The organism is Anaerotignum lactatifermentans DSM 14214, from assembly GCF_900142265.1.
In the GTDB taxonomy this organism is placed as follows: Bacteria; Bacillota; Clostridia; order Lachnospirales; family Anaerotignaceae; genus Anaerotignum; species Anaerotignum lactatifermentans.
In genome coordinates this window covers 1-53320 of record NZ_FRAH01000016.1, presented here as the reverse complement: position 1 = coordinate 53320, position 53320 = coordinate 1, and the positions used below count along the sequence as shown (strand labels likewise).

At 45.5% G+C, this 53320-nt stretch carries 48 protein-coding genes, 3 tRNA genes, 1 pseudogene and 2 other annotated features; of the genes and pseudogenes, 46 read left to right on the top strand and 6 right to left on the bottom strand.

Annotated elements, in window-relative coordinates; all coding sequences use genetic code 11:
* Nucleotides 1-392 precede the first annotated feature (392 nt).
* The 23 genes from BUB35_RS06170 to BUB35_RS06055 all read left to right on the top strand — a co-directional run bounded on the left by BUB35_RS06170 (nt 393) and on the right by BUB35_RS06055 (nt 30213).
* Nucleotides 393-1307, top strand: coding sequence for a hypothetical protein (locus BUB35_RS06170; RefSeq protein WP_072850123.1), 915 nt, complete (start codon nt 393-395; stop codon nt 1305-1307).
* Nucleotides 1308-1636: 329 nt separating this feature from the next.
* Nucleotides 1637-3472 carry an NAD(P)-binding protein gene (locus tag BUB35_RS06165; protein WP_072850121.1) on the top strand — a complete coding sequence of 612 codons (1836 nt, stop codon included), beginning with the start codon at nt 1637-1639 and terminating at the stop codon, nt 3470-3472.
* Nucleotides 3466-5199 carry an NADH-dependent [FeFe] hydrogenase, group A6 gene (locus BUB35_RS06160; protein WP_072850119.1) on the top strand — a complete coding sequence of 578 codons (1734 nt, stop codon included), beginning with the start codon at nt 3466-3468 and terminating at the stop codon, nt 5197-5199. The genes BUB35_RS06165 and BUB35_RS06160 overlap by 7 nt, the downstream gene beginning before the upstream one ends.
* Nucleotides 5200-5968: 769 nt before the next feature.
* The gene (gene aroF, locus BUB35_RS06150) at nt 5969-6985 is read left to right on the top strand and encodes a 3-deoxy-7-phosphoheptulonate synthase (protein ID WP_072850115.1); all 1017 of its coding nucleotides are present in this window, start codon (nt 5969-5971) and stop codon (nt 6983-6985) included.
* A 30-nt stretch (nt 6986-7015) separates the two neighbouring features.
* On the top strand, nt 7016-7864 hold the full coding sequence (locus BUB35_RS06145) for a prephenate dehydrogenase (protein WP_072850113.1): 849 nt from the start codon (nt 7016-7018) through the stop codon (nt 7862-7864).
* 12 nt (nt 7865-7876) lie between these two features.
* The gene (gene aroB, locus BUB35_RS06140) at nt 7877-8935 is read left to right on the top strand and encodes a 3-dehydroquinate synthase (protein WP_072850111.1); all 1059 of its coding nucleotides are present in this window, start codon (nt 7877-7879) and stop codon (nt 8933-8935) included.
* 12 nt (nt 8936-8947) lie between these two features.
* Nucleotides 8948-10213, top strand: a complete 1266-nt coding sequence (gene aroA / locus BUB35_RS06135; protein WP_072850109.1) for a 3-phosphoshikimate 1-carboxyvinyltransferase — start codon at nt 8948-8950, stop codon at nt 10211-10213.
* On the top strand, nt 10203-11294 hold the full coding sequence (gene aroC / locus BUB35_RS06130; RefSeq protein WP_072850107.1) for a chorismate synthase: 1092 nt from the start codon (nt 10203-10205) through the stop codon (nt 11292-11294). Before aroA ends, aroC begins: the two co-directional genes overlap by 11 nt.
* A 16-nt stretch (nt 11295-11310) precedes the next feature.
* Nucleotides 11311-12453: a bifunctional chorismate mutase/prephenate dehydratase gene (locus BUB35_RS06125; protein WP_072850105.1), complete on the top strand. Its 1143-nt coding sequence runs from the start codon at nt 11311-11313 to the stop codon at nt 12451-12453.
* 12 nt (nt 12454-12465) lie between these two features.
* Nucleotides 12466-12903 carry a type II 3-dehydroquinate dehydratase gene (gene aroQ / locus BUB35_RS06120; RefSeq protein WP_072850103.1) on the top strand — a complete coding sequence of 146 codons (438 nt, stop codon included), beginning with the start codon at nt 12466-12468 and terminating at the stop codon, nt 12901-12903.
* A 62-nt stretch (nt 12904-12965) separates the two neighbouring features.
* Nucleotides 12966-14153, top strand: coding sequence for a pyridoxal phosphate-dependent aminotransferase (locus tag BUB35_RS06115; RefSeq protein WP_072850101.1), 1188 nt, complete (start codon nt 12966-12968; stop codon nt 14151-14153).
* 121 nt (nt 14154-14274) lie between these two features.
* Nucleotides 14275-14469: a hypothetical protein gene (locus tag BUB35_RS06110; protein ID WP_072850099.1), complete on the top strand. Its 195-nt coding sequence runs from the start codon at nt 14275-14277 to the stop codon at nt 14467-14469.
* Nucleotides 14470-14514: 45 nt separating this feature from the next.
* Nucleotides 14515-14946 carry a division/cell wall cluster transcriptional repressor MraZ gene (gene mraZ / locus BUB35_RS06105; protein ID WP_022254008.1) on the top strand — a complete coding sequence of 144 codons (432 nt, stop codon included), beginning with the start codon at nt 14515-14517 and terminating at the stop codon, nt 14944-14946.
* A 27-nt stretch (nt 14947-14973) separates the two neighbouring features.
* Nucleotides 14974-15912, top strand: a complete 939-nt coding sequence (rsmH, locus tag BUB35_RS06100) for a 16S rRNA (cytosine(1402)-N(4))-methyltransferase RsmH (protein ID WP_072850097.1) — start codon at nt 14974-14976, stop codon at nt 15910-15912.
* Between the two features lie 18 nt (nt 15913-15930).
* Nucleotides 15931-16470, top strand: a complete 540-nt coding sequence (locus BUB35_RS06095) for an FtsB family cell division protein (protein ID WP_072850095.1) — start codon at nt 15931-15933, stop codon at nt 16468-16470.
* Between the two features lie 5 nt (nt 16471-16475).
* A complete protein-coding gene (locus BUB35_RS06090; protein ID WP_072850093.1) occupies nt 16476-18734 on the top strand; it encodes a penicillin-binding transpeptidase domain-containing protein in 2259 nt (752 codons plus the stop codon).
* Nucleotides 18735-18817: 83 nt separating this feature from the next.
* Nucleotides 18818-20743: a penicillin-binding transpeptidase domain-containing protein gene (locus tag BUB35_RS06085; protein ID WP_072850091.1), complete on the top strand. Its 1926-nt coding sequence runs from the start codon at nt 18818-18820 to the stop codon at nt 20741-20743.
* Between the two features lie 123 nt (nt 20744-20866).
* Nucleotides 20867-22321, top strand: coding sequence for a UDP-N-acetylmuramoyl-L-alanyl-D-glutamate--2,6-diaminopimelate ligase (locus BUB35_RS06080; protein WP_072850089.1), 1455 nt, complete (start codon nt 20867-20869; stop codon nt 22319-22321).
* Nucleotides 22318-23700: a UDP-N-acetylmuramoyl-tripeptide--D-alanyl-D-alanine ligase gene (locus tag BUB35_RS06075; RefSeq protein WP_072850087.1), complete on the top strand. Its 1383-nt coding sequence runs from the start codon at nt 22318-22320 to the stop codon at nt 23698-23700. The genes BUB35_RS06080 and BUB35_RS06075 overlap by 4 nt, the downstream gene beginning before the upstream one ends.
* 1 nt (nt 23701) lies before the next feature.
* Nucleotides 23702-24691, top strand: a complete 990-nt coding sequence (gene mraY / locus BUB35_RS06070; protein ID WP_022364133.1) for a phospho-N-acetylmuramoyl-pentapeptide-transferase — start codon at nt 23702-23704, stop codon at nt 24689-24691.
* Between the two features lie 20 nt (nt 24692-24711).
* A complete protein-coding gene (murD, locus tag BUB35_RS06065) occupies nt 24712-26073 on the top strand; it encodes a UDP-N-acetylmuramoyl-L-alanine--D-glutamate ligase (RefSeq protein WP_072850085.1) in 1362 nt (453 codons plus the stop codon).
* An 18-nt stretch (nt 26074-26091) separates the two neighbouring features.
* Nucleotides 26092-27252 carry a putative lipid II flippase FtsW gene (ftsW, locus tag BUB35_RS06060; protein ID WP_084730594.1) on the top strand — a complete coding sequence of 387 codons (1161 nt, stop codon included), beginning with the start codon at nt 26092-26094 and terminating at the stop codon, nt 27250-27252.
* A 66-nt stretch (nt 27253-27318) separates the two neighbouring features.
* Nucleotides 27319-27539 (top strand) — a binding site (T-box leader).
* A gap of 40 nt (nt 27540-27579) precedes the next feature.
* A complete protein-coding gene (locus BUB35_RS06055; protein WP_072850083.1) occupies nt 27580-30213 on the top strand; it encodes a valine--tRNA ligase in 2634 nt (877 codons plus the stop codon).
* Between the two features lie 225 nt (nt 30214-30438).
* Here BUB35_RS06055 and BUB35_RS06050 read toward each other — a convergent pair whose 3' ends face one another.
* Nucleotides 30439-31008: a hypothetical protein gene (locus tag BUB35_RS06050; RefSeq protein WP_072850081.1), complete on the bottom strand. Its 570-nt coding sequence runs from the start codon at nt 31006-31008 to the stop codon at nt 30439-30441.
* A 56-nt stretch (nt 31009-31064) separates the two neighbouring features.
* Nucleotides 31065-31664 carry a cytidylate kinase-like family protein gene (locus tag BUB35_RS06045; protein ID WP_072850079.1) on the bottom strand — a complete coding sequence of 200 codons (600 nt, stop codon included), beginning with the start codon at nt 31662-31664 and terminating at the stop codon, nt 31065-31067.
* Nucleotides 31665-31848: 184 nt separating this feature from the next.
* Here BUB35_RS06045 and BUB35_RS06040 point away from each other — a divergent pair, with 184 nt between their 5' ends.
* The 3 genes from BUB35_RS06040 (at nt 31849) to aspS (ending at nt 35497) form a co-directional block, all read left to right on the top strand.
* Complete coding sequence (locus BUB35_RS06040; protein ID WP_072850077.1) at nt 31849-32280, top strand: MarR family winged helix-turn-helix transcriptional regulator; 432 nt, start codon at nt 31849-31851, stop codon at nt 32278-32280.
* Nucleotides 32280-33566 carry a cytidylate kinase family protein gene (locus tag BUB35_RS06035; RefSeq protein WP_072850075.1) on the top strand — a complete coding sequence of 429 codons (1287 nt, stop codon included), beginning with the start codon at nt 32280-32282 and terminating at the stop codon, nt 33564-33566. Before BUB35_RS06040 ends, BUB35_RS06035 begins: the two co-directional genes overlap by 1 nt.
* Before the next feature lie 107 nt (nt 33567-33673).
* On the top strand, nt 33674-35497 hold the full coding sequence (gene aspS, locus BUB35_RS06030) for an aspartate--tRNA ligase (RefSeq protein ID WP_072850073.1): 1824 nt from the start codon (nt 33674-33676) through the stop codon (nt 35495-35497).
* Between the two features lie 118 nt (nt 35498-35615).
* Here the strand turns inward: aspS and BUB35_RS06025 are convergent, their stop codons facing one another.
* Complete coding sequence (locus BUB35_RS06025; protein WP_072850071.1) at nt 35616-36230, bottom strand: alpha/beta hydrolase; 615 nt, start codon at nt 36228-36230, stop codon at nt 35616-35618.
* Nucleotides 36231-36386: 156 nt separating this feature from the next.
* Between BUB35_RS06025 and BUB35_RS06020 the strand changes: the two genes are divergently transcribed.
* The 6 genes from BUB35_RS06020 to xerD all read left to right on the top strand — a co-directional run bounded on the left by BUB35_RS06020 (nt 36387) and on the right by xerD (nt 41290).
* Entirely contained in the window at nt 36387-37322 is a 936-nt protein-coding gene (locus BUB35_RS06020) for a dipeptidase (RefSeq protein ID WP_072850069.1), read from the top strand.
* Nucleotides 37323-37331: 9 nt separating this feature from the next.
* Complete coding sequence (locus BUB35_RS06015) at nt 37332-37844, top strand: hypothetical protein (RefSeq protein WP_072850067.1); 513 nt, start codon at nt 37332-37334, stop codon at nt 37842-37844.
* A gap of 23 nt (nt 37845-37867) precedes the next feature.
* Nucleotides 37868-39064, top strand: a complete 1197-nt coding sequence (locus BUB35_RS06010; RefSeq protein WP_072850065.1) for a pyridoxal phosphate-dependent aminotransferase — start codon at nt 37868-37870, stop codon at nt 39062-39064.
* Nucleotides 39065-39084: 20 nt separating this feature from the next.
* The gene (locus BUB35_RS06005) at nt 39085-39615 is read left to right on the top strand and encodes an NUDIX hydrolase (protein WP_072850063.1); all 531 of its coding nucleotides are present in this window, start codon (nt 39085-39087) and stop codon (nt 39613-39615) included.
* 53 nt (nt 39616-39668) lie between these two features.
* Nucleotides 39669-40265 (top strand): stage II sporulation protein M, encoded by a 597-nt coding sequence (locus BUB35_RS06000; protein WP_072850061.1) that lies wholly within the window; start codon nt 39669-39671, stop codon nt 40263-40265.
* 140 nt (nt 40266-40405) lie between these two features.
* A complete protein-coding gene (xerD, locus tag BUB35_RS05995; protein ID WP_072850059.1) occupies nt 40406-41290 on the top strand; it encodes a site-specific tyrosine recombinase XerD in 885 nt (294 codons plus the stop codon).
* Nucleotides 41291-41427: 137 nt separating this feature from the next.
* Here the strand turns inward: xerD and BUB35_RS05990 are convergent, their stop codons facing one another.
* Nucleotides 41428-42006 (bottom strand): DJ-1/PfpI family protein, encoded by a 579-nt coding sequence (locus tag BUB35_RS05990; RefSeq protein WP_022254032.1) that lies wholly within the window; start codon nt 42004-42006, stop codon nt 41428-41430.
* Nucleotides 42007-42334: 328 nt separating this feature from the next.
* Between BUB35_RS05990 and BUB35_RS05985 the strand changes: the two genes are divergently transcribed.
* From BUB35_RS05985 to BUB35_RS20080, 11 genes and pseudogenes are all read left to right on the top strand, one after another.
* Complete coding sequence (locus tag BUB35_RS05985) at nt 42335-42757, top strand: YjdF family protein (RefSeq protein ID WP_072850057.1); 423 nt, start codon at nt 42335-42337, stop codon at nt 42755-42757.
* Between the two features lie 15 nt (nt 42758-42772).
* Nucleotides 42773-43249, top strand: a complete 477-nt coding sequence (ispF, locus tag BUB35_RS05980; RefSeq protein ID WP_022364148.1) for a 2-C-methyl-D-erythritol 2,4-cyclodiphosphate synthase — start codon at nt 42773-42775, stop codon at nt 43247-43249.
* A 443-nt stretch (nt 43250-43692) separates the two neighbouring features.
* A complete protein-coding gene (gene epsC, locus BUB35_RS05975) occupies nt 43693-44280 on the top strand; it encodes a serine O-acetyltransferase EpsC (RefSeq protein WP_072850055.1) in 588 nt (195 codons plus the stop codon).
* Between the two features lie 109 nt (nt 44281-44389).
* On the top strand, nt 44390-45802 hold the full coding sequence (gene cysS / locus BUB35_RS05970; protein WP_072850053.1) for a cysteine--tRNA ligase: 1413 nt from the start codon (nt 44390-44392) through the stop codon (nt 45800-45802).
* Between the two features lie 2 nt (nt 45803-45804).
* Complete coding sequence (locus BUB35_RS05965) at nt 45805-46230, top strand: Mini-ribonuclease 3 (RefSeq protein ID WP_072850051.1); 426 nt, start codon at nt 45805-45807, stop codon at nt 46228-46230.
* A 189-nt stretch (nt 46231-46419) separates the two neighbouring features.
* Entirely contained in the window at nt 46420-47166 is a 747-nt protein-coding gene (gene rlmB / locus BUB35_RS05960) for a 23S rRNA (guanosine(2251)-2'-O)-methyltransferase RlmB (RefSeq protein WP_082381241.1), read from the top strand.
* A gap of 90 nt (nt 47167-47256) precedes the next feature.
* The gene (locus tag BUB35_RS05955) at nt 47257-47775 is read left to right on the top strand and encodes an NYN domain-containing protein (protein WP_072850047.1); all 519 of its coding nucleotides are present in this window, start codon (nt 47257-47259) and stop codon (nt 47773-47775) included.
* An 18-nt stretch (nt 47776-47793) separates the two neighbouring features.
* Nucleotides 47794-48447 carry an RNA polymerase sporulation sigma factor SigH gene (gene sigH / locus BUB35_RS05950; protein ID WP_022254040.1) on the top strand — a complete coding sequence of 218 codons (654 nt, stop codon included), beginning with the start codon at nt 47794-47796 and terminating at the stop codon, nt 48445-48447.
* A 40-nt stretch (nt 48448-48487) separates the two neighbouring features.
* A tRNA-Thr gene (locus tag BUB35_RS05945) sits at nt 48488-48560 on the top strand.
* A gap of 62 nt (nt 48561-48622) precedes the next feature.
* Nucleotides 48623-49240, top strand: a pseudogene (locus BUB35_RS20085) (HAD family hydrolase); the annotation flags it as partial.
* Nucleotides 49241-49288: 48 nt separating this feature from the next.
* Nucleotides 49289-49648: an ACT domain-containing protein gene (locus BUB35_RS20080; RefSeq protein ID WP_334292963.1), complete on the top strand. Its 360-nt coding sequence runs from the start codon at nt 49289-49291 to the stop codon at nt 49646-49648.
* Between the two features lie 79 nt (nt 49649-49727).
* Here BUB35_RS20080 and tyrS read toward each other — a convergent pair whose 3' ends face one another.
* Both tyrS and pepT read right to left on the bottom strand, forming a co-directional pair.
* Nucleotides 49728-50963 (bottom strand): tyrosine--tRNA ligase, encoded by a 1236-nt coding sequence (tyrS, locus tag BUB35_RS05935; protein WP_072850042.1) that lies wholly within the window; start codon nt 50961-50963, stop codon nt 49728-49730.
* A 72-nt stretch (nt 50964-51035) separates the two neighbouring features.
* Nucleotides 51036-51257 (bottom strand) — a binding site (T-box leader).
* A gap of 22 nt (nt 51258-51279) precedes the next feature.
* Nucleotides 51280-52509, bottom strand: coding sequence for a peptidase T (gene pepT, locus BUB35_RS05930; protein ID WP_072850040.1), 1230 nt, complete (start codon nt 52507-52509; stop codon nt 51280-51282).
* Between the two features lie 168 nt (nt 52510-52677).
* On the opposite strand from pepT, the gene BUB35_RS05925 reads away from it, so the two are divergent.
* From BUB35_RS05925 to BUB35_RS05915, 3 genes are all read left to right on the top strand, one after another.
* On the top strand, nt 52678-52896 hold the full coding sequence (locus BUB35_RS05925; RefSeq protein WP_072850038.1) for a hypothetical protein: 219 nt from the start codon (nt 52678-52680) through the stop codon (nt 52894-52896).
* Nucleotides 52874-52962: transfer RNA gene (locus tag BUB35_RS05920), tRNA-Ser, on the top strand. The genes BUB35_RS05925 and BUB35_RS05920 overlap by 23 nt, the downstream gene beginning before the upstream one ends.
* Nucleotides 52963-52992: 30 nt before the next feature.
* Nucleotides 52993-53084: transfer RNA gene (locus BUB35_RS05915), tRNA-Ser, on the top strand.
* The last annotated feature ends 236 nt before the right edge of the window (nt 53085-53320 follow it).

The following is a 53320-nucleotide window of genomic DNA, read 5'->3' as shown; positions in this document are numbered from 1 at the left end:
AGATTTCAACACAAACGTGCCCTCGCATTAACTGCTCGTAAATTTGTGCGGTTAGTCTTTGCACTGCTCAAAGACAATCGTTTATATCGTCCGGCAGAATAGATTTTTCTATCTGTCGATACACGAACCCTGCTCATTTTTCAAAAATACGATTTGCAGGGCTTAGGTGGGTGTTTTTGTCTTTTTGAAACATAGCTGAAAGTATATCTTTCAATATTGTTTTTATCTTGACATATCACCGCTGGACTTTTTTATAAAATCGGGTTTTTCGCAGAAATCATAGCACAATCGGAAAACCCTGTCAAATATGCCGACTTGACAGAGGGCAAAAGTGGGCATATAGTGAAAGCAGACAACGTGTTGGGGGCATTGTTATATTTTAGGAGGAAGAAATGAAAAGCTGGGGAAAACATTTCTATTTTCTATTGGCTGTTCTGTGCGCTTTGGGGTTGAGCGGCTGCGATCATTCAATCACCATCACCATTGATGGTGCAGAGATAGCCACAACGGAACTAGAAGAAAAACATTGGATCTCTGTGGAAGAATTGCAGGATTATGGTTTTGCACTGCAAAAAGGAGATAAAATGACTGGCAGTCTGGAAACAAATTGGGTGTTGTATCCATTATCACCAGGAATGAAAACGGTGGAGAAAGAGGAAATCGTGGTGCACGATGAAGCAGAAAAGCATCATGTATATTGTAATGGGCTGTTGGTTCCTACAAAAGTCATCAATGGGGAATTGATGGTGGCTGTGGAAAGTCTGACTGGAGAAAATTTGGACCAGTCCTACATGACTTATAGCGGCATATGGGAGAATATGGAACAATTACAGCAAACGAGATTTAGTGTTTATCTGGTTGAAAAGAAGGAAGAAGCGGAAGACAATTGGGATTTGTATCTTTTGCGTCCCACCATGCCGCTGCGGACGCCTTGGGGCTGCATCCTTTTTGAGAAGGTCTTGACGGATGATATTCCTTTTACAAAAGAATCTTTCGCAGAGGAGTATGTGAGTCTGCCGGAGCTGGCGGAAAACATGGATTTGTCTTTTGCGCTTCATAAAGGCATCCTGCATATGCATCAAGATGGTGCGGTAGAAAATTACCAGGTTCCCTTAGAAACAGTTTCTCAGGATTTTATGGAACAGCGACTGATTTCTGGATATGCACTGACAGGAGAAGGCATTCGTATTGCCTGCGTTTATGATGGTAAGAAACTGTATGCAAATCTGGAAGATATGAAAGAGGTAGTTGCCGCAGAGGGATATGCCTATGACGAGGAAACAAGAACGTTTACACAGAAAAACTGAATATTTTTGGTAGAACATACAGGGAATCCTTATCAAAGGATTCCTTTTTTCTATTAGAACAAATAAAAAGGTTATGGTATAATAAAAAGAACAAACGGGGAATAAAGTAATATTTTTTCTTATGGTTTGAGGGAACTGTGCAATCCTTTGTTTGTTTGTCGACAATTTTCCAGAGTATTTTTTCTGTGAAAATTCTGGCAAAAAAAGATTGTTGTAAATAGAAGCCTGTGAAGGAAAAGTGCTGGAGCCCAAAAGTGGAAAACTGGAATTTCTTCTAGGGTTGGGCACACTTTTTTTTATCAGGCGGATACCTAGTAAGGAGGTGCGATATGAGCAGATTGAGTATTATCACACCCAATAAGGCGCAGACCGTTGTGGAAGGGCTTTATCGGGATGTAGAACGTAGGATCATTGCCAGTCCTCCCGGGCTTTGTCCTGTGGATATGGCTGCGGCTTTTCTGAAGCTGTGTCATGCCCAGACTTGCGGGAAATGTGTTCCCTGCCGTGTTGGTCTGGGACAGTTACAGGTGTTGCTGGAACGGGTTTTGGACGGCAAAGGCAGTGAGGAGGATCTGCAGCTGATCGAAAAAACCGCTCGTGTCATCAAGAATTCCGCTGATTGTGCCATTGGGACAGAAGCGGCAGAAATGGTATTGCGTGGGGTATTAGGGTTCCGGGATGATTATCTGGAACATATTCATAACAAACGCTGTCTGTTCAATATTTACCAGCCGGTGCCCTGTGTGGCTCTCTGTCCGGCAAATGTGGATATTCCCGGATATATTGCCTTGATTTCCCATGAACGTTATGCGGATGCGGTACGGCTCATTCGAAAAGACAATCCCTTTGTAACGTCCTGTGCTATGGTTTGTGAACATCCCTGTGAAGCACGGTGCCGCAGAAATATGGTGGATGATGCCATCAATATTCGTGCGTTGAAACGGTATGCTGTGGATCATGCAGGCGTTGTGCCTGTACCGCCTTGTGCAGAACCAACAGGAAAGAAAGTTGCCATTCTGGGCGGCGGTCCCGGCGGTTTGAGCGCGGCTTATTATTTGGCATTGATGGGACATCATGTAGAAGTATTTGAAAAAAATAAAAAACTGGGTGGTATGCTCCGTTATGGCATTCCAAGCTATCGTTTGCCAAGAGAAAGACTGGATGAGGATTTGGAAGCAATTCTTTCCACAGGTATTACCGTACATACAGGTGTGGAAGTGGGCAAAGATGTGACCCTGCCGCAGATCAAAGATGCTTTTGACTGTATTTATATTTCCATTGGTGCCCAGAGTGATAAAAAGATTGGCATCGAAGGGGAAGACAAACGTGGCGTTATGTCTGCGGTACAGATGCTGCGCAGCATTGGTGACGGTGCTCTGCCAGACTTTCGAAAAAAACGTGTGGTTGTCGTTGGCGGCGGCAATGTAGCCATGGACTGTACCAGAAGTGCGAAACGTCTGGGGGCGGAAAGCGTTACCTGCGTTTACCGCAGAAGAAAAGTGGATATGACAGCACTGCCTGATGAAATCGAAGGCGCATTGGGTGAAGGCTGTGAAATCATGTGTATGCATGCGCCTCTGCGGATTTCCGGCGATGAGGACGATAATGTAACAGCTCTGTGGGCACAGCCCCAGATTGTAGGTCCTATGGACAGCGGCGGCAGACCTCGTCCCATGCCTGCTGACGCGCCTCCTGTACGGATTCCTTGTGACATTATCATTGTTGCCATTGGACAGGGCATCGAAACACAGCCCTTTGAAGAATACGGTGTGCCCATCAAACGCGGCGTTATTGATGCCATGGCAAGCAGTGACTTTGAAAACATTGATGGTGTATTTGCTGGCGGTGACTGCGTAACAGGTCCTGCTACAGTCATTCGTGCCATCGCAGCTGGTAAGGTTGCAGCTGCTAATATTGATGAATACTTAGGTTTCAATCACCAGATTACAGTGGATGTGGAAATCCCTCCTGTACGGCTGAATGTAATGCCTGCCGGCGGCAGAGTTAACACCACAGAACGCAGTGCCGGTGAAAGAAACCATGACTTTAATTTGATTGAATGCGGCTTGACCCACGAAGAAGCCATGCAGGAAAGCTGCCGCTGTCTGCGGTGTGACCATTACGGCTATGGCAACTTCAAAGGAGGGAGGGTGGAAAAATGGTAAATCTGACTATAGATGGAAAACAAGTACAGACAAAAGAAAATACCACCATTCTGGAAGCGGCAAGAGCTGCTGGCATTTATGTGCCCAGCCTGTGTTATTTGAAAGATATCAATGAAATTGGCGCTTGCCGTGTTTGTGTGGTGGAAGTGGAAGGCGTTGATAAACTCATTTCCTCCTGCAATAATGTTGTCAGCGAAGGTATGGTGGTCTATACCAACAGCCCAAGAGTTAGAGAAGTCAGAAAGACCAATGTGGAACTGATCCTTTCTCAGCATGACAGCAAATGTACCATGTGTGTGCGCAGTGGCAACTGTACATTGCAGACCATTGCCAACGATTTGGATATTCGTCGTCAGCCTTATGAAATGCAGGTGCCTCCTTATCAGTGGAGCCCTCGTTCCCCTTTGATTCGAGATGCTTCTAAATGTATTAAGTGTATGCGCTGTATTCAGATTTGTGATAAGGTGCAGGATCTGCATATTTGGGACGTAGAAGGTACTGGTGCCAGAACCACTGTCGACGTCGCTTATAACAATCGTATTATGGATTCCGACTGTTCTTTCTGCGGGCAGTGCGTGACCCACTGTCCTGTGGGAGCATTGAGTGAACGAGATGACACAGAACAGTTCTTTGCTGCATTGGCAAATCCCAAGAAAAAAGTCATTGTACAGATTGCACCTGCAGTACGGGCTTCCTGGGGGGAAGAAATGGGTCTTTCTCATGAAGAAGCTGAGGTTGGAAAGATTGTTACAGCTTTGAAAATGATGGGCGTAGACTATGTCTTTGATACAGACTTTGCGGCAGACCTGACCATTATGGAAGAGGGCAGTGAACTGCTGCGCCGTTTGAGTGAGGGAGAACATCAGTATCCCATGTTCACATCTTGCTGTCCTGCGTGGGTACGGTTTATGAAGAGCCAGTATCCCGACATGACGGAATGCCTTTCCACAGCAAAATCTCCCCAGCAGATGTTTGGGGCAGTTGTAAAGGCTTATTACGCAGGAAAACTGGGCATTGCAAAAGAAGATGTATTCAGCGTGTCCATCATGCCTTGCATTGCCAAAAAGAGTGAAAATATCCTGCCTACCATGAACGATGCAGGAACGGGAAGAGATGTGGATCTGGTACTGACTACCAGAGAATTTGTGCGCATGCTCCGTGCGGAACATATCCGTCCTGATCTGCTGGAAAGCACACCTTTTGATGATCCTATTGGAGAAGCGACGGGTGCTGGCGTTATTTTCGGTGTGACCGGCGGTGTTATGGAGGCGGCTCTGCGCAGCGCTTATTATTTGGTAAACGGCGAAAATGCGGCTCCTGATGCTTTCCAGAATGTCCGTGGACAGGAAGGTTGGAGAGAAGCGGAATTTGAATTGGCAGGCAAAACCCTGCGGGTGGCTGTTGCCAGTGGTTTGGGTAATGCTAGAAAACTGGTGAAAGCTCTGCGGAAAGGCAAAGCCCATTATGACTTTGTGGAAATCATGGCTTGTCCAGGCGGTTGTGCCGGCGGCGGCGGTCAGCCCATCAAAGATGGACTGGAACAGGCAGAATGCCGCGGAAATCACCTGTATTTCCTGGATGATATCGCAAACCTGCGTTTCAGCCATGAAAATCCGGCAATCCAGGCATTGTATAAAGATTTCCTGGGTGAACCTTTGGGAGAAAAAGCCCATCACTTGCTCCATACAGACCATACAGCATGGAAAATGCCAAGAGAATCAGAATAAGATAAAAACGATGGGATACATAGAGCAATTTCCCTTAAATAAACATTTTCCATTTTTGTTGATTTCTTAAGGGGAGTTGTGACAACTGTTTTCAGAAGAAAACATATTTGATCAAATCCTATAAAAACAAGAAAGCTGAGATCCTTTGTACTAGAAAGATTTCAGCTTTCTTTATTTTTTTGGAAGATGTCTCTAATGGTATTCCGTTTGCTGTTTTTAGGAAAAGTGCAAATAAAAGGGGGCGTTTGTCAGAGAAGGACAAAACCGAGATGTTCACTGCAAAACACTTAAAAATGACCAATGGGAGAAGAGGAGTCCAAGATACATCTTCCATAAAACATGCACAAAAAAGAACATATTCCTTTGTATAAAAAGATAGTTGTTTTTCTGAGACGTGCAAAGTGACGGTATTTTTGCAGAGGATTTTTGATTTTTCAACAGGTTTCATAGAAACGCAGCTTTTTCCATATTGGGGGTTTACATCGGCAATCCTTTGTGATAGTATGAGAAAAAATAACCAGACGAAAGGGTTGCATATTTATGATTCAAAATAATTTTGCTGCAACTGCATACTTTTATTTTTACCGTGTTTTCAGAGATTCAAAGTGAATTTTGCTGTTAGGAAAAGACGGTTCGTTTTGTTGTTTTTTTCTTTGGAAGGACATATAGGACTTCGCAGTGAAATTCGCTGCGGAGTCTTTCTTTTTTGTAGGAAAGAAGGGTAGGCAGCGATGAAAGGAAGCGTTTTATCATGAAGGAGGTAAGTGGAATGATTATTGTACTGAAACAGAATACAAAACCGGAACAACTGGAAAACTTGGAAGCGTGGATTCACAGCATGGGGATTGAAACCCATGTTTCCATTGGAAAAACCCATACCATCATCGGTCTGGTGGGGGATACCTCTCAGGTGGATATGGATTTGGTAAGAGCATTGGACATTGTAGAAAACGTAAAACGGATACAAGAGCCATTTAAAAATGCAAACAGAAAATTCCACAATGAAGACTTGGTGGTGGACATCGGCGGCGTGAAGATTGGCGGCGGCAATTTCCAAATCATTGCTGGTCCTTGCTCCGTAGAGTCCAGAGAGCAGGTGTGCTACATTGCGGAATGTGTGAAAAAATCCGGCGCAGGCTTGCTCCGCGGCGGTGCATTTAAGCCCAGAACTTCCCCTTACGCTTTCCAAGGTCTGAAAGGCGAAGGCATTGAACTGCTGGAAGAAGCAAAGGCAAAAACAGGATTGCCTATCGTATCCGAAATCATGAATATCAGCCATCTGCCTATGTTTGAATCCGTTGATGTGATTCAGGTAGGGGCAAGAAACATGCAGAACTTTGATCTGCTGCGGGAACTGGGTACCATCGACAAACCCATTCTGCTGAAACGTGGGCTGGCAAATACCATTGAAGAATGGCTTATGAGTGCGGAATACATCATGGCTGGTGGCAACGAAAACGTCATCCTCTGCGAAAGAGGTATCCGCACATTTGAAACCAAAACAAGAAATACACTGGATTTGTCTGCGATTCCTGTTTTGAAAAAACTGACACATTTGCCTGTTATCGTAGACCCTAGCCATGCATTAGGACACTCCAACATGGTAAAACCCATGGCAATGGCAGCAACAGCAGCTGGGGCAGACGGGCTCATGATTGAAGTGCATAATGACCCGGCAAGAGCACTGTGTGACGGCGCACAGTCCCTGACACCGGAAGCATTTGACGATGTAGCAAAGGCTGTATTCCAAATCAGACCTTTTGCCTGCAAATACAATGAAGATTAAGAGAAGACGATAGAAAAAGAGGTGACACATATGAAAGTCGGCGTTGTAGGAATGGGGCTTATTGGCGGCTCCATGGCGAAAGCCATTCACAAAAAAACAGAACATACAGTGATCGGCTGGGACGCATCAGAAACAGTACGGCTCAGCGCAAAGCTGCTGGAAGCGGCAGATGAATTCATGGTTGACGGCAATCCCAAAGATTGCGATCTGGTGCTTATTGCCCTTTATCCACAGGCGACCGTAGATTATGTGCGCCAACATGCAAAGGATTTCAAAAAAGGCGCCATGGTTGTGGACTGCGCAGGGGTGAAACGACTGGTTTGCCAGAATGTGCAGGACATCGCCGCAGAAAATGGTTTCATTTTCATTGGTGCTCATCCTATGGCAGGCATCGAGCGTTCCGGCTTTAACTTTTCCAGTGAGAAGATTTTCGAAGGAGCGACCATGATTCTGACACCTTTTCGGGGAACAGATATTGCCGATGTGGACCGACTGAGCCAGTTTTTCAAAAGCATCGGCTTTGCACGGATGCAGGTGGCAACAGACGCGGAACATGACCAGATGATTGCTTACACATCCCAGCTAGCACATGTGGTTTCCAGCGCATATATCAAAAGCGAATTATCTCCCAATTTCAAGGGATTTTCCGCAGGCAGTTTCCACGATATGACTCGTGTGGCAAAACTGAACGAAACCATGTGGACAGAACTGTTTTTGGTGAACAAAGATTATCTGGCAGACGAAATCGATGGTCTGGTGGAACGGCTGCAGGCTTACAGCAAGGTCATCCGCAATGGTGATGGAGATACCTTGAAAGCCATGCTGAAAGACGGGAAAGAAAAACGCCTTGCCGTTGACGTTGTAAAAGAATTTGATTAAGAAGGTGTGTGTATGAGAAGTGTAACAGTGAAAACTTCCGCAACGTATGAGGTGCTCATTGGCAGCGGACTCCTTCAGAAAGCGGGAGAAGCAGTGAAAAAAGTCATTTCTCCCTGTAAAGCTGCCATTGTGACAGACAGTACCGTGGTACATTTATATGAAGAAACGGTCCGCAAGTCTTTGACAGAAGCTGGATTTTCTGTTTGTACTTTTGTATTTCCCGCAGGAGAAGCATCCAAGAACATTCATACCCTGAGCCATTTGCTGGAATTTCTGGCAAAAGAGGAAATGACCAGAACAGATATGATTGTGGCTCTGGGCGGCGGTGTGACAGGAGATTTGGCAGGCTTTGGTGCGGCAGTATATCTGCGGGGCATCCCTTTTGTACAGATTCCCACCACATTTCTGGCAGCCATCGATTCTTCCGTAGGCGGAAAAGCGGCAGTGGATTTGGAAGCAGGAAAAAATCTAGCAGGTGCTTTTTATCAGCCGAAACTGGTACTCTGTGATACGGATGTATTGCAGACATTGCCGGAAGTTGTTTTTGCGGATGGCATTGCGGAAGCATTGAAATATGGCGTACTTGGCGACGCTCCATTATTTGAAAAAATTGCCGGAGGAAATTGCCGGCAGGATTTGGAAGAAATCATTGAAACCTGCGTTTCCATGAAACGGGATGTGGTGGAAGAAGATGAATTTGACACAGGCAAACGCCAGTTGTTGAATCTGGGACATACCTTTGGACATGCCATTGAGCAGAAAAGCCATTTTCAAATGACACATGGTCATGCTGTTGCCATTGGGATGCATCTCATTGCCAAAGCGGCAGAAGCCAAGGGTATTGCAGAGAAAGGTACAGCGGCGACCATTGCAAAGGCATTGGAACAGAATCAACTGCCGAAAGAAACCGAATTTTCTCCGGCAGAAGTGGCAGAAGGAACCCTGCGGGATAAAAAACGCCGGGGTGGAACCATCAGTTTTGTATTTCCCAAGAAAATCGGTGCTTGTGAAATCGTAAAAATACCAGTGGAAGAAGTGGAAGCATTAGCAAAAATGGCTATGGAATCGTAAAGGAGGGAGGCTATGAACATCAAAATATCCAGAGGAGCTCTGAGGGGAACGGTGCAGATGATTTCCTCCAAGTCTGATGCCCATCGCCTGTTCATTGGTGCGGCGCTGGCAGATCAGCCAACAGAAATGGTGCTTAACGGCAGCTCCGAGGATTTGGAAGCCACCCTTCAGTGTTTGCAGGCATTGGGAGCAGATTTTCTCCGGCAGGGAGATAATATCAAAGTGTTCCCAGTGGAGAAAAAAGAAGAACTGGCTGTGATGGATTGCAGAGAAAGCGGCTCTACCTTGCGTTTTTTGCTGCCAGTGGCGGCGGCATTGGGCAGAAATGTACTGGTGGAGGGAAAGGGCAGATTGCCCCAGCGTCCCATCGGTATCCTGACAGAATTGCTGAGAGAACATGGCTGCTTCGTCAGCAATGACCAATTGCCTTTGGAGATGCACGGGCAGCTCAAAGGCGGTACCTTTTCTCTGCCGGGCAATGTAAGTTCTCAGTTTATCACGGGATTGCTTTTTGCATTGCCTTTATTAGAAGAAGATAGTGAAATCGTATTGACCACAGAAGTGGAATCCCGTGGATATATTGATATGACACTGCATACTCTCAAACGCTTCGGTATTGAAGTGGAGGAAGGGAAAAGGGGATTTTCTATTCCCGGTGGTCAGCAGTACCATTCCCCTGGTGTGATGCAGGCAGACGGCGACTGGTCTAATGGTGCTTTTTGGCTTACAGCCGGTGCCATGGGTCAGCCGGTGACATGTTGTGGACTACAAATGGACTCTCCCCAAGGAGATAAAGCCATTTTAGATATATTGAAACAGTTTGGAGCACATGTGGAAGTGGAAGGAGATCGAGTAACAGTTTCTCATGGAAAACTGAAAGGCTGCGTCATTGATGCGGCACAGATTCCAGATCTGGTACCCATATTGTGTATGGCGGCAGCGGCGGCAGAAGGAAAAACAGAAATTCGAAATGCTGGCAGACTGCGCATCAAAGAAAGTGACCGCCTGGCGGCTATGGCAGACTGTTTGAAGGGGCTGGGTGTTCCAGTGGAGGAAAAACAGGACGGTCTAGTTATCCATGGCGGGAAATTGACAGAACCACAAGGAGAAATTCGTATAGATGCTTACGGCGATCACCGAATCGTTATGTCGGCGGCAGTGGGGGCGGCTTTGCTGGGCAGAGAAGCCGTCATTGAAGGCGCGGAAGCTGTGGCAAAGTCTTATCCGGCATTTTTTGCAGAATTTATTCGTTTAGGAGGTGGCGCAGATGTCCTCTAATTTTGGAGAACGAATCAAGATTTCTATTTTTGGACAGTCCCATTCCGAAGCCATTGGGGTAGTCATTGACGGACTGCCGGCAGGAGAAGAAATTGATCTGGAAAAGGTGCAGGCGTTTATGAAACGGCGGGCACCCGGTCAGCATAAATATTCCACCACAAGAAAAGAGGGAGATGTCCCGGAAGTGGTGTCCGGTTTATTTGAAGGAAAAACTTGCGGCGCGCCATTATGCGCCATGATACATAATACAAACGCCCATTCCAAAGATTACAGCAATCTGGTGAAAACCCCCCGCCCCGGTCATGCGGACTATACGGCGGCTGTAAAATACGGTGGTTTTCAGGATTATCGAGGCGGCGGGCATTTTTCCGGCAGATTAACAGCACCCCTTTGCTTTGCTGGGGCGGTATGTATGCAGATTCTGGAAAGAAAGGGCATTCACTTTGGTGCTCATATCCATTCCATTCACGGCATTGCCGATACACCTATGAATCCGGTGGAAATCACAGCGGAAGAACTGGCGGCAGTGACAGCAAAAACATTCCCTGTTTTTTCCGATGAAGCTGGTCTGCGGATGCAGGAAATCATTGAGGACGCACGGCTGAATCAGGATTCCGTCGGCGGTGTGGTGGAAGCGGCAGTGGTAGGGCTTCCCGTTGGCTTGGGCGAGCCGATGTTTGATGGACTGGAAAGCAAGCTGGCTTCCATTTTATATGCCATTCCCGCAGTGAAAGGTGTGGAATTTGGCGATGGTTTTGGTGTGGCAGCGCTGTTTGGTTCAGAAAATAACGACCCATTTTACTTTGATGAAAATGGCAATGTAAAAACCACCACCAATCACCACGGCGGTTCTTTGGGCGGCATTTCCAGTGGTATGCCATTGGTACTCAGAGCGGCATTTAAGCCCACGCCGTCTATCTCCAGAGAACAGAATACCATTGGTATGGAATCAGGACAGAACGAGACAGTTCGTGTCATTGGGCGTCATGATCCTTGTATCGTGCCCAGAGCGGTGCCTTGCGTAGAGGCGGCAATGGCAGTGGCAATTTTGGATTTATATGAATTACAGCAAAAGAAATAATCAGGAGGGTAAATGTATGTATTTGGACGAATTGAGAAATCAGATTAACGATATTGACGATAAAATTGTGGAGTTATTCGTGGAACGAATGAAAGTGGCTTCTGAAATCGCGGGCGCAAAAGCGGAAAAAAATCTGCCCGTACTGGATATGCGCAGAGAAAATGCCGTATTGCAGAAAATCATGGAAAAGGCAGGGGAAGAATTCGAGCTTTATGCCAATACTCTTTATCACACCATGTTTGATGTAAGCAAAAGCTATCAGGCAGGGATTTTGATGCAGGATACACCTTTGTCAAAAGAAATCATGGCAAGTATCGAAACACCCCTCATGGAATTCCCCAAAAAAGCAGTGGTAGCGTGTCAGGGTACAGAAGGATCCAATGCAGCTCGTGCCTGCAGCAGACTGTTCACCATGCCCAATACCATGTTCTTCAAAAGCTTTGAACATGTTTTCAATGCGGTGGAAAGCGGTCTGTGCCGTTATGGGGTGCTGCCTATCGAAAACAGCTCTGCAGGCTCTGTGACAGAAGTTTATGATTTGATGATGCGTCATAAATTCCATATCGTCAGAAGTCTGAAACTCCACATCAATCATGCGCTGTTGGGAAAACACGGCGCAGATTTCTCCAACGTCAAAGAAATCATTTCCCACGAACAGGCTTTGAGCCAGTGCAGTGAATTTTTGAAATCCCTGCCTCATGTGAAAGTGACCGTATTTGAAAATACAGCTACAGCGGCAAAATATGTGGCAGAATGTGATCGGGATGATATTGCAGCCATTTCCTCTCCTGAATGTGCAAAACTCTATGGCTTGCAGGTCATGAAAAACGATATCCAGAATAACCAGAACAACTACACACGGTTCATCTGTATCGCAAAAGATATGGAAATCTATGCAGGTTCCAACAAAATCAGCCTGATGCTGTCTGTTTCCCATCACCCTGGTTCTCTGTACCGGATGCTGGGTAAAATCGCGGCAAAAGGCATCAATCTGTCCAAGCTGGAAAGCAGACCCATTCCCGGAAAAGACTTCGAATTCCGCTTCTATTTCGATATGGAAGCCTCTGTCTATTCCAAAGATGTGATTACCCTCCTGAAGGATATGGATTTTTCTGCGGAACAGTTCACATTCCTTGGCTGCTATTCCGAAATCGTTTAAGGAGGCATTGTAATGAAAGTATTGGTTATCAATGGTCCCAATTTGAACATGCTTGGGATTCGTGAAAAACATATTTATGGTACAGAAACCTATGCGGATCTGAAGAATTTGATTCATGACTATTGCCAGAAGGAAGGCATTGATGTGGATATTTTCCAGTCCAACCATGAAGGCGCACTGGTAGACCATATCCAGACAGCCTATTTCAACGAAACAGACGCCATTGTCATCAATCCGGCGGCATATACCCATACCAGTGTGGCAATTTTAGATGCTTTGAAAGCGGTGAATCTGCCGGCGGTTGAAGTGCATCTGTCTGATGTGGGCAGTCGGGAAGATTTCCGCCAGATTTCCTATGCGGGAATGGCTTGCGAAAAGACCATTACGGGCAAAGGATTTCAGGGGTATATCGAAGCACTGGCATATTTAAAAGAAAAATATCAGAAATAACGATAACATATTACAAAAGATAGATGCGTAAGCATCGGAAATTTCCAGAAGGGAGAGATGTTATGATTTCTCAGAAAATGAAACAGATGGTAGAACAGAGTGCGGCTATGAGCGCCATGTTTACAGAAGGCAAACGGCTGGCAGCCATTTATGGGGCGGAAAATGTATACGACTTTGGCATTGGCAATCCCAATGTAAAAGCGCCTGCATCTGTCAATGCAACTGCCATTGAAATTTTGCAGAATATGGATTCCCTGAAGGTACATAGTTATACAGACAGCAGTGGTATCCCTGCTGCAAGAAAAGCCATTGCGGAAAGTCTGAATCATCGTTTCGGCACAAATTATGACGAAAGCAATCTGGTTATGACCGTTGGGGCAGCTGGTGGCTTGAATGTGATTTTGAAAGTCCTTTTGGATGCTGGAGATGAAGTGCTGACCTTTGCCCCTTACTTTGGGGAATACGACAATTATGTGATGAATGTGGGCGGCGTACTCCACCCGGTTCCACCCAATCCACCGGATTTCCTGCCGGATGTAGATGCATTGTCTGCCTGCATCACACCCAAAACAAAGGCAATCATCATCAACTCTCCCAACAATCCCACTGGGGTTATTTATGACGCGGGAACCATTGAGAAGATTGCGGCGGTTTTGCGACAGAAATCCGCGGAATATGGCACCGATATTTATATCATTGCCGATGAACCTTACAGGGAACTGGCTTATGATGGCGTAGAAGTGCCTTATATCCCAAATTTCTATGAAAATACTATCGTGGCATACTCTTTCTCCAAATCCTTGTCATTGCCGGGGGATCGTATCGGATATTTGGTCATTCCCTCCACTGTATCGGATTTTGCGGAAGTTTCCATGGGTGCAGCCATTGCAAACCGTGTTTTGGGCTTTGTAAATGCACCGGCTTTGCAGCAGATGGTGGTGGCAAAATGCTGTGAGGAAACCACAGATGTGGCATTTTATAATGCCAACAGAGAACTGTTGTACAACGCTTTGCAGGAATACGGCTATTCCTGTGCCAAACCCCAGGGCGCTTTTTACCTGTTTGTGAAGGCTTTAGAGGATGATGACAAAGCTTTCTGTGAAAAGGCGAAAGAATACCGTTTGCTGGTGACACCGGGTAGTGCCTTTGGCTGCAAAGGATATGTGCGGATTTCCTATTGCGTGGCACGGGAAACCATTGAAAATTCCCTGCCGTCATTCAAGGCATTGGCAGAATCCTATAAAAAATAAAAATGATTTTTGTGAAAGATACTGTTTTCGGACAGTATCTTTTTTTGTGCAAAAGGAAGGCAGGGGCGTTTGTGTTTTCGTTTTGCGGGGGTTTTTTGCCGTCAGTGGAGGCTGGTGGTGGGTGGAGCGGCGGAAAAAGGGTGGAGGAAGGAAAAATGTGGCAACGGCAGGAGGGGGAATATGTGAAAAAACCTTGAAAAATCGGCATTTTCTGAAGAAAAAAAGAAGAAAAAAACAGGTCGTAGGACTTGTTTTTTTGTTACGGTTATATTACAATGTGGTTAGTAGTGGCGAAAAGTGGCTGAAAAGGGAGTAAAATTTGCGAATCGGCATAGTGAAAGGTGAAAGGTGGTGAGACAAGATGTTCATGGGGGAATACCAGCATTCCATTGATGCAAAAGGAAGATTGATTGTACCTGCCAAGTTCCGTGACGGACTGGGCGAACATTTTGTGGTCACCAAAGGTTTGGATAATTGCCTGTTTGCTTATCCCCAGGAAGAATGGAAGATCTTTGAGGAAAAACTCAAACAGCTTCCTTTGACCAGCACCGGTGCCAGAAAGTTTGTCCGCTTTTTCTTCGCGGGAGCTGTGGAATGCGATCTGGATAATCAGGGACGTATCATCCTGCCTTCCAATCTGCGGGAATATGCTGGACTGAAAAAAGACATCGTTTCCATTGGTGTCAACAACCGAATTGAAATCTGGAACAAGGAAAATTGGAAAGAATATAACGAAGAAGAAAATTTCATCAGCAATGATCTGGCTTTTGAAATGGAAAATCTGGGCATTTGATGCGGCAGAAAAAAAGGAGTGTTATTATTGGAATTTCATCATGTTTCCGTTCTGCTGCAGGAATGTATCGACGGACTTTGTATCAAACCTGATGGCATTTATGTAGACGGTACCACTGGCGGCGGCGGTCATTCGCTGGAAATCGCAAAGCGGCTCACCACCGGCAGACTGATTTGTATCGATCAGGATCTCAATGCCCATGCGGCTGCCAAAGAGCGGCTGAAAGATCATTTGGACAAGATCACTTTTGTACATGACAATTTTGGCAATATTGGTTCCATATTGGACGAGCTTGGCATTGACCGTATTGACGGCATGCTTATGGATATCGGGGTATCTTCTCATCAGCTGGATGAGGCGGAACGTGGTTTCTCCTATCAGCAGGACGCGCCATTGGACATGCGTATGGATGCCACAAAGCCTTTCAGCGCTTATGATGTAGTCAATACATACAGCGAAGCCGATCTGGATCGTATCATTTTTACTTATGGGGAAGAACGCTGGGCAAAACGCATTGCGCAGTTTATTGTGGCAGAGCGTGCCAACAAGCCCATCGAAACCACCGGAGAACTGGTGGATGTTATCAAAAAAGCTGTGCCAAAGGGAGCCAGAAAAGACGGTCCCCATCCGGCAAAACGTACTTTTCAGGCAATTCGAATTGAAGTCAATGGAGAACTGGATGTGCTGGAGAGAGCCATCGATCAGGCGGCACATCGCCTGACAGAAGGCGGCAGACTCTGCATCATCACATTCCATTCTCTGGAAGACCGCATTGTAAAAGAAGCGTATCGCAGACAGGAAAATCCCTGCATCTGCCCGCCGCAGTTTCCTGTTTGTGTCTGCGGACGGAAACCTGTTGGCAAGGTGATTACAAGAAAGCCAATTGTGCCATCCAAAGAGGAACTGGCAGAAAACCATCGCTCCAGAAGCGCGAAGCTGCGTATTTTGGAAGGATTGGGAGAATAAAAAACAGAGGTGTCGACTATGGCAGCAAAACAGGCAAAAGAAAATAAAAAAAATGCCTACAAAGGCTCTTACTATACATATGGCAACGTAGCATATGAATTACAGCCGGATTATGCGCCCTACTATGAAGACGATAAAAAACAGCAGGAAGCCAAAGAAGCCATTCGGCAGGCAGCAGCAGAACGCAGAGAAAACCGCGTCCATGCGGCACATGTCTGTATGGTGATGCTGCTGATTTTTGCAGGATGTATCGCGTTTATGGGTGCAACGGTTATTGTAAAAAATCAGGAGGTGCAGATTCGGGAAAAGAAAGATGAGCTGGCAACGCTGAAATCGCAGAATGCGATTTTAGAAGCGGAACTTGCGGAACAGGTGGATCTGGAATACATCAAACAGGAAGCCATCAATCGACTGGGCATGGCAGAACCACAGCCTTATCAGATTGTTTATATTGATGTTCCAAAAGACAGCTATACCATTCAGTATGCAGCTGATGAAGTGGTAGAGGAGGAACCTTCCTTTATCGCATCCATATTGAATCTATTTAAAAAGGACTGATGTAAATGAGAAAATCCAGCGGGGGAATAAGGGCGAATGGAAGATTTGCTTTTATTCTCTTTGCATTTTTTGCGGCATTTGCCCTGATGTTTGGCAGAGTGCTGTATATGAAAGTTGTTCATGGTGCGGAGTATGAAGCGGCAGCAAAGAACCAGCAGATCAACCGCTATGACATTACCATCCCGCCCAACAGAGGCAGTATTTTGGATCGAAACAATCAGGTACTTGCCATCAGTACCACAGTTTATAATGTGGCGCTGGACTCTTTGCAGTTGGCAGAAGTTGCAGAGTTAAGCCCTGAGGAACAGGAAAAGACGTTAACCACTCTTTGCGAATATTTCCCGGAACTGGATTACAACACATTGAAACAGTATGTAACCATTAATCCGGAAACTGGGGAACTGTATATGAATAACCATTGGAAATACCTTGTGAAAGGTATTGAGCGCAGTGTGAAAGAAGAACTGGAAGCCATGAACCTGAAAGGTGTTTATTTTGAAAAAAGCAGTAAACGCTCTTATCCGCTGAACAGTTCCGCCTGCCATCTGGTTGGTTTTACCCGTGGTGACGCACAGTGGGGACTGGAAGGATATTACAACAGCTATATGGAAGGAACCCCGGGACGGTCTTTCATCCTTTACAATGGCGCAGATTCCGTTGTCCATCAGGATTATGACGCAAAAGATGGGGATACCATCATCACCACCATCGACTATAATATCCAGAAGATTGCAGAAGAAGTGGTAGCGGAAACAGCGGCGGAATGGCCCGCCAAAAACGTGGCAGCCATGGTTATGGACCCTTATACAGGTGAAATATATGCCATGGCGGAATCCCATTCCTTTGACTTGAATAATCCAAATGAAATCCCTGAATGGGAAACAGATACCAAGTATACAGAAAACTGGGATCAGCTCAGCAGTGAAGAACAGCTGGAATACCTGAATACCATGTGGAAAAACTTCTGTGTCAGTGATACCTACGAACCCGGGTCTATTTTCAAACCCATGCTGGTAGCAGCTGCATTAGAGGAAGGGGTTATTACACCAAACTCCAGTTTCCAGTGTAATGGGTATACAGACATCGGCGGTTACCGCATCAAATGTCACTTGGTAAGCGGTCACGGAAATATCAATGTAGAACAGATTATGGCGCAGTCCTGTAATATGGGCGTTATCCAGATTGCAAATCTGCTGGGGGCAGATAAATTCTATGAATACCAGAGAGAATTTGGTTTCGGTGATTATACTGGCATTGACCTGCCCGGTGAAGCAGCTGGTCAGCTCCATAGTAAAGAAAGTATTGGTCCGACTGAATTGGCAACCATGTCCTTCGGTCAGACATTCAACTGCACCAGCATTCAGGTCATTGCAGCATTCTCTTCTTTGATCAACGGCGGTAATCTGGTGAAACCCCATGTGGTATCTCAGATTGTGGATGCCGATGGCAATGTGGTGCTGGAAAACGATACAGAAGTGGTACGTCGTGTTATTTCTGAAAAAACATCCGCATATATGCGGACAGCGCTGAAAGCCACAGTTGAAAACGGTTTGGCAAAGAAACTGCAGATTGACGGTTATTCTATCGGCTGTAAAACAGGTACCGCGGAACAGGGTTCTCGTACCAATGACGATTTGTGGGCACTGAGTAACATGTCTTACTTCCCTGCGGAAAATCCTAAGTATATTGTTTTCACTGTTATCAACCAGCCCAGTGATTATGTAGAAGGCGTGCAGACACCCACACCTATGACCAAAAAACTCATTGAAGGCATCATCAAATATGATAACCTGGAACCTACACAGCCTGTAGAAGATGAAGCAAACCTGTCTCAGAATAAAACTGTGACCGTTGCGGATTATACAGACAGCGTTATTTTCGATGTTATCGGTGATTTGGACGGGAAAGAACTGACTTATAAAGTGGTTGGCAACGGTAATACCGTTGTAAATCAGGTGCCGAAAGGCGGAACCACTGTGGATGTAGGCAGTGAAGTCATCCTGTATGTACAGCGTTCCGAAGAAGATACCGGTACCGTCAGCGTGCCGAATGTTGTTGGCAAAAACTATGAACAGGCAGAAACAACCCTGACAAACGCAGGCTTTACGGTGGCATTTGAAGGGGATCAATCGGGAACTGTCACCGCACAGGACCCTAAGTATGGTGTATCTGTAGCAAAGGGAAGCGAAGTTATGCTGACCCTTGAAATTCCGGAAAAAACGGACACATCCACAGATACAACGGGTACGCAGACGACCCAATAACCAAACCCAAAGAAAACGCATAGACTCCTTGCTTTTTCCATATATTTGCTAATAAGGACATTGGAAAAGGCAGGGAGTTTTCTATGGAAAGACCAACGGTCGGTGAAAAACGCCGGCTTTTGATTTATTTGTTTTGCTGTATACTGGCGTTTCTGGTGCTGGCAGGGCGCTTGGTTTATATCGAAGTGTTTCACGCGCCCCGGTGGCAGGAAATGGCTTATGAACAGCAGACCAGAGATCGTTTGATTACTGCGAAACGCGGCGATATTCTGGACAGAAACGGTGTCGGCATTGCCGAAACCCAGACAGTGTCGGCAGTCAGTGTTGTTCCGGCAGAGGTGAAAGAAAAAGAAGAAACAGCAAAGTTTCTGGCGGATACGCTGGAATTGGATTATGATGAAGTGCTGGAGAAAGTCCAGCAGAAAGTAGCGCTGGTGCGGATTCAGTCGAAGGTGGATACGGAAACGGCGCAGACCATCCGGCAGGCAGATTTGCCGGGGGTAAAGGTGGACGAAGATGTCCAGCGGATTTATCCTTTCGGAGAATTGGCGGCACAGGTGGTTGGCTTTGTAGGAAAAGACAATCAGGGAATTATCGGGCTGGAAGCCAAGTATGACGATGTGTTGGAAGGGGAACAGGGGAAGATATTGACCCTGACAGATGCCAAAGGTCATGAACTGACAGCCGAACAGGAACGGATTCCACCAGTGGATGGGGGAAATCTGGTGACAACGCTGGATGTGACCATACAGCAGTATGCGGAACAGACACTGGCAAAAACAGTGGAATCCAAGCAGGCAAAAAAAGGCTCCCTCATTGTGATGAATCCACAAAATGGGGAGATTTATGCCATGGCGAATTATCCCTCTTTTGACTTGAATGAGCCTTTTACCATCAACGACCCGGAATTGGCGGCAGTGTGGGAGGGACTTTCTTCCAAGGAGCAGAGTGACGCCCTCAATACCATGTGGCGCAATTCTGCCATCAACGATACATATGAACCGGGGAGTATTTTTAAGATCATTACTTCCGTGGCAGGTCTGGAAGAAGGTGTGGTGACACCGGAATCCACTTTTTACTGCCCGGGGTATCATGTGTCAGGGGATCGGCAGATCAAATGCTGGCGGTATCCCAGAACCCACGGTTCAGAAACATTTGCCGAAGGGGTGCAAAATTCCTGTAACCCGGTGTTTATGGAAATTGCGGAGCGGCTAGGCGCGGAAACCTTTCTGGATTATGTGGAAAAACTGGGCTTTCGGGAAAAAACAGGCATTGATCTGGCTGGGGAAGCTACGGGCATTATCCATGAACTGAAAAACGTAGGTCCTGTGGAGCTTGCAACCATGTCTTTCGGTCAGTCTTTCCAAATTACACCTTTGCAATTGATGCGGGCTGTTTCTGCGGCAGTAAACGGCGGCTATCTGATAACACCCCATATTGGCTATGGTATTGCCGATGAAAATGGCAATTTGACAGAAACATTTTCCTATGAAAAAGGGGAACAGGTGCTTTCCAAGGAAACTTCCGAAACCATGAAAACCATATTGGAAAGCGTTGTGGCAGAAGGCACTGCAACCAAAGCGGCAGTGGAAGGATACCGCATCGGCGGCAAAACAGCCACATCAGAAAAACTTCCCCGCAGAAGCGGAAAGTACATTGCTTCTTTCATGACATTTGCACCGGCAAATGACCCGCAGGTTATGGTGTTCCTGATGATTGATGAACCGCAAGGCGTATATTACGGCGGTACCGTTGGTGGTCCTGCCATGCAGGAAATGCTGCAAAATATCCTGCCTTATCTGGGCATTCCCAAAGAAGGAGAAATATCAGAGGACGCTGTAGTGGTTGTGCCGGATGTAACGGGAATGACTATGGCGGAAGCGAAGAACGCTCTTTGGCAGGCAGGACTGACAGCCCAGACGGATGAGGGGGAATTTGTGGTTTCTCAGCTCCCTCCCGCAGGACAGGAAGTCAACCGGGGGACAAAAGTTCTGCTCTACGGGACATAAAGAAAAAAGCGAATAAAAATGCGGAAGAATCGAAAAAAAATCATTCTTTTTCCGTTCCTTCCAGTTTTTTATGATATAATAAACAGATGCGAAAAAAAGCAACACCCAAAGGAGGAAAATACAGTGTTATTGCAAAAACTGTTAGAGGGTATTCCTTATAAAATGTTACAGGGAACCGATCAGGCAGAAATCAAAATGCCCGTTTACGATTCCCGAAAAGTACAGCCCGGCGATTTGTTTGTCTGCATCACGGGTTTTCAGACAGACGGTCACCGCTATATTCCTATGGCGCTGGAAAAAGGTGCGGCAGCCCTTTTGGTAGAACATGCTGTGGAGGATGTACCGGAAAACATCACAGTGATTCAGACAGAAAACAACCGTCAGGCATTGGCGGCGCTATCTGCCAATTTTTATGACCATCCCACAGAGAAAATCCGTGTGACAGGTGTCACCGGCACTAACGGCAAAACTACCATCACCTATCTGGTGCGTTCTGTGCTGGAACGGGTAGGCAGAAAAACAGGTGTCATCGGCACCATTGAAAACCGTATTGGGGATAAAGTCATCCCTACAGAACGGACAACGCCGGAATCTTTGGAATTGCAGGCATTGATGGAACAGATGCGTCAGGAAGATGTAACAGATGTCATTATGGAAGTTTCTTCCCATTCTCTGGATTTGCATCGCGTAGACGGCATTGCTTATGATGTGGCAGTGTTTACCAACCTGACACAGGATCATCTGGATTATCATAAAACCATGGAAAATTATAAAATCGCCAAGAGTATGCTCTTTGAACGGAGCAAAAAGAGCGTTATCAATATTGACGATGCCGCAGGTGATTTTATGGTGGAAAAATCCGCTGGAGAAGTGCTGACTTATGCCATTGACAAAGCCGCAGACCTGAAGGCAGAGGATATTTCCATTACAGCGGAAGGAACTGCCTTTACAGTGGTATATGAAGGAAAACGCTATGGCGTGAAATTGCACACACCCGGCAGATTCAGCGTATATAATGGACTGGGTGCTATCGGCGCTTGCCTGTGTCTGGGCGTGGAAATGGAAGATATTCTGGCTGGACTGGCAGAAAACCCTGGCGTGGCAGGTCGTTTCCAGACAGTACGCAGCAAAAAAGGCTGTCAGGCAGTGGTGGACTATGCCCATACACCTGATGGACTGGAAAATGTGCTGAAAACAGCCAAAGAATTTACAAAAGGCAAACTGATTGCGGTCTTTGGCTGCGGCGGTGACAGAGATAAGACAAAACGCCCCATCATGGGACGGATTGGCGGACAGTACGCGGATTACTGCATCATCACATCCGATAATCCTCGTACGGAAGACCCGGAACAGATTTTACGGGAAGTGGAAGCAGGCACAAAGGAAACAGGTTGTGCCTACGAAAAACAGGTTGACCGGAGAAAAGCCATTGTGCGTGCTGTAGAACTGGCACAGGCAGGAGATGTTATTCTCATTGCCGGCAAGGGTCATGAAACCTATCAGATTTTCCCCGATAAAACCATTCATTTTGACGATGTAGAAGAAGTGCGAAACGCGTTTGGAGATGATTGCTTATGAAAAAACTGACCATTCAGGAAATTGCCAATGCCACCCATGCACGGATTCTGGCAGCAAATTTAGAAGAGGCACAGCAGAAAAACATCTGTCATGTGACACAGGATTCCCGTCAGGCAGGGGAAGAAAGCCTCTTTGTGCCTTTGAAAGGCAAAAATTCCGACGGCCATGATTACCTGAAAAGCTGCATGGAAAAAGGCGTTGCCGCATGTTTTACAGAGCGTGAAATGACACCGGAAAATGGCTGTGTGCTGCTTCTGGTGGAAAACGCGAGAACGGCTATGTTACAGTTGGCAAAATATTATCGCAGCCTGTTCGATATACCCGTGGTGGGCATCACCGGCAGTGTGGGCAAGACTACCACAAAGGATATGATTGCCTCTGTCCTTTCTCAGAAATACAATACTTTGTGGACACTGGGAAATTTCAATAATGACCTTGGTGTGCCTCTGACATTGTTCCGTCTGGAAGAAAGTCACGAAGCCGCTGTCATTGAAATGGGCATGAACCATTTTGGTGAAATCCATCGTCTGGTGGATGTGGTACGTCCCCAGATTGGTGTCATTTCCAATGTTGGCGTTGCCCATATTGAACATTTGGGCAGCCGGGAAGGCATTTTGAAAGCAAAATGTGAATTGTTCGATTTTATGGATGAAAAGAATGTTGCTGTGCTCAACGGCGATAACGATATGCTGGCGACATTGGATGGTAAACTTTCTCAGAAAGTACGCTGGTTTGGTGTGGAAAATAAACGGGATGTTTACGCGGACAACATCGAAGCTGTTGGTCTGGAACATACCAGATGCACCATTCATACACCTGTGGGCAGCATGGACGTAGTGATTCCCATGCCCGGCGCACACATGGTGCTCAATGCTCTTTCTGCCGTAACCGTAGGGCTGGAAATGGGCTTTACACTGGATGAAATCAAAGGGGGCATTGAAAACTTCGTGCCTACCAAAGACCGTATGACTATCATGCGTTTGGAAAACGGTCTGACATTGCTTAACGACGTATACAACTCCAATCCTGTTTCTGCGAAGGCTTCTTTGGATATCCTCAAAGATGTGGAAGGCAGAAGCGTGGCATTCTTGGGCTTCATGGGAGAACTGGGCGAATTTGCCCCTCAGATGCACCGGGAAGTTGGGGCTTACGCAGCAGAAAAAGGCATTGACCTTTTGATTTGTATTGGCAACCATTCCGACCAGATGGCGGCAGGCGCAAAAGATGCCGGCATGAAAGAAGTGTATCGTTTTGACACACAGGAAGAATTCTGGGAAAATGGCATGGATTTGCTGAAAAAAGGAGATACAATTTTGTTGAAAGCATCCCGCAGCATGGGATTTGAAAAAACAGTAGAGAAATTGCAAGGAGTGAAATAAAGTGGGTTCTTTGGAACAGGCGGTTTACGCCATATTGATAGCCTTTGTCATTGGGGTGATTTTGTGTCCCATTCTGATTCCAGTACTGCATAAAATGAAGTTCGGGCAGAATGTTCGTGATGACGGTCCTCAGACACATTTGCAGAAACAGGGTACGCCTACCATGGGCGGTATTGCCTTTTTGATTGCCTTTGTGGTGGCATCCTTCTTCTTTTTGAAGGGGAATACCGATGGTATTGCGGTGGTACTGATGACACTGTGTTATGGCATCATCGGATTTTTGGATGACTATATCAAAGTTGTGAAAAAACGTTCTCTGGGTCTGCGTGCATGGCAGAAACTGGCATTGCAGCTCATTGTAACAGCTGTATTCTGCTGGTATGTGATGATGAAAAGTGGTATTGGCACAGCCATTTACATTCCCTTTACCAATGGTATGGAACTGGATCTGGGCATTTTGTTTGTGCCTTTCCTCTTTATTGCGGTACTGGGTACTGTCAACGGTGTCAACCTGACAGACGGTCTGGATGGTCTGGCTGGCGGCGTAACCCTCATTGTTGCGGCGTTCTTTATGATCGTGTCCTGGGCGGCAGGCAGCATGATTTCTCCTGTCTGCGGGGCAATCGTTGGCGCACTGCTGGCATTTTTGCTCTTTAACTGCTATCCTGCCAAAGTGTTCATGGGGGATACAGGCTCTCTGGCGCTGGGCGGTTTTGTGGCTGCAACGGCTTTTGTGCTGAAAATGCCTATTTTCATTGTCATCGTCGGTTTTGTTTACCTGTGGGAATCTATCACAGTTATGCTGCAGGTAGGTTGGTTCAAGATTACAAAACGCAAATACGGCGAAGGCAGACGTCTGTTCAAAATGGCGCCTTTCCATCATCACCTGGAACAGTGCGGATGGAGAGAAACAAAGGTTGTGACTTTGTTCTATGTAGTGACTGCTCTGCTGTGCCTGCTGGGCTTCTTGGGCAGTAAAGCAATGTTTTAACGGAAAGAAGGAAAAAATCCATGAAATATACAGGAAAACGTGCCCTGGTATGCGGCATGGCAAAAAGCGGTATTGCGGCAGCGGCTCTGCTGCAGAAACTGGGTGCAGTGGTTACATTGCAGGATATGAAAGAACGTGACGCCGTTCCTGCGGCAGCACTGGAACTGGAAAAAGAAGGCGTTGCCCTTTATACAGGGAAGAACCCCGATGATATTGCATGTGAACAGGATCTGATCGTACTCAGTCCCGGTATCCCCTGCGATCTGCCTTTCATTGAAGCGGCAGAAGCAGCTGGCGTAGAAGTCATCAGCGAAGTGGAACTGGCATACAGAGAAACCACTTGCCCTATTACAGCAATCACAGGCACCAATGGGAAAACAACAACCACAACCCTCACAGGGGAAATTATGAAAGCTGTTCGCCCGAATACAGCGGTAGTAGGGAACATCGGTGTGCCTTACAGCGAAAAGGTACAGGGTTTGGCTGACCAGGATTGGGTTGTTGCGGAAATCAGCAGCTTCCAGATGGAAAAAGCAAAAGAATTCCATCCCCACATCAGTGCGGTGCTGAATATCACCCCTGACCACCTGAACAGACACAAAACCATGGAAGTTTACATTGCCATGAAAGAACGTGTTTTTGCAAAACAGACAGCGAAAGATTTCTGCATTTTGAATTATGAAGACGAAACATGCCGGAAAATGGCAGACAAAACCGCTGCAAAGGTATTTTTCTTCAGCAGCGCACAGCCTTTGGCAGAAGGCATTTACCTGCAGGACAAAGATATTTTTGTAAAATGGCAGGGTATCGACGAAAAGCTGATTTCTGTGGATGAATTACAGATTTTGGGCGTGCATAACTATGAAAACGTCATGGCAGCGGCAGCAATGGGCATTTGCGCAGGCGTGGCGCTGGATACCATCCGTCAGGTACTGAAATCCTTTGCGGGCGTAGAACACCGTATTGAGTATGTAGCAACCGTAGATGGCGTTGATTACTATAACGATTCTAAGGGCACCAACACAGATGCGTCCATCCGTGCTGTCCTTGCCATGCAGAAACCCATTGTGCTCATTGGCGGCGGCTATGACAAAGGCGTTTCTTTTGACGACTGGACAAAGCTGTTCCCCGGCAGAGTCAAACATCTGGTACTCATCGGTGTAACAGCACCGCAGATTCGTGCGTCTGCGGAAAAATTCGGCTTTACGGCAATGACAGACTGCGAAACCTTTGCGGAAGCCGTAGATCTGTGCAGGGAAAAGGCAGAACCTGGGGATTGTGTGCTCCTTTCTCCCGCATGTGCAAGCTGGGGCATGTTTGATAACTACGAACAGCGCGGCGAAATGTTCAAAGAACAGGTTCGCTCCTATTTGCAGAAATAAACAAAGCGAGGTGGTAACATGGAACAGACCAGACAGGGAAAGGCAGGAAGAAAACCGCATAAAAAAAGAGTGAAAGCGGATACCTATGACTTCGGGCTGTTTTTCGTGGTACTGACGCTGGTATTGTTCGGCGTTGTCATGATTTTCAGCGCCAGTTATTATGAAACCATGTCCAGTAAAGAATATGGATATGATATGTTTTATTACTTGAAACGACAGGGCATGTGGGCAGTCGTGGGGACAGTTGGCATGATCGTTGCCATGAATGTGCCTTACCAGCTCTGGAAGAAGTTTTCCTTGATGCTGTACTGGATTTCCAATGGTCTGCTGGCAATCCTGCCTTTTGTCGGGAAAAATGTAAAAGGGCAGACCCGTTGGATTGAAATCGGTCCTTTGCAGTTCCAGCCTTCGGAATTTACCAAGGTTGCGGTTATACTGTATTTGTCTTACTATGTCATCAACCATCGGAAGGAACTGGGGAATCTGAAAGGATTTGCAAAAGCGGCAGGAATTTTGGCACTTCCTGTGCTGCTCATTGCTATGACAAACTTCTCATCAGCCCTTTTGCTGCTTATGGTTGGTGTAACGATTCTGTTTGTTGCCAGCCCCAGAATCTGGTACTTTGTGGCAGGCATTGGCGCACTGGTGCCCTTTGCGGCAGTCATGGTCATTTTGCCGCAGTTCCGCTATCGTTTGACCCGTATCACCACATGGCTGGACCCTTGGTCTGATTTGCAGGGAAATGGCTATCAGACAGTACAGTCTTTGTATGCAGTGGCATCTGGTGGTCTGTTTGGCGTAGGGCTGGGACAAAGCCGACAGAAATCATTTATCCCAGAAGCCCATAACGATATTATCTTTGCGATCATTTGTGAAGAACTGGGGCTCATTGGTGCGGCGCTGGTCATCATCCTTTTTGCAGTAGTGGTTTGGCGGGGCATCCGCATTGCCATGAACGCGCGGGATAATTACGGGATGCTGGTGGCAACGGGCATTACATCTGTGGTGGCATATCAGTCTTTGATTAACATCGGCGTTGTAACCAATACCATTCCAAATACAGGGCAGCCTTTGCCGTTTATCAGTTACGGCGGCACGGCACTGGTATTTTTGATGGGGATGATGGGGATATTGCTGAATATATCAAAGTATCCAAAGGATATGAAGAATACAGAATAATTTACAAAAAGCTATTGACAAATTTGTTCGTATTGAATAAAATGCTAAAGTATAAGATTCCATACAGCAAAAGCAAAGAAAAAGAGGAGTATGCGGATTCCGTCCCGCCAGAGAGAAAAATCCATGGGCTGCAAGGTTTTTCGGGAGCAGGCACGCAGAAGGTAGCTTTGGAGCTGTTCCGCTGAACAAAGAAGTAGGTGGAAACGGGTGGTTCCGTTACAAACCGAGAGTGTCCGTCAAGTTTTTTGACGGGAAATAAGGTGGTACCGCGAGCTTTCGTCCTTTGGGAGGAAAGCTCTTTTTTTATGAAACGAAGGAGGAGAAAACGTGAGAGAACTGGCAAAGAATTTTGATCCCGCAGCAGTAGAGGACAGACTCTATGCGATGTGGATGGAAAGAAAATATTTCCACACAAAAATCGATAAAAGCAAAAAACCTTATTGTATCGTAATGCCGCCCCCGAACATCACTGGGCAGCTGCACATGGGTCATGCACTGGATAACACCATGCAGGATATCCTGATCCGTTGGAAAAGAATGGCTGGCTACAATGCACTGTGGGTTCCCGGCATTGACCATGCAAGTATTTCCACAGAACTGAAAGTCGTACAGAAAATGGCTTCTGAAGGTCTGACCAAAGAAGATGTAGGTCGTGAAGGTTTCCTGGAACGTGCCTGGGCTTGGAAAGAAGAATACGGCGGCATCATCCTGAATCAGCTGCGCAAACTGGGCTGCTCCTGTGACTGGGAACGCGTACGTTTCACCATGGACGAAGGCTGCTCCGACGCCGTTCTGGAAGTATTCTGCCGTCTGTATGAAAAAGGCTATATCTATCGTGGTGAAAAGATCATCAACTGGTGCCCTGAATGTCAGACCACTATTTCTGACGCAGAAGTTAACCATGTGGAAACAGCAGGTCATTTCTACCACATTGAATATCCCATCGTAGGCTCCGATGAAAGACTGCGTCTGGCAACCACACGTCCTGAAACCATGATGGGCGACGTTGCTGTTGCAGTTCATCCCGAAGACGAACGTTATCAGCACCTCATCGGCAAGACATGTATCCTGCCTTTGATGAACAAAGAAATCCCCATTGTTGCGGATGAATATGTTGACCGTGAATTTGGTACTGGTGTTGTAAAAATCACACCTGCTCACGACCCTAACGACTTTGAAGTTGGTGTACGTCATAACCTGCCTCGTATCAACGTTATGAACGACGATGGTACTATGAACGAAAAAGCAGGTAAATATGCAGGCATGGATCGTATGGAAGCCAGAAAAGCAGTGGTAGAAGACCTGAAAGAACAGGGCTATCTGGTAGAAATCGAAGACATCACCCATGCAGTAGGCTGCCATGAAAGATGTAACGTTCCCATCGAACCTCTGATCAAACTGCAGTGGTTCGTACGCATGGACGAACTGGCAAAACCTGCTATGGAAGTATATGAACAGCAGAAACTGCGCTTTGTTCCCGATCGTTTCGGTAAAGTATATATGCACTGGCTGGAAAACATCCGTGACTGGTGTATTTCCCGTCAGCTGTGGTGGGGTCATCGTATTCCCGCTTACTACTGCGATGAATGCGGTCATATCACTGTAAGCAAACATGCACCTGAAAAATGTGAAAAATGCGGCAGCACAAAACTGCATCAGGATGAAGATACACTGGATACATGGTTCAGCTCTGCGCTGTGGCCTTTCTCCACACTGGGCTGGCCCAATGAAACAGAAGATTTGAAACACTTCTATCCTACAAGCACACTGATCACTGGCTATGATATCATCTTCTTCTGGGTTGTTCGTATGGTATTCTCCGGTATGGAAAATATGCACGAAGTACCTTTCCATGATGTATTGATCCATGGTCTGATCCGTGACGATCAGGGCAGAAAGTTCTCAAAATCTCTGGGCAATGGTATCGATCCTCTGGAAGTTATCGCAAACTACGGTGCTGATCCTCTGCGTCTGATGCTGATCACCGGTAACGCACCCGGTAACGACATGCGTTTCTATTGGGAAAGACTGGACAACTGCCGTAACTTCTGCAACAAGATCTGGAACGCAAGCCGTTTCGTGATGATGAACATGGACGAAAAACAGGAAACAAAACTGCTGATGCTTACATCCGCAGATAAATGGATCCTGTCCAAAGTAAATACCCTGGCAAAAGATGTTTCCGAAAATCTGGAACATTATGAACTGGGTCTGGCTGCACAGAAGATTTACGATTTCCTGTGGGATGAATTCTGTGACTGGTATATTGAAATGGTAAAACCTCGTCTGTACAACAAAGACGACAGCACAAGAGAAGCAGCACTGTGGACACTGAAAACAGTTCTCATCAACGCACTGAAGATGCTGCATCCTTTCATGCCTTATATCACAGAAGAACTGTTCCAGCATATTCAGGACGAAGAAGAAAGCATCATGATTTCCGATTGGCCTGTTTATAAAGAAGAATGGAACTACAAAGAAAACGAAGAAGAAATCGATACTATCAAAGAAGCAGTTCGTAACATCCGTAACATCCGTGCGGAAATGAACGTTGCACCTTCCAAGAAAGTACAGGTATTTGTTGTTTCCGATAAGGAAGAAGTAAGAGCAATCTTCGAACACAGCAAAGTATTCTTCAAAACACTGGGTCACGCCAGCGAAGTAACTGTACAGGCTGACAAAGCAGGTATCGGCGAAGATGCTGTTTCCGTAGTGACCAGCAACGCAACCATTTACATGCCTCTGGCAGAACTGGTTGACATTGAAAAAGAAGTAGAGCGTCTGACAAAAGAAAAAGAAAAAATGCTCAAAGAAATCGAAAGAGTAGAAAAGAAACTGGCAAACCAGGGCTTTGTATCCAAAGCGCCTCAGAAAGTCATCGACGAAGAAAAGGCAAAAGAAGAAAAATACAAAGCAACACTGGCACAGGTGGAAGAACGTCTGGCACAGCTTCAGAAATAATGAGATATAAAAAGGGATAAAACCGAAAAGCAACTTCCTCTTAAGAAAACATTGATTTTTGCTTCTTTGATTTCTTAAGAGGAATTGCGACGGCTGTCTTCAGAAGAAAACAGATCAAATAAAATCTCAATATCATAAGAAAGCCGAAATCCTTTGTCATGATAAGGATTTCGGCTTTCTTTGTTTTCTTCTGAAGATGCCCCTAAGGTTTTATCCCTTTTCTATTTACTTGGTTTTGGGGCTTGCCCAAAGGAGAAAGTCTATTTTCTTTGTGGGAGTAAAGTGTTTGTATTGGGGAAAAGCGTCATCAAAAGCGGCTATGTATGATTTTGCTGTTTGGGTAGGTAAAAATTCCTGATACCATTGGAGGATATGCTCATACAGAGGAAGGGCGTTTTGGAATTTCGTTTCACAATTTGTGCCACGCAAGCGCAATTGCAGGCGATCCAGAACAATACTGTCCCAAATGGGAAAATCGGGGCACAAAGTTGCCAGCATTTTACTGGAAAAGGAACACTCTACCCGTCCTGTATGGCGGTAAAAAGTTTCCAGAATCAAAGGAAAGGTGGGAGTGCTTTCGTTTTTCCATTTCTCGAAATTCTCATAGTAAAATTTTCGCCAGTCTTCGTTGCGGCGGATGCGGTAAAAGCCATTAAACATTCTTTGGAAAGACATATCTTCAGACAGGTTTATATTTTTATAGGAGGACATGATTTTTTCGTATGTAATCAATCCTTTTTCTCTTTTGCGCAATCCTGCCAAAGCTTGTTGTATATCAATTTTTGGTTCAAACATTTAATGAGTTCCTTTCTGAAAAAAACAGCATGGTTTTCCATGCTGTTTTCTGTTGATTATCTTTTTTCTACATAGGTTTTTAAAATATATACCACATCATCCAGGCTGATTTTGGAGGTGTTGATGGACAGATCATAGTTTTCCAGTTTGCCCCATTTTCTGCCTGTGAAATAGTTGTAGTATCCGGCACGCTTTTTGTCTGTTTTCAAAACGGCGCTTTCTACATTTTTTGCATCCAGCCCATACAGTTCAACAGCACGTTTGACACGGTCTTCCAGTTCTGCGTGGATGAATACGTTGATGCAGTTGGGATTTTCAGACAGAACATAGTCTGCGGAGCGTCCAACGATGACGCAGCTGCCCTGTTCTGCAACTTCTTTGATGACCTGGGACTGTACCAGGAAGATTTTTTCATTCAAAGGCAGACCATAGGAATCTACGGTAGGTGTTAAAGTGGTTAAAGAAAGGAGCAGATTACCTGTGGAAACAGATTCCGCTTCTTTGAAGCATTCTTTAGACAGACCGGTCTTTTCTGCTGCCAGATTGATCAGTTCGTTGTCATAAAAAGGAATGCCCAGTTCGTCTGCAAGTTTTTTCCCGATGATTCTGCCGCCGCTGCCATATTGACGGCTGATGGTGATGATTTTGTGGTCCATAATGACTCCCCCTCCAAAGTACCGCACAGCCAAAGTATGGGGCGGTTCTTCCAAAATTTTGTTACTTTTATTATACAATAAATACAAAAAACTTACAACCGAAATTGGGAAATGTGACTTGACCGGAGAGAGAAAAAGGTTCATAATATATTTAGCAAGCTAAATAAAAAGAGGTGTATGTTTTATGGATCACAGTTTTCATCACTGTCTGCTTTTGGCACAGACGGTGTTTCAAAAACAGGTGGTATTGGAAGCGGCAGAGCATGGGCTTTTGCCAGGACAGTCAAAAATATTGGATTATCTGCTCAGTCATGACGGCTGCGAGCAGAAATCATTGGGAGAAGCCTTTCATCTGGAAGCGGCAACGGTAACGGGCATTCTGCGCAGGATGGATGAGGCAGGGCTCATCAAAAAGCATGTAAAAGAAGGAAATCGGAAATCCCAATATGTGTTTTTGACAGAAAAGGGCAGGAAGATGGCTGCCGAAACGGTACGACCTATTATGAAATCCTGTGAAGAACAGGCTTTGGAAGGGATTACAGAAGAAGAAAAGGCAATTCTTTTGAAAGGACTGCAAAAGATATACGAAAATATGACGAAGGGAAGCAAAAGATAATGGAGAAAGCAAAACGATATATTGTATTTTTTATTGGACTGTTCATCAATGCGTTGGGGATTAGCTTTATCACCAAGGCAGATTTGGGGACATCACCCATTTCCAGTATCCCTTATACATTGAGTTTGTATTTCCCCTTTACCTTAGGGGAGTTTACAGTGGCATTCAGCGTATTTTTGATTTTGCTGCAGATTTTGCTGCTGCGGAGCAGATTTGAAAAGATACAGTTATTGCAGATACCTGTATCTTTGATTTTTGGATATTTCATCGACTTTACTATGAATCTGCTGTTCTTTCTGGCGCCGCAGAGTTATCCCACAAAATTGGTTTCTCTGCTCATTGGCTGCTTGATTCTGGGCTTTGGTGTTTATACAGAAGTGCTGGCAAATGTAGTTATGCTGCCCGGCGAAGGTTTTGTAAAGGCAGTCTGCACAGCTTTCAACAGAGAATTCGGCAAAACAAAAGTATGTTTTGACGCAAGTATGTCCATTGGTGCAGCAGTGATTTCTCTGGTATTGTTCCATCATCTGGAAGGCGTTAGAGAAGGTACCATCATTTCTGCTTTGCTTATCGGTACCATTGCTGGATTTTATGGCAGAAAACTTTCTTTTCTTCCTGGATTGCTTTTCGGGGAGAAGAAATCCGAAGAAGAAAAAGAACAGGCAGAACCGGAAAATGGTCTGGTCATTACCATTGCAAGAGAATATGGCAGCGGCGGACACGACATCGGCAAAGCATTGGCAAAAGAATTGGGCATTCCTTTCTATGACAGAAGCCTCATTGATATGACAGCAAAGGAAGGCGGATTTTCCAGAGATTTTGTAGAGAAAAATGAACAGGCAGTACATAACCCCGTGCTGCAGAAAGTGCTGGCGCAGTTCTATGCTTATTCTGGTGAGGATGTACCGCCGGCAGACAGATTGTTTCTGGCAGAATGGAAAGTCATTTCCGAAATTGCGGCAAAGGGAAGCTGTGTCATTGTAGGGCGTTGTGCCGATGTTATCCTGCGTCATCGTCCCCATACCATTCGTCTTTTCATCCATGCGCCGGAAGGATTCCGCAGACAGCGGGCAGAAACCAGCTATGGTCTGACTGAAGGGGAAGCGGCGGAAAAAGTACGCACCATCAATGAAGAAAGGGCAAGACATTACAAAAAATACACAGGCGGCAGCTGGGGCAGTGCGGAAAACTATCATTTATCTGTGGACAGCTCCCTTTGCGGCGTGGAAGACTGTGCAAAACTTCTTGTGGATTTCGTTCAGAAGGTGGAAAAGAACACACTTTAACGCCTTTTCGCAGAAAACCAATGTTTTTTTGCGGTTAAACTTTACTTTTTCCGCAAAAATGGTATGATAATAGAGGAAAATTTTTATCTGTAAGGAGATTTATCAATATGGGAGAATCAATTACCGGCTTGAAAAGAAGCCACATGTGTTGCCATGTCAATGAAACCATGATTGGTCAGGAAGTGACCGTTATGGGGTGGGTACAGCGTCGCCGTGACCTGGGTCAGCTGATCTTCATCGCTCTGCGTGACAGAACAGGTCTGGTACAGATTGCCATCGACGGCAATACCGCACCCAAAGAAATTTTTGAAAAAGCTGAAACCGTTCGCAGTGAGTACACACTGGCTGTACGCGGTATTGTAACCGCAAGAACAGAAGGCAATATCAACCCTAACATGAAAACAGGGAAAATCGAAATCATTGCTTCTGAACTGCGTATCCTGTCTGAATCTGAAACAACACCTTTCCAGATTGAAGACAACATCACAGTCAAAGACGATCTGCGTCTGAAATACAGATATCTGGATCTGAGAAGACCTTGCCAGCTGAAGAACATCGTTCTGCGTCATCAGGTGGTACAGGCTCTCCGTTCTTTCCTGAACAACGAAGGTTTTCTGGAAATCGAAACACCTATTCTGGGCAAATCCACACCGGAAGGTGCCAGAGACTATCTGGTTCCCAGCCGTGTGCATCCCGGTAACTTCTACGGTCTGCCTCAGTCCCCTCAGCTGTACAAACAGCTATTGATGGTTTCCGGTATGGACCGTTATTACCAGATTGCAAAATGCTTCCGTGACGAAGACCTGCGTGCAGACAGACAGCCTGAATTTACACAGGTGGACATGGAACTGTCCTTCATTGATGTAGACGATATCATGGACATCAACGAAAGACTGATGCAGAAAGTATTCAAAGACATCATGAATGTAGACGTGCAACTGCCCCTGCAGCGCATGACTTATAAAGAAGCTATGGAACGCTTCGGTTCCGATAAGCCCGACGTACGTTTCGGCATGGAACTGGTAAACATTTCCGATGTGGTAGCCGGCACAGACTTTGTGGTATTTAAATCCGCACTGGAAGCTGGCGGCAGCGTACGTGCTATCAACGCAAAAGGCTGCGGTTCTTTCCCCAGAAAGAAAATCGACTCTCTGGTTGAATTTGTTAAAACATATCGTGCAAAAGGTCTGGCTTGGATTGTTGTTAACGAAGACGGCAGCCTGAAATCCCAGATTGCAAAATTCTTCACACCTGAAAAACTTCAGGAAATCGTGGACAAAATGGAAGGTAAACCCGGCGACTTGATTCTGATTTGTGCAGATAAGGACAAAGTTGTATTCGACTCTCTGGGTGCCCTGCGTCTGGAATTGTCCAAGATGCTGGAACTGACCAGACCCGACGACTTCCGTTTCCTGTGGATCACAGAATTTCCTATGCTGGAATGGGACGAAGAAGAAAACAGATATGTGGCAGTACACCATCCGTTTACAGCACCTATGGACGAAGACCTGGAACTGCTGGATACAGATCCCGGTGCAGTTCGTGCGAAAGCATACGACATCGTACTGAACGGTTACGAACTGGGCGGCGGCTCCATCAGAATCCACCGCAGAGATATTCAGCAGAAAATGTTCGAACTGCTGGGCTTCACACAGGAAGATGCCCAGGAACGTTTCGGTTTCCTGTTGGATGCCTTCAAATACGGCGTACCCCCTCATGGCGGTCTGGCGTTCGGTCTGGACAGAATCATCATGCTCATGAGCAATGCGCCTAGCATCCGTGACGTTATCGCATTCCCTAAGGTAAAGGATGCTTCCTGCCCTATGACAGATGCGCCTAACGTAGTAGACCAGAAACAGCTGGATGAACTGGCAATCTGCTTCAATGAAGAAATTCTGAAAGCTGCTGCGGCAGAAACAGAAGAAGCGTAAGGAAATATGAATATGTAAGCAGGCAAAGGGGCTTGTTGTTTGTAAACACAGACGACAGCCCCTTTTTGTTTGCAGAGATAAATTTCGGCACAAAAAAATCATCTCAGATGAGATGATTTTATGGTTTGATTTCCAGAACTGCACTGGAAAAGGAGCCAGTAATGTGTTTCAGACGGCTTTCTTTTAATCCAATCTGTTTCATTTTCTGCAAATCTCCTTGGTCCTTGGGGCGGTTCTTTCGGCTCTTTTTGGCGTAAACAAATTCCAGAGAAGTACAGTGCAGCTTTTGTCCATCAGGTAGAGTGTAAGCAGTGATGTAATTTTCTGGAGAAAGATTGGGCAGGCAGAGGGTCACAAGGCTGTCTTTTGTGCTGAAATCAGCAGTAGCGAAATCCCGTTGGACAAGGTTGTTGTTTTCTTTAAAAAAAGGCGTAAAACTGATTGGTAGACCATCCAGAAAGATTTCTGTACCAAAATCGACCTTTTCTTTGTTGCAGGAGAGAAAAAGAGAATCATGGGTGTGGTCATAAAGTCCCTGCTCTTTAAGAAAAGCGCGAATAGTTTCCATTTCTGAAAGAGGAACCACGAAATCAATATCGCTGTGGAGCCGATTGGAATCTTCACCGGAAATTACCCAAGGAACAAGACCACCAGCAAGAAATATTCTGCCTTTCAGTTTTGGGTGAAGTCCAAAGGCAAGAGCTTTTTCTTTTACGAAATCACAGGGAAACATATCCATTCTCCTTTCTGATGGCGCATGATTTTTCTATCTCTCATCATAGGATATGAAAAGGAAAGATGCAATATTTCGGCAGGATTTTTGTTTTGTATTGTATTTTTTGGCATAAACATTTAAAATGGAAAAGAAGTGCAGAAAAAGGAGGAGCCTATGAAAAGCTATGCAGATGCCCATTGTGATACTGTGGTGAAAGCCATGGAAGCAGGAGAGAATATGCTGGAATTTTCAGGACAGCTGAATCTGGAAAAACTTGCTGCCTATGGACCGGCAGTGCAGATTTTTGCCATTTGGCTGGAACCGAAGTACTATCCCATTGCCATGCGACAGACCGTGAAATATCTGGACTATTATCTGGAACAGATGGAGCGGTACAAAGACCGTGTGGGCATGGTGAAAGGATTTTCGGATATTCTGGAAAACAAAAAACAGGGCAGGCTCTCTGCTATATTATCTCTGGAAGGCGGCGAAGCACTGGAAGGAGAAATTGCTGCCCTGCGGATGTTTCATCGTCTGGGTGTCAGATTGATGACACTGACATGGAATCATAGAAACGCCCTAGCAGACGGTGTAGCGGAAAGAGGCACTGGCGGCGGACTGACTACCTTCGGTAAAGCCGTTGTGAAAGAGATGGAACGGCTGGGCATGCTGGTGGATGTATCCCATTTGACAGATGCCGGATTTTATGATGTGGCAAAAATGGCAGAACAGCCTTTTGTGGCAAGCCATTCCAATGCACGGGCAATTTGTCCTCATCCACGGAATCTGACAGACGAACAGCTGAAAATCATCGGCGAAATGGATGGTTTTGTGGGGCTGAATTTTTTCCCGCCTTTTGTTGCGGAGAAAGACGCAGTGACACAGGATGATCTGCTGCGGCAGCTGACACATATGCTGGATATGGCTGGTGAGGATGCTGTGGGACTGGGCAGTGATTTTGACGGCATCGACGTGACACCGACAGACCTGCGTGCAGTGGAGGATATGGCACTTTTTCTGGAACGGATGGAACAGGAGTTTGGCAGTCATCTGGCGGAAAAAATACGTGAGAAAAATTTCCTGCGGGTGGCAGAAAGGGTATGGAAATAAGGAGGTAACATGAAACGGGTTATTATCAGCGTTGTGCTGCTTTTTGTCATTGCCGGATTGTTCCTTGTGAGCATCAACGGCATTAGACCGCATCCTTATACAGAGGCGGAGTTGGAAACAGTCTTTTTGGAAAAGGCTGAAGAAAATGGTCTTTCTCTGGAAGAAGGCTATGAAGTGGTTGAGAAAAAACATGCCAACAGCATGACTTATCTGATGGAAGATGTTAACGGCAATCATGCGTGGGGAACCTACGTAATGACACCGCTGAACGAAAAGTATAAATCTTATGATTTTTACACAGATCAGATGAATCTGGTGGAAGGCAGTCCCTATACTTATATGGTAAATGACGGTATTATGAAATACGACATCACAGTGTCTTTTGATGGAGATCTTTCTATTGAAGGCTCTGAAAAAGCGCAGTCTGTACTGTCTCTGAAAATGCTGACAATGAGTTTTGGTATTATGGTAATTCTTGCAAATCTGGTACTGAATGGTGTCAGAAAAAGCAAATTTGATTAAACAAAAGAAATGAGGTAAAAGAAATGGAAGTATCAAGAAGAGCACAGAGCATCAAAGCATCCAGCACACTGGCAATCTCCGCAAAAGCGGCAGAACTGAAAGCACAGGGCAAAGATATGGTTACATTTGGCGTAGGGGAACCTGATTTTGACACCCCCGCACACATCAGAGAAGCAGCGAAAAAAGCCATTGACGAAGGCAAAACAAGATATACACCTGCGGCAGGTACACCTGCACTGCGGAAAGCTGTTTGCGATAAGCTGAAAAAAGACAACGGTCTGGACTATGAACCTGCACAGGTTGTTATCAGCAACGGCGCAAAACATTCCCTCATGAACGCATTTATGGCAATCCTGAACGAAGGAGATGAAGTCATCATTCCTGCACCTTTCTGGCTGAGCTATGCGGAAATGGTGAAAATTGCCGGCGGTGTGCCTGTAGTGGTACACACAAAGAAAGAAAATAACTTCATGCTGACAAAAGAAGAACTGGAAGGCGCTTACACAGCAAAAACAAAAGCACTGATCCTGACCAGCCCTTCCAACCCTACTGGTATGATTTCCTCTCTGGAAGATTTGCAGATGGTAGCAGACTTTGCTGTAAAACATGACATTTTCGTAATTTCCGATGAAATTTATGAAAAACTCATTTACGATGAAGGCAAGAAACATATCAGCATTGCTTCTTTGAGCAAGGAAATCTATGACAGAACCATCGTTATCAACGGTGTTTCCAAAAGCTATGCAATGACAGGCTGGAGAATCGGTTTTGCGGCTGCACCTCTGGAAGTGGCAAAACTCATGTCTTCCTTGCAGTCCCACATGGCTTCCAACCCCAACTCCATCGCGCAGGAAGCAACTCTGGCAGCTCTGGAAGGTCCTCAGGACTGTGTAACAGAAATGTGCAAAGAATTTAAGAAAAGAAGAGATTACATCTATGAAAGAGAAGAAGCCATTCCTATGATTTCCGCGCTGAAACCGGAAGGTGCATTCTATCTGTTTGTGGATGTATCCGGCACTTACGGGAAAAGCTATGAAGGTAAGGAAATCCACTCTGCGGCAGATTTCGCTGCAATTCTGATTGCAGAAAAATATGTGGCAGTGGTTCCTTGCGCAGACTTTGGTATGCCTGACTATATCCGTCTGTCTTATGCAACAGATATGGAACAGATCAAAAAAGGCATGGACCGCATCGAAGAAATGGTAAAAGCACTGGCATAAATTCATAAGGAGATGGCAATATGAGCTATGAAGTGTTGGAAAGCAAGCTGACTTATGAAGGCAAGATTGTGAAAGTAACGGTGGATAAGCTGCAGATGCCTGACGGCAAAGCGGCTTATCGGGAAACAGTTATCCGTGGCAAAAATGCAGCGGCAGCACTGGCAGTGGATGCAGAAGGCAAAATCATTTTTGTCAGACAGTATCGTCATGCCTTTAAAGAAATGCTGCTGGAAATCCCTGCAGGGGTGCTGGAAGAAGGGGAGGAACCCGGCGAAGGCATCAAACGGGAATTGGCTGAAGAAACAGGTAATCTGGCAGGAAATATGGAATTTATCTGTGAATTGTATCCCACAGTAGGATATTGCACAGAGAAGATTTTCCTGTATTTTGCTTCTGATCTGACACCTTGTCCTTGTTGTTTTGATGAGGATGAATTCATTGAAGTGGAACGGTATACACCGGAAGAAGCTTTGGAAATGATTTATAAAGGTGAAATCAAAGACGCGAAAACCGTTGCGGCAATTTTTGCGTATATGACCAGACATAAATAAAAAAGACGAGCCATAACCTTGTAACAGGAGAAAAAATGTGATGAGGTGAGGCTATGTATCCAAAAAAGAAAACACCGGCAGAAAGAGGGCAAATGATTTTTATGATTGTTTGCCTTTCTTTTTTGTTGGGGACAGTAGGCGGAGCGGTGGCTGCCAATTTGGCAGGACGGAGTGGCGAAGAAACGCTGGTGCGATTTTTGCAGGAGCATTTGACGGCAGGGGGAGATTCCTCTTTCTGGTTTACCTTCTGGAAATACATGAAGTATGATCTGCTCATCTGGGCAGGGGGATGGCTTTCCATGGGGGTATTTATTTCGGGGTGTATCTGTTTGTTTCGAGGAATTTCTCTGGGGTTTACGGCGGCAATGCTCATGGCAAGCTATGGCGGCAAAGGCGTATGGCTGACCATATTGGGGATATTGCCCCAGAATCTGCTGTTGATTCCGGCTTATGTTGCCATGACAACGGTAGCGGTTTACTACCTTTTTGCATGGGGAGAAGAAGGCACTAGAAAGGGTGCCAGCAAACGAGAAAAACGGCGGCGGCAGACAGAATACTGCATATTATTGGCGGCATCAGTTTTGCCCATTGTGGTGGCAAGTGGTGTGGAAGTGGGGCTGATTCCAGCCTTTATGGCGTATTTAGCCTAAAAATGTGGGAGAAAAAAGGTCAGAATGGAGAATTTTGCAGGAACAGTGGAAAATTTATGAAAAAAATGTCGACAATTATGAAAAAAGTATTTATAATTTATGAAAGACTATGTCTTTTTTGATTTGAAGGGGTTATGAATATGGAAGAAAATCTGGCTGCTTTTCGCATGTACCTGCAAAATGTGAAAAAGTCATCTGAAAATACCATATTGTCATATTTACGGGATCTGCGGGGATTCTGCGGTTTTATGGAAGGCTTGGGCGTATGTGAGGTTTCCAAAATCAACCGTACCAATATTATGGCATATGTGTATGAATTGCAAAATCAACATAAGGCGTCCACAACGATTTTTCGAAATTTAGCGTCTATCCGTGCGTTTTTCTATTTTCTCATGGGGCAGGGCGTTGTAAAGGAAAACCCTGCTGTGGATCTGGAACTGCCCAGAGAGGAACGGAAAGTGCCGAAGATTATGACTTTGGAGCAGGTGGAAAAGCTGTTGGATCAGCCAAAGACCAGCGATGCCAAAGGTCTGCGGGATAAAGCCATGCTGGAAGTCCTTTATGCCACAGGTATCCGCGTATCAGAGCTGGTTTCCCTGCAAGTGGATGATGTGAATCTGCCTTTTGAATATATCCGTTGTACCACAGGCAGCAAAAGCCGTATGATTCCCATTGGTACAAAAGCCAAAGAGGCCCTTTGGGAATATCTGAAAAAAGGTCGGGTGCAGCTCATACATAACCCAGAGGAAACGGTGCTGTTTCTGAATTATGGCGGCAAGAAAATGACAAGACAGGGTTTCTGGAAGATTGTCAAAAATTATGCGGAAGAAGCGGGGATTCCCGGAGAGATTACACCCCATATCCTGCGCCATTCCTTTGCGGTGCATCTGCTGGAAAATGGGGCAGACCTGCGTTCTGTACAGGAAATGCTGGGACATTCCGATATTTCCACAACCCAGATTTATACAAAACTGAACAATACAAAAATCAAAAGCGTATATGCGAAAGCACATCCACGGGCATGAGTACATAAAAACGAAAGCTGAAATCCTTGGAAATGCAAAGATTTCAGCTTTTTTTGTGCAAAAAAAGAGAGGATTTTGAAAATCCTCTCTTGTAAGTTGCGCATCTATATCAAATTTGATATATACTTGCAGATCGTTTAGATCTCAATCTTTGCCCCCATGAGTTTCGCAAATTCAGCAACGATAGCAGCGTCGCCGGGCCATGCGGGTGCAGTAACCAGATTGCCGTCTACAACTGCTTTGTCTGCGTCTACAGCTACATATTCGCCGCCTGCCAATGTGATGTCAGGACCAACAGCGGGATAAGCAGTTGCTTTTTTACCTTTGAGTACGTTGGCTGCAGTCAAGATCTGAGGACCATGGCAGATTGCAGCAACTGGTTTATTTGCAGCGAAGAATTCCTGTACAATTTCAATTACTCTGGGTGTCAATCTCAGGTATTCGGGAGAACGTCCGCCGGTGATGAACAATCCAGCATAATCAGCTGTGTTAACAGCGTCGAAATCTGCTGTCAAAGCGAAGTTATGACCTCTTTTTTCGGAGTATGTCTGTTCTCCTTCGAAGTCATGAATTGCGGTACGAATAATGTCACCTGCTTTTTTTTCGGGGCAAACTACATCAACCTGATAACCCAGAACCTGCAGAGCCTGAAAAGGTACCATGGTTTCATAATCTTCCGTAAAATCTCCAGCCAACATTAAAACTTTCTTTCCCATTGTAATCTCCTCCTTTGTTGCCCGAAGGGCACATATATTTCTATGTGAATATATGTTATGTATTTCTATAAATACAGTATAAACCTGTTGTCAGAAAAATGCAAGAGTTTGATGAAAAATTCACAAAAAAACACTGTATACCAAAAAGCTATATGATAATGTCAGACAAAATAGTGGCATTGACAGCAGAGGTAAAAAAGCATACTATGGTCTTGCAGAGATAAAAACACGATCCGGTTGGTAGTCCGGATGCGGCAAGACGCCGTCAGTAACCTGCCTCCTTGGTTGTCCCTTCTTTGTGCAGTAAAATACAAAAGGAGGAATGACCATGGAAAAGGTCAAAGTGACAATGACCGTACTTTTTGAGGAACCTTTCTGGATCGGCATTTACGAGCGGGAGGACGGAGAAAGCTATCAGGCGGCAAAGATACTTTTTGGTGCGGAGCCAAAGGGATTGGAAGTGCAGGAATATCTGCTGAAACATGTGTATCGGCTTTCTTTTGGCACTGGTGAGAAAAGTCAGATCTCTGACAAGCAGACCCGTAAGAATCCGAAACGGATGCAGCGGGAAATCCGTAAGCAGACAAGAGAAAGGGGAACAGGCACCCGCGCCCAGCAAGCCATACAGGCACAGCGGGAAGAGCGAAAAATCCAAAAGCGCATCATCCGAAAGGAAGATAAGCTGGCAGAGGAAAAAGAACGGTTTTTGCAGAAACAACAGAAGAAACGCGAAAAACATCGTGGACACTAAAAGGAGAAATGCTTCATGAGAATTGGTTCAGGATATGACGTACATAAACTAGTGGAAAACAGAGATTTGATATTGGGCGGTGTAAACATTCCCTATGAAAAAGGATTGCTGGGACATTCTGACGCGGATGTGCTGCTTCATGCTATTATGGATGCCCTGCTGGGAGCGGCGGCACTGGGGGATATTGGGGGACATTTTCCCGACACAGACCCGGCTTATAAAGGGGCAGACAGCAAAAAATTATTATCCTGCGTTTGGGACTTGATTTCCCAGAAAGAATATTGTATAATGAATATCGACGCAACGGTGATCGCACAGCGTCCGAAGCTGAAACCTTATATTCCTGAGATGCGGAAGAATATCGCTGAGATTCTCCACATAGATATAGATCAGGTCAATGTAAAGGCAACAACAGAGGAAGGGCTGGGATTTACCGGCGCGGGAGAAGGCATTGCCGCTTCGGCTGTGTGCCTTTTAGAAAAAACGAAATAAGCCAAAAGTGATGATGGAAAAGAGTAGTCCTTTTATCACCTGCCAGAGAATAACGGCCGTGGTGAAAGGCGATGAAATTTGAGTTTCCAGGAAACTGGGGGTTTGAATGGCACCGTCTTAAGATACATGGGTGAGAGCCGTTTACAGAATGAGGAGGATGAAGTGCGTTCCTGAACTGAACAGGCGAACCATTTTTATTTTGCAGTAGCCTGATTCCGATGACAACGTTACAGTCGAGAAAGTGAGGCGGTATCTTTTTTCTGCGGAAAAACAGACCGTCTAAGTAAAGTGGAACCACGGAGTATAACAGCTTCGTCTTTACAGTGTTTGTAAAGACGGGGCTTTTTCTTTTTGGGGAAACAGAGAAAAAAAGCGCAGGAACACCTTATTTCGTGCTGTAATATCATAAAAAAGAATATCAGTATCGAGAGGAGAAACCAAACATGAACACAAGAGAACTCAAAGCAAGAATTGAAGAAATGGTTGACGTTATTAAGGAAAAAGATCCTGCCATCAGAAGCAACATCGAAGTCATTCTCTACCCCAGTTTCTGGGCAGTGATCAACCACAGAATTGCCCACAGCTTCTATAAAAAGAAACACTATTTCATTGCCAGAGCCATTTCTCAGATTTCCAGAGGTTTGACAGGCATTGAAATCCATCCCGGCGCACAGATCGGCAAACGCTTCTTCATTGACCACGGTATGGGCGTTGTCATTGGGGAAACGGCGGAAATTGGCGACAACGTTATGCTGTACCACGGTGTTACACTGGGCGGTACCGGCAAAGACAAAATCAAACGCCATCCTACCGTTGGAGATAATGTACTGATCGGCGCAGAAACCATCGTACTGGGTCCCATTACCATCGGTTCCAATACAAAAATCGGCGCTGGCTCCGTTGTGCTGGAAGATATTCCTGCTAACGTAACAGCGGTTGGCTCTCCCACAAAGATTGTAAGAAAAGACGGTATGCGCATCAAACCCACAGACCCTTCTGAATTTACAAAGGCAAAAAAACATGCAGTTTGAGAAATGAAAAAGAAAACGGAAGAATTATGGAAAATATGCTTGCAGAACCCGTTTTTGTGATATAATGTAACTTAGAAAATATGGTTCAATAAAGGAAGGATGAACGACCATGAAAGTATATAATACACTGACAAGACAGAAAGAAGAATTCATTCCCCGCGAGGAAGGCAAAGTAAAAATGTACGTTTGCGGTCCTACCGTATATGACTATATCCATATCGGTAACGCACGCCCTTACGTTGTATTTGATACTGTAAGAAGATACCTGGAATACAAAGGTTATGACGTTACTTACGTTCAGAACTTCACAGACGTTGACGACAAGATCATCAACCGTGCAAACAAAGAAGGCAGCACAATGGAAGCAATCTCCAACCGTTACATTGAAGAAGCATTCCATGATGCTGACGGTCTGAATGTAAAACGTGCTACCGTGCACCCTCGTGTAACACAGGAAATGGACGGCATCATTGCTATGGTACAGACTTTGATCGACAAGGGTTATGCTTATGAAGACAATGGTACTGTTTACTATGATACAAAGAAATTCCCTGAATACGGCAAACTGTCCAAAAAGAATCTGGATGAACTGATCGCTGGTGCCAGCGAACGTGTAGCTATTGACGACGCTAAGAAAAACCCTACAGACTTCGTACTGTGGAAACCTAAAAAAGAAGGCGAACCCAGCTGGACTTCTCCTTGGGGCGAAGGCAGACCCGGTTGGCACATTGAATGCTCCGTTATGGCAAAACATCATCTGGGCGACACCATCGATATTCATGCCGGCGGCGAAGACCTGATCTTCCCTCACCATGAAAACGAAATCGCACAGAGTGAAGCTGCAAACGGCTGCCAGTTTGCAAAATATTGGCTGCACAACGGTTTCATTACTGTTGACAACGAAAAAATGTCCAAATCTCTGGGTAACTTCTTTACCGTTAGAGATATTGCGGCACAGTTCCCTTATGAAGTTATCCGTTTCTTCATTCTGAACGGTCATTACAGAAGCCCCATCAACTTCAGCAGAGATCTGATGCAGGCTTGCCAGAATGGTCTGGAAAGAATCAAAAACGCAAGAAAAGAACTGGATTTCTATATTAAAAACAGTGCTGACACAAAAATGACAGCAGAAGAAACTGCACAGGCAGCAGAACTGGAAAAATACAAAGAACAGTTCGAAGCAGCTATGGACGACGACTTTAACACAGCTGATGCTATTTCCGTTATCTATGAACTGGTTCGTTTCAGCAACATCGCTGTAAAAGCTGGCGTTTCCAAAGAATACGCAGAAAAGATTCAGGATATGCTGGATCACCTGTGCGGCGTACTGGGTGTAGCAGAACTGAAAGAAGACGCTGTATCTGATGAAGAAACAGCAAAAATCGAAGAACTCATTGCAAAGAGAGCAGAAGCAAAGAAAGCAAAAGACTTTGCAACAGCAGACGCTATCCGTGACGAACTGGCAGCTATGGGCATCACCATCAAAGATACCCGTCAGGGCGTACAGTGGTTCAGAGGTTAATTATGAACTTACAGGCATTGGACTTAATGCTGGGTCAGAAGGGGACAGTCAATCCAAAGGAGCTGTCCCCTTTGGCGCTGGCTTATATAGGGGATGCGGTTTATGAAATGCTGGTGCGTACCACTGTTTTGACAGGCGGAAACGCGCCAGTGAACCGTTTGCATAAAACCGCCAGAGATATGGTCAATGCTAAAGCACAGGCGGAATTTTATTTCCGTGTGGCTGAAGAATTGACAGAGGAGGAAGCAGCTGTGTTTCGCAGAGGACGCAACGCCAAATCCTACACCACACCGAAGAACGCCGATTTGATGGACTACCGCCATGCAACGGGGGTAGAAGCGGTATTCGGTTATTTGTATTTGGATGGAAAAATGGAAAGAGCCATTGACTTATTCCGTCTGGGTATGGCAGAATTGATAGAGAAATAAAAATAGAAGCCGATGCACTGATTTTGCACATCGGCTTTTTGCTGTGTTGGAAAAAAGAGAAAAACAGGAGGTTATTCCGTGGAAAAAAGACGAAACGAACGGGAATGGAAAGAAAAAAGACCCAGCGGCAGAAACGGTGAAGAACGCAAAGGTCGCAAGCCTTTCCATACTGCCAGAGAAGAACGGGAAATGGACAGAGAAATCAATGAAAACCAGCTGGAAGGCAGAAATGCCATTCTGGAAGTCCTCAGAAGCGGCAGAGATATTGAAAAAATCATGGTGGCAAAAGGCAATGTGGAAGGTACTATTAAACGGATCATTGCTATGGCTGTAGAAAAAGGCGTTGTTATTCAGGAAGTGAGCCGTCAGAAATTGGACGAAATTTCCCAGACAAAAAATCATCAGGGCGTGATTGCGCTGGTTTCTGCTCATGACTATGTGGAAGTAGAAGATATTCTGGCTGCGGCAAAAGAAAAAGGGGAAGATCCTTTTGTGCTGCTGTTGGATGGTATCACTGACCCTCACAATCTGGGCGCTATTTTGCGTACAGCAGAATGTGCCGGTGTCCATGGGGTTATCATTCCCAAACGTCGTTCCGTTGGTCTGAACGCAACAGTTGGGAAAACATCTGCCGGTGCCATTGAATATATGCCTGTGGCAAGAGTGACAAACATTGTACAGACCATGGAATATCTGAAAAAAGAAGGTCTGTGGATTGCCTGCGCTGATATGAAAGGTCTGGATCATTTCGATACAAACATGAAAGGTCCGCTGGCATTGGTGATTGGCAGCGAAGGCGATGGCGTCAGCCGACTGGTAAAAGAAAATTGTGACTTTACAGCTTCTATCCCTATGTATGGGAAAATTTCTTCTTTGAATGCTTCTGTAGCGGCTGCACTGCTCATGTATGAAGTGGTAAGACAGAGAAGATTTTAAGATTTGACGGATTTTGCGGAAAAGAAGAATCTTTTGCAATTTCTAAGGTTATATGATATGATGTTACGATGAGAAGGGAGGGGATTGCCGTTGCAGGAGGATTTTTTGCTGGTGGACGGCTATAACATCATCCACGCATGGGACGAACTGCGGGAATTGATGGAAGATGTCAGTCTGGAAAGTGCAAGGGTAAAGCTCATTGATACCCTTTCCAATTATAAAGGTGTACAGAAAGCGACCATTATCGTCGTTTTTGACGCGTATCTGGTCAAGGGCAATCCTGGCTCTGTATCGAAGTATCATAATATTTATGTGGTCTATACAAAAGAAGCGGAAACGGCGGATCATTACATTGAACGAGTGGTAACATCCATGCCGAAGCATTATCGGGTGCGGGTGGCAACCACCGACGGAATGGAACAGATTATCATTTCCGGTCAGGGAGCTGTGCGCATGAGTGCCAAGGAACTGCATAATCAGGTGCATCAGGCGGAAACAGAACTGCGCCGACAGTACATTGAAAACAGACCGCCCAAAAACAATATGCTCGCCGATAATCTGGATGAGGAAGCGCTCAATTGGCTGGAGAATTTACGGCGGCAGAAATAAGGAGAACAGAGGATTTATATGATAAGTGAAAGAACAGAACAAACTGCAAACACCCAACAGGATGAACTGCTGGTGCGTCAGGCACAGAGCGGGGATAACGAGGCGGAAGCACGCCTGTTGGACAAATATAAACCCTTGGTGAAGGCAAAGTCCCGGGCTTATTTTCTCATTGGCGCGGATACAGAGGACATCATACAGGAGGGCATGATCGGACTGTATAAAGCCATTCGGGATTATGATAAGGAAAAGAATGCTTCTTTCCGCAGTTTTGCGGAACTGTGCATCAATCGTCAGATGATCACAGCCATTAAGGCGGCAACCAGACAGAAGCATCAGCCACTGAATTCGTATATCTCATTGAATAAGCCTGTGTTTGAGGAGGATTCCGAAGAAACCTATCTGGATTTGCTGCAGGAAGGGGAGCTTCTGAACCCGGAAGCCCTGCTCATTGGACAGGAAAACAAAAACTTTCTGGAAAACCAGATGGAGAAGAATCTCAGCAGTTTCGAAAGCCGCGTACTGACATTATATTTGCAGGGCAGAAGCTATTTTGAGATTGCCAACATGCTGGATAAACCGGAAAAATCCATTGACAATGCCCTTCAGCGGGTGAAGAAAAAACTGGAGAAATTTGTTTTAAAAAAAAATCTTGACGGAATAGAATCTGTGTGATAGTATATAAAAGCTGACGGAAGAAATCTATTCTTCCTATGCTACTGTGGCTCAGTAGGTAGAGCGTCGCCTTGGTAAGGCGGAGGTCACGGGTTCAAGTCCCGTCAGTAGCTTTTCGCCCTCGCAAACGCGGGGGCTTTTTTTGTTGCAAAAATCTTTGAAAGGGAGAAGGCGAATGAAGATGAAATATCAGGCAGTGATTTTTGATCTGGACGGCACACTGTTGGATACACTGGATGATCTGACAGACAGCATGAACGAGATTTTACGCAGATATGGAAGAAAAGAACAGACAAGAGAGGAAGCGGCAGCCTTTTTGGGGAACGGCAGTGCTGTGTATCTGAAATTAGCGGCAGGAGAACCGCTGGAAGATTTTGAAACTTGTCTGGAAGAATATAAGGCATATTATAAGGAACATATGGAAATCAAAACAAAGCCTTTTGACGGCGTTTTGCAGCTGCTGCGGGATTTACGGGAGGCTGGTGTGAAAACGGCAGTGGTATCTAATAAATTTGACGGGGCTGTGAAAGGTTTATGTGAAAAATACTTTGGGGATGCTGTTGATCTGGCAGTAGGGGAAGGCAATGGTCTGCGTCCCAAACCGGCAGGAGATATGGTGGAAGCGGCAGCAGAAAAGCTGGAGGTATCTTTGAAGGATTGTCTGTATGTGGGGGATACAGAGGTGGATTTGGCTACGGCAAAGGCTGCTGGCATGGATTGTGTCAGCGTTACATGGGGATTCCGCACAGAGGAGCAGCTGAAAAATGCAGGGGCAACTTATCTGGTTGACAGTGTGGGGGAATTGGAGCAGTATTTGTTGACAGAAAAAATTGCAGAACGGCTGGAAGTGCTGCCATATGCATTTTCTGTATGCCGTGTCAGTGATGAGACAAAGGTGGATTGGACACAGCCTTTTTGTTTTGCAGCAAAGACAGACAGGGAATTTTCTCTGGTGTGTCTGACAGAGCATGTGCCGGAAGAAACGCTGGAAAGAGAAGATGGTTGGAGAGCGTTCCGCGTTGCAGGGACGTTGGAATTTTCGTTGATTGGCATATTATCTCGGATTTCTGGTGTGCTGGCTGAGGCTGGTGTTGGAATTTTTGCGGTGTCTACATACCAGACGGATTATATCCTTATAAAAGAAAATCAATTGGAAAAAGGATTGGATGCCCTGCGAAAAGCAGGTTATATGATTGATTAAAAACAAAAACGTCGGAAAATGTTTCTATGAAAGAAACATTTCCGACGTTTTTGCATTATTGGAATGGAAGTATGAACGTTTATTTCAAAACAACATTGTGGAATGTTTTTTTGCCTTTCTGTACCAGCAGTTTGCCGTCTGTGAACAAATCTGCAGTTACTTTGAAGTCAACGTCTGTGACAGGTTTTTCAGCTACTTTTACACCGCCCTGCTGTACTGCACGTCTGCCTTCGGAACGGGAAGGAACAACGCCGATGGTGGTCAGCAGTGTCAGGATATCCATGCCTTCTGCAAAGTCAGCAGCGGGCAGTTCTGTAGTAGGTGCGGAACCAGCAGCAGAACCTTTGCCGAACAGAGCTCTTGCAGCTTCCTGTGCTTTTGTTGCTTCTTCTTCACCGTGAACGATCTTAGTCAGTTCAAATGCCAGAACTTCTTTTGCTTTGTTGATTTCGCTGCCTTCCAGTGCGCCCAGACGACGTACTTCATCCATAGGCAGGAATGTCAGCAGAGCCAGACATTTTTCAACGTCTTTATCGCCCACGTTTCTCCAGTACTGGTAGAATTCGTAAGGAGATGTTTTTTCAGGGTCAAGCCATACAGCACCGCTGACGGTTTTGCCCATTTTTACACCTTCACTGTTTGTCAGGAGTTTGAATGTCATGCCGTAAGCAGGTTTGCCTGTTTTACGACGGATCAGTTCTACGCCGGCAATGATGTTGGACCACTGGTCATTGCCACCCATCTGCAGTACGCAGTCGTATCTTCTGTTCAGTTCGTAGAAGTCGTAGCCCTGCATGATCATGTAGTTGAATTCCAGGAAGGACAGACCAGCTTCTTTTTCCATACGGATTTTGAAGCAGTCCGCAGCCAGCATACGGTTTACGGAGAAGTGTACGCCAACGTCACGAAGGAATTCAATGTAGTTCAGATTTCTCAGCCAGTCTGCGTTGTTTGCAATAATGGCGCCGCCGTTTTCTTCGTCAAATTTGATGAAGTGGGACAGCTGTTTTTTGATGCAGGCAACGTTATGGTCGATGGTTTCTACGGTCATCATTTTACGCATGTCAGCTTTGCCGGAGGGGTCACCGATCATACCTGTGCCGCCGCCCATCAGGCAGATAGGACGGTTGCCGCAGCGCTGCATGTGTGCCATTGCCATAACGGTCAGAAAGTGACCTACATGAAGGCTGTCTGCAGTAGGGTCGATACCGATATAAAATGTCACGCCGCCTTTTTCAAACAATTCTTTGATTTCATCTTCGTGTGTCAGCTGTTCAATAAAACCTCTTTCTTTCAGAACTTCGTAAGCATTCATGAGAAAACACCCTTTCTTTATTGGTTTGTATTTCAGCGAAGGCTTTCTGCAAATAAAAAAGGGTTCTGTCGCCAAAAGGACGAGAGAACCCGTGGTACCACCTTAATTCATGTTTATCATAACGAAAAGACAAACATCTTTCGGTCTGGGTAACGGTAGACAACCGTTGTGCCATTTCCTGCACAAAGCTCATGAGGCGTAATTTACAAATACTGTGCTGCAATCCTTTCACCAACCGGACTGCTCTCTGCGGCTGTAACCAGCTTTGCCCATATACTCAATCATCGCTGTTTTGCTTATTTATGAGCCTATCCTATCACAACTTTTTTTGAAAGTCAACCCCGCAACTCAATTCTGCAATTTTTACAATCATTTCCACTGCTTTTTCCATAGAAGAAACGGGAATGTATTCATAAGGTCCATGGAAATTATGACCGCCGGCAAAGAGATTGGGGCAGGGAAGTCCCATAAAGGACAGGCGTGCACCATCAGTACCGCCGCGGATGGGCTGCACAATGGGTGTGATGCCGCAGGCTTCCATTGCCTGTTTTGCCAGATCTACAATTTCCATACAATCAGCAATTTTGGACGCCATATTATAGTACTGATCTTTCAGTTCCAGTGTGATGGCATTGGGATACTGGATGTTTTTCCGTTCCACAATGAGCTGGATGAGATTTTTTCTGTGGGCAAAAGTTTCTGAATTAAAATCACGAATGATATAAGTCAGCGTGGCTTCAGATACATTGCCTTCAAAAGAGCAAAGATGGAAGAAGCCTTCATAGCCTTCTGTTTTGGAAGGAATTTCTTTTTCCGGCAGCAGAGAAGCGATTTCTGTGCCAATGAGAGCGGCATTCTGCATGATGTTCTTTGCTGTGCCGGGATGAACGCTGCGGCCTTTGATATGAATGACTGCCTGTGCGGCATTGAAATTTTCATATTCCAATTCACCGATTTTGCCGCCGTCCAGAGTATAGGCAAAGTCAGCACCGAATTTTTTCACATCAAAATGGTCAGCGCCTGCGCCGATTTCTTCGTCAGGTGTAAACGCAATACGGATTTTGCCATGAGGGATTTCAGGATGGGTCATGAGATATTCCATGGCGGAGAGAATTTCTGCGATGCCGGCCTTATCATCGGCTCCCAGAAGGGTTGTGCCGTCAGTGGTGATCAGCGTATCTCCGATATAATTCTTCAAATCTGGAAATTCATCAGGAGAAAGGGAGATGCCATTGAGCTGAATGGTTTCACCATCATAGTGATGAACGATATGAGGCATGATGCCATCGCCTTTGGCATCAGGACTGGTATCCATATGGGCAATAAAGCCAATGGTAGGAGCGTTGGGATCTGTTGCAGGCAGGGTAGCCATGACATAGCCGTGACGATCCATTACAGCATCAGCTAACCCAATCGCTTGGCATTCTTTGACGAGAAAATCTCCAAAGACAAGCTGCTGTTTTGTACTGGGAATGGCAGAAGAATTTTCATCAGAGGTTGTGGGCTGCTTGATATATGTTAAAAAACGTTCACTAACTGATTTCATAATTATAGAAGAACTCCTTTCTGTGTTTCGGAAATGTTTCGACAGTGTAAAGAAACTGTAAAACCATTTCTTATATTGTACCATTCTTAAGCAAGAAAAACCACAAGGTATGAAAAAGTTTGCGGAAAGCAGAGAAAATACGGGATTTTCAAGGAATGTTAAAATAATATGAAAAAAATGAAAAAAATTTCAAAAAAGGTGTTGACAGGAAAGTTATTTTGGGATATACTAACACCACTGCTTCGGAAAACACGAAACAGCAAAAAGAAAAATAAAAAACTTCAAAAAAGTGTTGACAAACAAAACACAACGAAGTATAATAACAAAGGTTTCGCTGCTCAAGAAAAGCAAACTAAATCAGTATGGAGAGGTGTCCGAGTGGTTTAAGGAGCTGGTCTTGAAAACCAGTGACTCCGAGAGGGGCCGTGGGTTCGAATCCCACTCTCTCCGCCAATTAAATATTTTTTTCATCAGAGAGCACATGGAGAAGTACCCAAGTGGTTGAAGGGGTTCGCCTGGAAAGCGGATAGGTCGTTAATAGCGGCGCGAGGGTTCAAATCCCTCCTTCTCCGCCATTTTTATCAAATTCGAAGCTGAAAAACTTCGAAAAAAGATGAAAAAATACTTGACAAGCCTGGAATGATGTGATAAAATATCACTCGCCGCTGAAAAAGCGAGGCAAACAAGACTGATCCTTGAAAACTAAACAGCAGAAATAAACTTACAACCCATAGTCAATTCGGTCAGTGAGTTTCGAACCGTTTATGGAGCGACCGACCTAACACTGCAAAGTGTCAGAGGGAGCGGAATG

Coding starts and splice junctions, on each gene's coding strand:
- BUB35_RS06170 (WP_072850123.1), top strand. CDS start 393: ATGAAAAGCTGGGGAAAACATTTCTATTTTCTATTGGCTGTTCTGTGC.
- BUB35_RS06165 (WP_072850121.1), top strand. CDS start 1,637: ATGAGCAGATTGAGTATTATCACACCCAATAAGGCGCAGACCGTTGTG.
- BUB35_RS06160 (WP_072850119.1), top strand. CDS start 3,466: ATGGTAAATCTGACTATAGATGGAAAACAAGTACAGACAAAAGAAAAT.
- aroF (WP_072850115.1), top strand. CDS start 5,969: ATGATTATTGTACTGAAACAGAATACAAAACCGGAACAACTGGAAAAC.
- BUB35_RS06145 (WP_072850113.1), top strand. CDS start 7,016: ATGAAAGTCGGCGTTGTAGGAATGGGGCTTATTGGCGGCTCCATGGCG.
- aroB (WP_072850111.1), top strand. CDS start 7,877: ATGAGAAGTGTAACAGTGAAAACTTCCGCAACGTATGAGGTGCTCATT.
- aroA (WP_072850109.1), top strand. CDS start 8,948: ATGAACATCAAAATATCCAGAGGAGCTCTGAGGGGAACGGTGCAGATG.
- aroC (WP_072850107.1), top strand. CDS start 10,203: ATGTCCTCTAATTTTGGAGAACGAATCAAGATTTCTATTTTTGGACAG.
- BUB35_RS06125 (WP_072850105.1), top strand. CDS start 11,311: ATGTATTTGGACGAATTGAGAAATCAGATTAACGATATTGACGATAAA.
- aroQ (WP_072850103.1), top strand. CDS start 12,466: ATGAAAGTATTGGTTATCAATGGTCCCAATTTGAACATGCTTGGGATT.
- BUB35_RS06115 (WP_072850101.1), top strand. CDS start 12,966: ATGATTTCTCAGAAAATGAAACAGATGGTAGAACAGAGTGCGGCTATG.
- mraZ (WP_022254008.1), top strand. CDS start 14,515: ATGTTCATGGGGGAATACCAGCATTCCATTGATGCAAAAGGAAGATTG.
- BUB35_RS06095 (WP_072850095.1), top strand. CDS start 15,931: ATGGCAGCAAAACAGGCAAAAGAAAATAAAAAAAATGCCTACAAAGGC.
- BUB35_RS06090 (WP_072850093.1), top strand. CDS start 16,476: ATGAGAAAATCCAGCGGGGGAATAAGGGCGAATGGAAGATTTGCTTTT.
- BUB35_RS06085 (WP_072850091.1), top strand. CDS start 18,818: ATGGAAAGACCAACGGTCGGTGAAAAACGCCGGCTTTTGATTTATTTG.
- BUB35_RS06075 (WP_072850087.1), top strand. CDS start 22,318: ATGAAAAAACTGACCATTCAGGAAATTGCCAATGCCACCCATGCACGG.
- murD (WP_072850085.1), top strand. CDS start 24,712: ATGAAATATACAGGAAAACGTGCCCTGGTATGCGGCATGGCAAAAAGC.
- ftsW (WP_084730594.1), top strand. CDS start 26,092: ATGGAACAGACCAGACAGGGAAAGGCAGGAAGAAAACCGCATAAAAAA.
- BUB35_RS06050 (WP_072850081.1), bottom strand. CDS start 31,008: ATGTTTGAACCAAAAATTGATATACAACAAGCTTTGGCAGGATTGCGC.
- BUB35_RS06045 (WP_072850079.1), bottom strand. CDS start 31,664: ATGGACCACAAAATCATCACCATCAGCCGTCAATATGGCAGCGGCGGC.
- BUB35_RS06040 (WP_072850077.1), top strand. CDS start 31,849: ATGGATCACAGTTTTCATCACTGTCTGCTTTTGGCACAGACGGTGTTT.
- BUB35_RS06035 (WP_072850075.1), top strand. CDS start 32,280: ATGGAGAAAGCAAAACGATATATTGTATTTTTTATTGGACTGTTCATC.
- aspS (WP_072850073.1), top strand. CDS start 33,674: ATGGGAGAATCAATTACCGGCTTGAAAAGAAGCCACATGTGTTGCCAT.
- BUB35_RS06025 (WP_072850071.1), bottom strand. CDS start 36,230: ATGTTTCCCTGTGATTTCGTAAAAGAAAAAGCTCTTGCCTTTGGACTT.
- BUB35_RS06020 (WP_072850069.1), top strand. CDS start 36,387: ATGAAAAGCTATGCAGATGCCCATTGTGATACTGTGGTGAAAGCCATG.
- BUB35_RS06015 (WP_072850067.1), top strand. CDS start 37,332: ATGAAACGGGTTATTATCAGCGTTGTGCTGCTTTTTGTCATTGCCGGA.
- BUB35_RS06010 (WP_072850065.1), top strand. CDS start 37,868: ATGGAAGTATCAAGAAGAGCACAGAGCATCAAAGCATCCAGCACACTG.
- BUB35_RS06005 (WP_072850063.1), top strand. CDS start 39,085: ATGAGCTATGAAGTGTTGGAAAGCAAGCTGACTTATGAAGGCAAGATT.
- BUB35_RS06000 (WP_072850061.1), top strand. CDS start 39,669: ATGTATCCAAAAAAGAAAACACCGGCAGAAAGAGGGCAAATGATTTTT.
- xerD (WP_072850059.1), top strand. CDS start 40,406: ATGGAAGAAAATCTGGCTGCTTTTCGCATGTACCTGCAAAATGTGAAA.
- BUB35_RS05990 (WP_022254032.1), bottom strand. CDS start 42,006: ATGGGAAAGAAAGTTTTAATGTTGGCTGGAGATTTTACGGAAGATTAT.
- BUB35_RS05985 (WP_072850057.1), top strand. CDS start 42,335: ATGGAAAAGGTCAAAGTGACAATGACCGTACTTTTTGAGGAACCTTTC.
- ispF (WP_022364148.1), top strand. CDS start 42,773: ATGAGAATTGGTTCAGGATATGACGTACATAAACTAGTGGAAAACAGA.
- epsC (WP_072850055.1), top strand. CDS start 43,693: ATGAACACAAGAGAACTCAAAGCAAGAATTGAAGAAATGGTTGACGTT.
- cysS (WP_072850053.1), top strand. CDS start 44,390: ATGAAAGTATATAATACACTGACAAGACAGAAAGAAGAATTCATTCCC.
- BUB35_RS05965 (WP_072850051.1), top strand. CDS start 45,805: ATGAACTTACAGGCATTGGACTTAATGCTGGGTCAGAAGGGGACAGTC.
- rlmB (WP_082381241.1), top strand. CDS start 46,420: ATGGACAGAGAAATCAATGAAAACCAGCTGGAAGGCAGAAATGCCATT.
- sigH (WP_022254040.1), top strand. CDS start 47,794: ATGATAAGTGAAAGAACAGAACAAACTGCAAACACCCAACAGGATGAA.
- tyrS (WP_072850042.1), bottom strand. CDS start 50,963: ATGAATGCTTACGAAGTTCTGAAAGAAAGAGGTTTTATTGAACAGCTG.
- pepT (WP_072850040.1), bottom strand. CDS start 52,509: ATGAAATCAGTTAGTGAACGTTTTTTAACATATATCAAGCAGCCCACA.
- BUB35_RS05925 (WP_072850038.1), top strand. CDS start 52,678: ATGAAAAAAATGAAAAAAATTTCAAAAAAGGTGTTGACAGGAAAGTTA.